The following is a 57,671-nucleotide window of genomic DNA, read 5'->3' as shown; positions in this document are numbered from 1 at the left end:
ATGAATTTACGCACGGCTTTGCCACCGAGATAGTCACACTTTTTACCCTGCCATGTATCCTTCTGCAGGAGAGCCGCATCAATCATATCGCGGATTTTCCACCAGCCCATACCCCAGTTGGCAAATTCTGTCGCTTCTTTTGGGGCCCTGCCGATGAGACGCTGGAATACGATATCGGGACGGCTGTATTCGAGGAAGGTGACGACCCGGTCTACGTACTCTTCGACAGGGACCAGTGCGATATTTCCCTGATGATACCAGTCGGCCAGTACGGTATTTTTAATGACGTACAGGGCATGCAATTTAACTTCGTCACTGCCGAGGGCCGAAATGATTTTTGCCGTTTCCACAACATCGTCCATCGTATCCCATGGGAGATCCAGGATGACGTGGGTACAGGTACGGAACGGATACTCCCGCATCATCATCATGGCATCAATGTATTCTGCCAGCGTATGGCCGCGGTTGATTTTCTGCAGCGTCTTGTAGTTTGCCGTCTGCAGGCCGAATTCGACGAGGATATCGACACCGTATCTTTCCTTGATTTCCGCCATATAATCGAGATATACCTTGTTGATGCAGTCCGGCCGCGTAGCTACGGCGATACCGACGATATCGGGCTGACAGGCCTGGATCAGGTAATCCCGGAATGTCTCCGGTGGCAGGTAGGTATTGGTAAAATTCTGAAAATAGGCTATGAATTTCTTTGCTTTATATTTCGGCTGGATGTGGGCAATATTCTGCTCTATCTGTTCCTGAATCGTCACCGAAGCCGGCAGATTTTCATAACCGGCGCCGATGGATCCACAGTAAACGCAGCCTCTCACTCCCAGTGTACCATCCCGGTTCGGACAGGTATCGGGAATGCTGATCGGCAGTTTATATACCTTTTCTCCATATGTTGCTTTTAAATAAGAAGAGTATACGTTATATCGTTCCATGACAATCCTTTCCTGTATCTTCTGTCTCCTGCCGTCCATCCGCTGCTGCCGCCATCATCTGCCAGGATATGCCTTCATCGTCTTTGAAGGAGATGATCCAGGCGTGACCGGCTGGTGCATGGCGATAGCAGGACAGGGCTTCTTTCGTCCTGTCACACACTGGCCAGATGCGATAACGCATTTTAATATCCCGCCAGTTGGTAAACCGGTAGTTTCCTATATACGGGCGAAGCCGTTCTTCTTCGCGGAACAGCCGGTCCGTATCCTTCCGCGGCGCTTCCTGCCAGCCGAGAAAGTCTGGCAGCAGGCGGAACCGGAAGGTAATCAGCATGTCGAGGGACAACAATTCCTTTAGTACCCTATGAGCCGGTGCGGGAACACGGGCATCGTGACAGATGAAATCCCAGAGGAAGTGGCAGAGGGCTTTATCGGCCACGGCGATACGATCATTGCCGGCTTTCAGCCAGGACCGGGTCATGGCTTCATAGAGCCGGAATATATTGTCTGCATAAAACCGCTCCAGATAACGCAGGGTATAGAAAAATTTTCCTGAATTATAGGTCCGTTCGAATACATCTTCCAGCACTTTCAGGAACTGCACCTTTTCATAAGGGAGCCAGGTCGTGGCCAGTACTTCATAAGGACCGCACGGATCATAGCGGTAATCATCGGGATAGTCGCGGCGGATGCCCGATCCTTTGAGCAGCTTGAGGAAGCCAATCTGGAGTTTGTCCGGCCGCAACGCATAAATATCATTGAACGACTGCTGCAGATGGTCATAATCTTCATAAGGCAGCCCGACGATCAGATCGAGATGGAGGTGCATCGTATGGAGGGCCGTCAGCTTCTTCATGATGGCCGTAATGCGGGGCCAGTCATTGTGGCGGTGAATCGCCTTCAGCGTCGGTTCATATGTAGACTGGATGCCCATTTCCAACTGGATCCGTCCTTTCGGGGCCCGGGCCAGCAGATCCAGATCGTCATCGGTGAGGACGCCCGGTTCAATCTCGAGATGGAAATTGACCGGCTTCTGCACGTGAATCATGTATTCGATGAGGGGCCGGTGATGACGGGGATTGCAGTTGAATGTCCGGTCCACGAATTTTACCTGGTGGACCCCGGCGGCGACGAACTGCTCCAGTTCAGACAGGACCAGCGGCACGGAACGGAACCGGACCGTATCACTCATGCCGGACAAGCAGTATTGGCAGTGGAACGGGCATCCCCGTGAGCTTTCATAATAGATGATTTTATGGGCCAGCTGGCTGAAATCTTCACCTTCGTAGGGAAAAGGCAGGGTATCCAGGTCCGCTATTTCGGCAAACACTTCATTTCCCCGTATCTCCCCTGCCACACGGCCCAGGACGCCGGGAATATCCGTACCGTCGCGGCCTTCTTCCAATGCGCGCAGGAAAGCCGGTACGATGCGTTCCCCTTCTCCCTGAAGGACGTAGTCGATATCGGGATGGTCGTCGAGGACTTCCCGGGCAGTATACGATACTTCCGGTCCTCCTACGAAGATACAGACATGGGGCATGACCTGGCGGATCAGCGTGATGATGCGGCAGGTCATTTCTATATTCCAGATATAACACGAAAAGCCGATGACTTCTGCATGGAACTGGTAAATATGGCGCAAAATGTCATAGGCATTGTGATTGATCGTATATTCTGCCGTTACTACATCCGTGCGTCCGGCATGGAGGCAGGCCGTGCGCAGGCAGCGCAGGGCCAGGGATGATTGAACGTATTTAGCATTTAATGTCGTAAGAAGAGTCTTCATGAAATAGTCCTTTATCAATAGTGTATATATAAATTATACTACAAAGGCCGTCGGACGTGAAGAAAAAGCCATATAAAACAAACCAGCCCGGTAACTGGCCGGGCTGGCAGAAATGTGTCTGTGCTTATTGTACTTTCAGGCCGGAGCGATGGAGCGCCATGACAATCGGCGTAACGATGAGGCCCGAAACGATGGCTTCAGGAATGCCGTTGACGACAGTGATCCCGGCCATGATATTGAAAACGTTAGCCAGGGTAATGCCGTGTGCTTCGGCATAGGGCATGCCGACGATAGCCGTAAAGGATCCGAGGAACATGACCGTATGGCAGACCGTCGTGACAACAGCCGTTACGGCAACACGGGCAACTTCACGGATTTTCAGGTGCTTGTACAATTCATAGGCTACGACACCGATCATAATACGCGGTACGATGCAGATGAAGGCGTCTGCCACGATGCTGTACTGTACGGCAAACATCAACAGGGCACTCGGTGCCTGCAGCGTACGGATGAACGAAAACAGACCGAACATGAAACCGACAATCATACCGACGCGGCGTCCTGCGGAGATGCTGCCGATGATCGTCGGAATGTGAAGAATGGTCGCATTCATGATGATCAGGGGAATGAAGCCATATCCGGTAAGTCCCAGAAAAATGGTAATAGCCGACAGAAAACCGGCAACCGTAAGCTGCCGTACACTCATGAACTGATGCTGCCCAGGTAACGTTTTTACTTTTTCCATATGAAATTCTCCTCCGTTCTTACTCCCGCTTCCTCATGGGATATAAGTCGTAACAAAAATTTGTGTCCTCATGTCGTGGAAGCCACGGTTCAGCTCGTCGTGGATACTGACCAGCCCTTTGTTTCACGACCCTCTGGCACTTTGCATAGTTTAGCATAGAACGGACCATTTGACAATAGATTTTTTCTAAAATTAGTGAAAAAAATAACGTATAACGACAACAAAAAAGAGAGTTCTCCTCATAGATGACCTATAAGGAAAAACTCTCTTTTATACGAGCCTGTATGATTATGCTTCGGCTTCAACCGGGTAAACGCTGACTTTCCGGTTGTATTTGCCAGCACGTTCAAAAGCAACTTTACCAGCAGCCGTAGCAAATAACGTATCATCTTTGCCGATGCCTACGTTCGTGCCCGGATGGAAGTGAGTGCCGCGCTGGCGAACGATGATGTTGCCGGCTTTAACGATAACGCCGTCGTGGCATTTGACACCAAGGCGTTTGGATTCGCTGTCACGGCCGTTACGTGTACTACCTACCCCTTTTTTATGGGCAAACAGCTGTAAATCAAATTTGAACATTACGTTCACCTCCTGACTTCTATGAGTCGAATACGACGTATTGTCCATACTGTCGTACAATTTCCTCTAAACCAAGAACCATTGTTTCCAGGATGACCTGCGTCGTTTCGTTCCGTTCAGCAAGACGTATGGAAAAATACCCTTCCCGCTGTTCGTACGCCGGTTTCTTCCCGTAATGACACAGCCCCAGAAAGGCTGTCTGGGCCAGTACGGACACGGCCGCACAGACGAGATCGTATCCCGCATCTACCGATCCGGCATGACCGGAAATACGGAAACCACTGTAACGCTGTTGTTCATCCCGTTGTAATGCAATGGTAATCATTAGCCTTCAATCTTTTCAATGACGACTTTCGTGTAAGGCTGACGATGGCCCTGACGACGACGATAGTCGGATTTAGCTTTGTATTTGAAAACGAGGACTTTCTTTTCTTTGCCCTGTTCCAATACTTTAGCTGTAACTTTGGCACCTTCGACAACAGGAGAACCTACTTTGACATCTCCGTCGTTGACGACAGCCAGTACCTGGTCGAATACGACTTCGGAATCCACATCGCTGGCGAGTTTTTCAACAAAAATGTTGTCCCCTTCCTGAACGCGATACTGTTTTCCACCGGTTTTGATAATAGCGTACATAGTGACACCTCCTCATCAATATACTCGCTGAATACGGCGCCTTGCGGACTTGTATGCCTCTTCATGCGGCTTATCTGTCTAGCCACTTGTGCATGCTACGACTTTTATATTGTAAGCGATTCTCCGGCCCTTGTCAAGGAAATTTCAGGAATAATCAAACAGTATGGACAGCACAAATCAGGACCGCATGGGGCTGACCGATATGGCAGCTGGATGGGCAGGACAGTGGTATTCACAGGAGCCGCAGCCGATGCAGCGTGCCCCATCGACCTTGGGATAACTGCGGCCGTCGCGGTTTTCTACCATAGTGATGGCCTGTACCGGACAATGGCGGGCACAATTTCCACAGATGATGCCCTCACGGGCAATGAGGCAGTGAAACTGGGCATAGCGGGCAATGCCGATTTTCGTCTGCTGTTTCACATCCAACTGTAAAGGACGGATGGCCCCGGCCGGACAGACCTGGGAACAGAAATTGCAGTTATACACGCAGTAGCCGCGGGTAAAGTCCATATGAGGCTGACCCATCTGCATGATTCCGTTTTCGAGGACAGCCGGCGTCAGCACCTTGCTGGGACAGCGGCTGACACAGAGATGACAGGCCGTACAGTGCTGGGAAAAATCAGTCAGTGACAGGGCTCCCGGCGGCAAAACCGCTTTCTTCCCCTTTCCCGTTCCCAGCAGACCTGGAATCAGCGGCTGGCTGCGTGCAAGGCCCGCGGCCAGCGTTCCGGCAGCGACAGCTGTCGTAATCAGCATATCCCGGCGGCTGATGCCTTCTGTCTCCGGCATTTCCGGCGCTTCTTTCTCCTCAGTCCACTCTACAGCACTTTGTTTCCTGCCACGGCGGGACATGGACAGTGCTCCTTTGGGACAAATGGAGATGCAGTCAAAGCAATCGACACAGCGGCTGGAATCTACGATTCCATGAGCCACATCAATACAGGACGAGCGGCAAATCTTTTCACATTGCCCGCACCGGACACAGCGGCTGCGGTCAATGATGGGACGGAACAGGCTGAAACGGCTGATCGTTCCCAGCAAGGTTCCTACAGGGCACAAGGTGTTGCAATACCAGCGGCCATACCGCCAGGAAAAGATGGACAGGACGAGAAAATACACCCCGGCCATAACGACAGCCGGGCCTGCCAGAGGCAGGATATCCACTTTCGATATAATCGGAAGCCAGACCAATGAAAGACCTGCCAGGCCATTCCACACATACGATGCCGGGACGGCCAGTATATCTGTGACGATACGGCCAAAAATACTGTAGGGATCGACGAGAACGGGAACCAGCGATATGCCCATCAGCAGGGATAAGGCCACTGCGGCCAGTATACCATAGCGGACCCATCGCTGTTCTTTATGAAAAGTAAATTTCCGGCGATTTTTTTTACGCCGCTTTGCCAGCCAGTATATGGCGTCCTGACTGATTCCCAGGGGACAGAGCACACTGCAGTACAGCCGGCCACAGAAAAATGTGACGAGAAGAATGACAGCAATGGCAAGGACATTAGAAGCCAGCAGGGCCGGCAGGAACTGCCACCGGGTAAGGAACGGCGTCACTACTCCACCAAAAGACAGCAAGACGGCCGCCATCGTAAGCCACGACAGGAATATGCGTCCTTTCTGTATCATCTATATCACGACCTTTCCCGTGTCCCGGCTGAACTGCTGCACCATATCATCAATAGCGCGAATATTTTTGGAAATGGGAATATGCTGGGGGCACCGTGGCAGGCAGGTCTTGCAGGCCGTACACTGGGATGCCCGCTGAGTCCGTTCCAGATTATTTTGATACCGCGTCAGGAACTGCCGTTTTTTCGCATCATCCGCTCTGTCCGGATGGGCCATATCGATACCGGCCGGTTCACCAAAGCGGTTATACAGTTGAAACACCGTAGCTATATCGACGCCGTAAGGACAGGGATCACAATACCGGCAGTACGTACAGGGAATGGCCATACTGTCCGCGTTCTTTCCCATAGACCTCTGAATGGCCCGTTCTTCTGCTGGCGATAAGGGGCTAAAATCGCTCATGGTCCGGACATTATCCAGGACCTGTTCCAGATTACTCATCCCCGAATTCATCGTAATGACCCCGTCTTTCGATCCTACCCAGCGCAGTGCCCACGACGCCAGGCTGGCGTCAGGATGCAATTCTTTCAAAATTGCCGCTGAAGAAGCTGGCAGATCAGCCAGATTACCTCCTTTGACCGGTTCCATGACGAAAATGGGGACGTTCTTTTCCCGGCACTCGCGGTATAAATCGCCGGCCTGACGACTGCCCGACGGCGCTTCTCCCAGATCATTCCAGTCGGCATAGTTGAGCTGGATCATACAGAAATCCCACGGATACAGGTCCATGAGATACTGGAAGAAAGGCACGTCGCCATGAAAGGAAAATCCCAGACAGCGGATGCGGCCCCGGGATTTCTCCTGACGAAGATACTCGAGGATTCCGTTCTGGATATACAGCCGCTCGAATTCGTCCCGGCTGGTGAGAGAATGGAGCATGTAATTGTCAAAATATGTGACCTGGCAACGGTCGAGCTGCGTTTGGAAAATCTCCTTTGCCTGATTGAGGCTCTCCAGAATCGGCGTCGGCATTTTATCGGCAAGGAACACACTGTCACGGGGATATTTTTTTAGGGCCTGGCCGATAAAGCCTTCCGATTGCCCGTCATGATAAAACCAGGCCGTATCGAAATAATTGATGCCGTGGCGGTAGGCGAAATCAATCATCTTTTCGCCCAATTCCGTATCAATGACCCGGCCCTGAGCAGAGAATTTCGTCGGCAGGCGCATACACCCAAATCCCAACAGAGACAGGTCTTTCCCCAGTGGGGCATAATACCTGGTCGCAACCCTGCCCATATCCTGCCCTGCATCAGCTGCAGCTTTATCGGCATCGAGAAAGGCCATGATTTCATGACGTTTCCACACGGCCCCGCCAGCAGCCATACCGGCCAATCCCCCACCGAGAATTTTCAAAAACGTGCGCCGGCTCACTTCCTTACTCACGATACCACCTTCTTCTTCGTTCTTTGTACGTCCGCCTGACTTATTCTGTATGAGGTCTTACTGATTTCATGAACAGATTAAATAATATCGCTTTTTACACTGTGGTTCAATAATTTTCCTGCTTTAATATCCAGCGCAGGATATTGTTTTTGCAACGTCTTAACGGCTGTCTGCAAGCCACTGCCACCTGATGTAGCAAAGACTACAATTTCTTTATTGCTCAGATCATTGCTTTCTACAAATGTGTTGATGATTTTAGGTGCGATACCCCACCAAATGGGGAAGCCCAGATAAATCCGGTCGTATCCTGCCAAATTCATGTTCCCATGTTCCAATGCCGGCCGGACTGCATCATCGAGATTTTCCTGATAACTGCGGCTCTTCTGATTAGTCCAATCTAAGTCAGCCAACGAGTACCGTTGTGCCGGTACGATAGCCTGTATATCCGATCCAGTCACAGCAGCCAGTTCCCTGGCCCGTTTTTCCGTAATGCCACTGGCTGAAAAATAAATGACTATTTTTTTCATGTTATTACCTCCATCATTTAAACGTCTTATATTCTTTAATCATGAAATCTCAGGAAACTGCCCGTATTCCAAATCCCGGTGAACCATCACAGTAGGCCTGCCTGCACCAACCAGGAATCGATGACGCCGTAATCCGTATCTTTATCCAGGGTCAGTCCTTTGAAAATCCGCGCGCCCGGTGCTGCCGCTGCCAATGCAGGCAGTGTCACTTCAAAGGGGCTGCTGTAAGAGCACATATAGGGAACGATGAGCTTTCCTTCCAGATTCTGTCCTTCCAGGAATGACGGGATAATCATAGGAGCCGTGAACCACCAGCAGGGATAGCCCAGGACGATGACGTCATACTGGGAAAAATCCGGCCGTTCCCCTGCCAGCTGGGGCCGGGCGTTGTCATCGACTTCTTTTACCGATTCCTTTAAGACTGTCGAGTAATCACGGGAATAATCGGGATTCCGCTTGATTTCATATATGTCGCCGCCGATTTTATCATGAATCATATGGGCCACTTCCCCGGACCGGCCGCCCCAGGTAAAATAAGCGATGAGGATGCGCTGACCTTTGTGACTTCCCTTTGGTTCTTCCTGGATGGTCTTGATAGATGCCGCTTCCTGCTTATGCTTTGTTTCCAGCTCATCCTTGATGTCTTCCGACATAGGTTTGCCCGTCTGATTCGGTACGTAGACCCCTGTCGATGCCGATGGGGTATCCTGCACTGCCTGGGTATTTTCTGTATTTCCGCAGGCCGTAAGAGTACAAAGAGCCATTCCCATGCATATTATCTTTAAGATAGATGTAAGTTTCATACGGTATTCCCTCTCTTTAAAATATCATATTCACGCGTACGGTGACACGCCCCGGGCCTATTCCGGCACTGTCTGGGAACCGGCCGTCATGCAGGTCTGATGCCGGGTATACAACAATTGGTTGATTTTCTTCAGAGACTGCTGCAGCTCAACCATCTTCCGAAGCAATGTTTTCTGCGTCGCCAGTAATAATATATGCTGCTGTTCTTTTCCTTCTTTTCCCCCCTGCATCAACTCCAGATAGTTCCGGATATCGTTCAGAGAAAGTCCGCTGGCTTTTAAATACACAATCTTCTGAACTTCTTCAATTTCCACCTCGCCATATACCCGGTGTCCACCGGCATCACGGGGAACGTGAGCCAGCAGCCCGATTTTTTCATAATACCTCAGGGTATCTTCTGAAAGATGTACCCGTTTGGCCATTTCCCGTATAAACATATAATCCTCTCATTTCTACACTAATACACCGTATCATAGAGTCAATACAGCCATCACAGTAAGATTGCACACAGCGATAATAGTTCTTTTTCATAAGGCAATACTTCTTTTCTGGCTGACTCCTGATTAGTTTCATTTCCTGCTTGTATTATATGGTCCCGGTTGTGACATGTAAAATGCTTATTATCACAAGTTAAGGAATGCTCAAAAAGCATAGCAAAAGCAATAAGGTAACAAAAAACAGAGACCGTAGCAAAATAGCTCTAAAAGCTCGTTTTGTCACAGTCTCTGTTTTAACTTAGATTAACTAACTATATTGAAGTGATTACGACGTACGTTTCACCTTAAACCAAGCAGCGTACATAGTCGGAAGGACCAGGAGTGTCAGGACTGTCGCTACGAACAATCCACTGGCGATGGCGACAGCCAGCGGCCCCCAGAAGACGCTGCGCATGAGAGGAATCATCCCCAGAATGGCCGCTGCCGCTGTCAACATGATAGGACGGAAACGCATGACTGCTGAGTCGATGACGGCATGCCACGGGTCTTCTCCGGCTGCCATGTGCTTCTGGATCTGATCGAGGAGGATGATGGAGTTACGGATGATCATCCCGCCCAGCGCCAGGATTCCCAGATAGGCCACGAATCCCAGAGACTTGCCAAAGAGAAGCATCCCCAGGGATACGCCAATGAGTCCCATAGGCGCCGTGACCAGTGCCAGTACCATCAGCGACGGGCTGCGGAGCTGGAACATGAGCAGGGTCATGATGATGATAATCATGACCGGCACGGGAACGAGCAGATAGTTCAGTGATTTCTGGCTGTTTTCCAGCGCCCCGTCTACTTCAACGGTATATCCAAAAGGCATGCTTTCCCGGATATCGGCAATGGAATCATAGGCCTTCTGCGTTGCGTCGTTGGCCGTTCCCGACTTGATACCGCCATTGATGGTAATGGTCGGCTTTAGATCCCGGCGCCAGATGAGTCCGTCTTCCCCTTCATAGGAAATCCGGGCAATCTGTTCCAGTGGCACGTAACCGGCCTGGCCAACGTAGACAGGCAGGCTCTTGATCTTGGAAAGGTCATTGCGGTCGCTGTCCTGAAGGCGGAGCTGGATGCCGATGGTCTTATCGCCGGCATAATACTGCGCCACTGTAGCGCCGGACAATTCGGTGTACAGGGTCTGGGCAATATTCTGACCGGAAATTCCCATGGCCCGCAGTTTATTCTGGTCCAGTTCGACGTGCATGACCTTGTTTTTCTGATTCCAGTTGAGGAATACGTTTTCCGTATTGGGATCTTTGGCTATGCGGTCGGCAATCTGCTGGGCATAAGCTTTGACCTTATCCGTATCATAACCGGATACACGCAGCATGATGGGATAATCCGACGGCGGACCGAGAGGCACGTTCTTGACATTGCAGCGGACATTGGGGAACTGGTCCGCCATTTCCTGTTTGATTTCCTTCGTCAGTTTTTCCCTCGTGTCCGTGTCTTTGGCGACGACGACAAACTGGGCGTAGTTATTGGCCGGCAGGACCGGTTCAATGGTCAGGACAAACCGCGGTGCCCCTTCGCCGACATAGTAGGAATAATCCTTCAGCTGGGACTGCTGCGTGTCGAGATACTGGGCAAAACGGGCTGCCTCATTCTGGGTAGCCTGCATGGAAGCCCCTTCAGGGAGGGTCATTTCCACAATCAGTTCGGGGCGCAGGGACGGCGGGAAAAATTCCTGGGGAATGAGTTTCATGAGTCCCAGCGACAGGACGAACATAGCCGCCGTACCGCCGATGACGACCGCACGGTGTGTCAGGCACCAGGTCAGGACCTTGCGGAAGAACACGTAGAAGCGGCTCTGATACAATGGCTCTGGTTTTTCATCTTTGCTGACTTTCGGCTTGATCAGATAATAGCCAAAAAGAGGCGCTACCATGACCGATACAATCCACGACAGGACCAGCGATGCCGTGATGACGGGGAACAGGTCCTTACAAAATTCCGAGGCGGCCCCGTCGGCAAAGGCGACGGGAATAAACCCGGCGCAAGTAATGAGCGTGCCCGTCAGCATGGGCTTGGCCGTCGCTTTGAAAGCATAGCAGGCCGCATCGACGCGGTTCATTCCCTTTTCCAACTGGACGGTCATCATTTCAACAGCAATGATGGCATCATCGACGAGAAGGCCCAGGGCGATGATGAGCGATCCCAGGGACACTTTATGCAGGTCAATGCCAAAGATTTCCATTACACAGAACACACCCGTAAGTACCAGGGGGATGCAGAATGCGACGACCAGTCCCGTGCGAAGACCCAGACTGAGGAAGCTGACGATGAGGACGATGATGATGGCTTCCCGCAGGGTATTGATAAAGTCACTGATTGATTCCTTGACTACCTGCGGCTGATCCGATACCTGGTGGATTTCCATGCCTGCCGGCAGGTCCGGCTTGACGCTCTGCTGCAATTTTTTCAGATTTTCACCGAGCTTCAGATTGTTGCCGCCGCTCTTCATGGACAGGGCAATGCCGACGGCCGGTTTGCCATTGTAAAACATCTTGGGATCCGACGGCTGGGTATATCTCCGTTCTACCGTCGCAATATCGCCGAGGCGGAATACACGGCCATTGGCATTGATAGGCAGATTGCGGATGGCTTCCACATCTTCAAAGACGCCGGACAGGCGGAGGTACACATTGTCCGATTTCGTATCCACCATGCCGGCGGGCGTCATGGCGTTCTGTCCCTTGACGGCATCGGCAATAGCCGTCGGCGCAATGCCCAGTTCAGCCAGCTTGGAATTGGCCACTTCGATGTAAACCTTTTCCGATTGTTCTCCTACGAGTTCCACCTTGCTGACATCATCGACAGACATCATCATGCGGCGGATCTTTTCAGCCTTCTGGCGCAATTCCTCATAGGAATAGCCGTCGCCAGTGATGGCATAGATAGACCCGTAGACATCGTCGAAGCGGTCATTGTAATAGGGACCATACACACCATCGGGCAGGTCTTTTTTCATATCTTCCGTCAGGTTACGCACTTCATGCCAGGTACTGCGGATACTGTCCCGTGGCGCCTTATCGTCGAGGTACACGTAAATAACCGACTGACCGGGACGAGAATAACTTTTGATATAGTCGAGGTTTGGCGTATCCTGCAGTTTCTTTTCGATTTTATCGGTTACCTGTTCCTGCATCTGCTCTGCCGTTGCGCCGGGCCAGGCTACGGAAACGACCATGGTCCGTACCGTATAAGTCGGATCTTCCATGCGGCCCAGTTTCATGTAGGAAAATATGCCGGCAATGGCGATGAGGATGATAAAGTACCAGACGAGGACCCGGTTGTGGATAGAGACTTCCGATAAATTTCTCATTCATCTTCCCCCTCTACCCGTACGGTTTCACCGGCACTGAGCATGTGGACGCCGGCTGTCACGACTTTATCGCCACGGGTAAGGCCGGTAACCTGTACCGTATTGTCGCCAAAGTCCGTGACCGTTACATCTTTAAGGGACAGCGTATGATCACTTCCGACAACCCATACCTTTGGTGTATCCCCGGTCTGATAAATAGCCGAAATCGGCAGAGTAAAAGCGTCACCGGCAGATGCTTCTTCACTGCCGTTGGCCACCGTCGCCGTCATGCCGAGCTGCATTCCTTCCGGCGGATCGGGCAGGGAAATATCGACTTCATAGGTCCGCGATGCCGCATCTGCCATAGGCGATACTTCCCGTACGACGCCTTGTACATGCTGGCCCTGCAAGGCCCAGAAGGACACGGATACGGTCCGGCCAACGGGAAAATCGGCCAGCTTGTTTTCCGGCACGTTAACTTTGACTTCCAAATCCCCAGAGTGGACCAGGGTGACGACGGTCTGACCGGCTGCTACGACCTGTCCGACTTCTGCAGAGACAGATGAAATGACGCCGTCGGCATCGGCGGTGAGCTGCGTGTAGGACAACTGGTTTTCCTGGGCCTGCCGGGCTGCCAGGGCCTGATTATACTGGGCGGCAGCCTGGTCATACGCCGTCTGGTACTGATCGAGTACGGAGGCACTGATGGCATCGACCTGGTACAGCTGCTGATAACGGGCCAGATTCGACTGGGCCAACTGCAGCTGGGCGGCCGCGGCGTCTACCTGGGCCTGTGTCTGATTGACGGCCTGGGCAATATCCCTGGGATTGACCGTCATGAGGACATCGCCGGCATGAACCTGGGAACCGAGCTGCACGTTCCGCGCCGTAATCCTGCCGCCTGCCTGGAAAGACAGGTTGCTCTGATACCGGCCTTTGACCGTACCGGAATAAGTTCCGGCCGTACTGCCAGCCGTATCACTGCCGGCGCGGATGACCTTGACCAGCTGGGCCTGTTCTGGTTGTTCCGTCTTCTGGCCGCATCCCGACAGGGCCAGTGCCAGCACGACCAGCAGGGCCAGTGCCGTATACGTTCCATTTTTCTTCATAATTTTATCTCCTTTACCGGGCCAAGTGCCGGGATATCGGCATGTGCCGCATTTTCCGCAACGGCATGCATAATATCCAGGGCCTTGTCCAACGCATGTTCATCAATACCCTGCACCAGCGCTTCTACCCATTTTTTCAAGATATTTTCCATCGTTCCCTGTAAGGACCAGGCTTTTTCTGTGAGATAAATATATTTAACCCGCCGGTCCTGCTCACTCTGTCTCCGGAAGAGGAACCCCTTCTCTTCCAATGTCTTGACGCAGCGGGCGACCAGTGCCTTATCCGCTTTGATAGCTTTGCCTAATTCATTCTGCTGACATTCACTGCGTGTATATAGACTCATGAGGATGATGTACTCGGAATAGGACAGATTCCAGGGTTTACAGATTTCCGTCACATAGGCCTGGGAACGCCGGTTTATGATGCCAAAATCATGACTGGCTTTAAGATAATCCATACAGCACGACTTCCTTTCTTTTAGTTGATTTAATCAACTAATCGCCTATAGTATAGCAAATTAAAGGTACAAGTGCAATATACATCGTCTGTTCCTCACAAAAAAACTGCCAGCCAGATTCTTATCTTCTGACTGACAGTAAGGGAATTTCCCTTTTCCGGCAGACCCTGATCTCATACACTGCCTATGAGATGGTTCATCAGACCTTCCGTTCCTGATGCGGCCTCGGGAAAGCGGCGCAGATCCGTCTGCCCCTCCATAAAATCGAGGAAGGCACACATACTCTTTTCTATATCACAGCGGCTTTCCTCTGAGACAGTTTCCAGCAAAGCCTGCCGGTTCTGGTCGTACCGCCCAAGAATGGCCAATAAATGGCTGAAATCAGCCTGCTTCCCACTCCACTTCCGGCAGTCTTCCAAAAAAGCCTGACAGGCTGCTGTCAGAGATACGACCGATCCGGCCGTGCCCTGCCGGATACGCCAACTGTCCAGGACAGCCGAAAAAAAGGTGAACAACGTGATGACGGCCGTCCGTTCATACCGACACACCAGCAGATTGGCCTTCGGGCCCTGCTTATGACGGTGGCTGTCTGCTTTTTTGCAAAAGAACTGATAATCTCTCCACAGATCTTCCTGCAGCGATTCTTTCACTATATTCATATCACCATTCGAAAAAATAGTGACGCCAAACTTGGTTTTCAAGTCCATCACACTCCGGAAAACAAACTAAACGGACCTGCCACACATAAGGCAGGCCCGCTTCATCATACCGTTACATTCCGGCATCGCCCTATTTTTCAGGCAATTCACTCGTACAATGGGGACACCGTGTCGCATCGTCCGCAATGGGCTGACGGCAATACGGGCACAGGCGGGGTTCCGCTACCGGTTCCGGTTTGGGCAGCAGACGGTTCAGCTGACGGATGACGATAAAAATAGAAAAAGCAATGATGAGAAATTCCAGTACCGTATTCAGGAAAGCACCATAGGCAATGACGGGAATACCAGCCGCCTTTGCTTCTGCCAGACTTCCAACGTGCTGTGTACTGAGGGGAATAAAGAAATCGGAAAAATCAATACCTCCCAGGAGAACGCCGATAGGTGGCATGATGATATTATTAACTAATGACGTGACAATCTTGCCAAAGGCACCGCCGACTACGACGCCGACAGCCATATCCATGACATTGCCGCGCATAGCAAATTCTTTGAATTCCTTGATGAAACTCATTCCATCCACTCCAATCCGTTTTACATAGGAAACATTACATAGAACCTGTCTCATCATATACTAATCAGCGGATTTTTGCAATATGTTAAAACGAAAGGTTGTTCTTATTTTTTCCCACTGCTCAATTTCAGTAAGTCGGGATTCTTTTTTGCCATCCGTTCGAGAATCTTGCTGTATCCGCCACTGCCATAATTTAGGCACCGCTTGATACGGCTGATCGTTGCCGTACTGGCCCCGGTCTTTTTGACGATATCTTCATAAATATCACCGGCCTTCAGCATCCGGGCTACTTCCAGACGGGATGAAATGGCTTTCATCTCCTGGATGGTACACAAATCTTCAAAAAACTCATAACATTCATCGATTGACTGGAGTTCCAGGATTGCCTGGAAAAGCTGGTCATGAAGATGATCCCTTAATTTTTCATTGACAGCCATGATGACACCTCACTTGCCGCTTTCATACTTTAGCATAGTAAATACTCTACCTTATTATAAAGCAGAACGGCCGCTCTGTCGATACCTCTTACATGGCAAATAAATCGAGTTGTTCATCTTCGGGCAAATCGTCCAGGCATCCTTCGGCCGTCATAGCATCAACAAGGGACTTGGACACTTTCCCGCGGATCTTCAAATCCGCTTTGGATGTAAAAGGCCGTTCCTCGCGGGCCGCTACAATCTGTTCGGCAACGTTGGCACCCAGTCCGTCAATAGCCGTGAATGGCGGCAGGATTTTCCCATCGCAGACGGTAAATTTCGTCGCTGCTGACCGTTTGATATCGACGTTCATGAAGGAATAGCCGCGAAGACTCATTTCTTTCGCCAGTTCCAGAGCCGAATACAGATCCTGGTCTATTTTGGACGCGCTCTTACCCTGAGCCTTGATTTCCTTCATGACCTTCACCTGCGTATCCAGCCCATGGATCATGGCCGATAATTTGAAGGCCTTGGCGCGGATCGTAAAGAATGCCGCATAATACGCCAGGGGATAGTTGATCTTATACCAGGCAATGCGGAAGGCCATCATGACATAGGCAACGGCGTGGGCCCGGGGGAACAGGTAGCCGATCTTATGGCACGAGTCGATGAACCACTGTGGAATGTTCCCCGCTTTCAGTTCCCCTTCATAATCAGTCGTCTTCTGCCCGGCCTTGTTCAGTTTGTCAATACCCTTGCCTTTACGGACGTTTTCCATGACCTTGAAGCTCGTCTTGGGCTTGATGCCATGCTGGATGAGATAGTTCATGATGTCGTCACGGGTAGAGACGGCTTCTTTCAGCGGTACGACTTTATCACGGATCAGGTCCTGGGCATTGTTCAGCCAGACGTCTGTCCCATGGGAAAATCCGGAAATACGGACCAGTTCGGAAAAGGTTTTCGGTTTCGTATCGACCAGCATCTGGCGGACGAAAGGCGTACCGAATTCGGGGATTCCCAGACTTCCGACCTGGGAGCCCAGTTCTTCCGGCGTCAGTCCCAGGGCCTTCGTCGAACTAAACAGGCTCATCGTCGCCGGATCATCGAAGGGGATGGTCGTCGCCTTGATGCCAGTCAGATCTTCCAGCATGCGGATGACCGTCGGATCATCGTGGCCGAGGATATCCAGCTTGACCAGACGGCCTTCGATAGAATGATAATCGAAGTGGGTCGTAATGATGCCCGAATCCTTTTTGTTGGCCGGATACTGTACAGGCGTAAAATGATGGACATCCATGTCGCGGGGAATGACCATGACGCCGCCGGGGTGCTGTCCCGTCGTATTCTTTACGCCCGTACAGCCGGCGACGAGGCTGTTGACATAAGCGTCGTTGACTTTAATACCGCGGGCATCGGCCCATTTCATGACATATCCATAGGCCGTCTTGTCCTGGACGACGCCGGTCGTACCAGCCCGGAATACGTTATCTTTACCAAAAAGTTCTTCCGTGTATTTATGGGCTTTGGGATGGTATTCACCGGAGAAGTTCAAGTCGATATCCGGTACTTTGTCTCCGTCAAAACCAAGGAATATGGCAAAGGGGATATTATGGCCGTTCTTTTTCAGATCCGCCCCACACTTCGGGCATTTCTTGTCGAGCAGATCGAAGCCGCCGCCATATTCGCCGTGGGTAAAAAACTCACTGTACTGACATTCAGGGCACACATAATGAGGTGGCAGCGGATTGACTTCCGTAATATCCGACATAGTCGCGACAAAGGACGAGCCGACGGATCCACGGGAGCCGACCAGGTAGCCATCATCATTGGAATGCTTGACCAGCTTGTGGGCAATGTAATACAAGACGCCGAACCCATGGCCCAGGATAGATGTGAATTCCTCAGTCAGACGGTCTTCTACGATCTGGGGAAGAGGATCGCCATAGATTTCATGAGCCTTGTCATAGCACATCTTTTTCAGTGCTTCCGAAGAGCCGGCAATCTGCGGGAAATATAGTGTTTCTTTGGGCACAGGCCGGACATGGTCGATCATGTCGTTAATCTTGTTGGGATTAGTGATGACTACTTCCCGGGCCCGGTCTTCACCCAGGTAGGAGAATTCCTGCAACATTTCATCGGTCGTCCGGAAATACAGGTCCGGCTGATACTGGGCATCTTTAAAGCCCTTGCCGGTCATGAGGATTTCCCGGTATATCTTGTCTTCAGGATTGAGGAAATGAGCGTCGCAGGTCGCTACGGTCATTTTGCCCAGCTCATCGGCCAGGCGGATGATAGTGCGGTTGATATTGCGCAGCCCTTCTTCATCTTGTACCAGCCCTTCCCGGACGAGGAACTGGTTATTGGTCAGGGGCTGGATTTCCAGATAATCATAATACGAGGCTATCTTCAACAGTTCTTCATAGGGCAGGTTTTTCTGCACCATCGAGCGGACCAGCTCCCCTGCTTCACAGGCCGACCCCAGAATCAGACCTTCGCGGTATTCGTTGAGCACCGCCCGGGGAATGCGTGGCCGCCCGCGGTAGATATATTTCAGGTGGGAAATGCTGACCAGTTTGTATAAATTGCGGATGCCTATCTGGTTTTTGGCCAGGATGACGATGTGATACGATTCATCTACTTTCGTATCGAACAGGTAGCCTTCCATTCCATAGATGACTTTGACGTTATTCGTCTTATCCGTTGAAATTTCCTGCAGCAGGGGAAAGGACTGGACGACGCCGTGGTCGGTGACGGCAATGGCCGGATGATGCCATTTTTTGACGGTCCTGATGAGCTGCTTGACCGTAATCAGGGCATCCATATCGCTCATGACCGTATGCAGGTGCAGTTCCACCCGCGGCGTCGGATTGGTATCTTCCCGTTCGACCGCACCGCCTTTGGAAGGCATGATGCTGTCCACGTTGAGGACATAGTCGTTGAGATAATCGCTGTATTTGACATCGCCATGGACGCGGACCCAGGCTCCTTCTTTCATGTTGCCCTTCAGGGCCTCCAGTTCTTCTGCGGTAATCGTATTGCGCCGGCGGTACTTGCTGTTGCTGCTGCCGCCGATGTCGAGGAATTTCTGGGCGGAAATACCATTGGTCTTATCGGCCATCTGGAAGTTCAGGATAATGCGTTTCGTCTTCGTTTCCCGGAACTCTACCCGCACCAGTTTGCCCCGGAAAATGACATCGGGCCGTTCTTCTCCCAGGACATCATTGATGGGCGTAACCTCGCCATCGACATATTTTCCCAGCCAGACGCGGCTGTCGCTTTGGGCCGGACTGGTGCTTCCCTTTTTACTGCTGTGCTTCGTACTGCTGTTTTCTTTGCCATTTCCTGCAGCAGCCGCACAGGCTTTCTGGTATTCCGGATCATCTTTGAGCCAGTCTTCGTCGTCGTTGACATCATATATATCTTCGTGAGGAATACCGTACCCATCCATATCATCACAACTGACCTGGACTGCACTATTCCACTCCGCTTCCGTCTGGCTGAGAGGAATATCGCCGCCGTGGCGTATAAATTCCACCTCATTTTCCAGCGTCACTTCTCCCGGCAGCTGCAACGCCTGGCAGACAGCCTGTTTCAACACGTCTGCATCAGTTACCTTCCAGTCCGATTTCGTGCGGACATGCCAGCGTGGGCCCGGGTCTTCTGCACAAATCTCATGGACCAGGACATAGTGGTCCTTATCGACAGGGATAGAAAATTCTTTTTTCGGGAGAATGTGCCAAATTTTCATAAGGTTTCCTTTCTATGTGATGTATCTCTACCGGGCTTACTCGTCGTCAGCCGCTTCACTGTTACTGCCATCGGCCCCGTCATCGCTATCCGTTTCAGAAACGGCCGGTTCAGGGATCTTCGTCGGGTCATGGGGAGCGTTGATCATGGCGTCCTGAGGCTGTTCTCCGTCGAGATTCGTCGTCTGCACGACTTCTTCTGAAGAATCGCCCGGCGTGAGGATGATTTCCGTATTAGGGTCATAGTGGGATACAATCGTATCGGTATAATGATCCCCGTCCGTATAGTTGACGGTACGGCGGATGGTAATATCATGTCCGTCGTAGCCTTCCTGGTCCCGTTTATCTTCCGTCACTTTGTCATCATGACGACGTACGACGCGATGAGGCAGGGTTTTCTGGGATACGGTGTTAAAGGTCACGTTGCACGTGTCGGCGTGATTGCCAAGGATATAGACGGTTACGGATGCGTCGCCCATTTCCGTGTAAATATACACAGGGCGGGTAAAGGGATTGGTAAAAGCAAAATCCAGTGAATCGTCGGCTACGGTAGCGTCCATGCCGACGGGCACATACCCTGCCGGGGCGTAGTGGGGCGAACGGCTGGCGATGATCATGCCGGCCCTAAGAGCCGCGTTGAATAAGGTCGTGCTGACCTGACAGACACCGCCGCCGGCATCGAGGACGACTTTATTGTCGAAATAGACAGGGGCATCTTTATATCCTTTTTCTCTCGTCCGTTTGCCAACAGTCTTATTGAAGGAACAATCTTTCCCGGCCGGGACAAGCGTATCGTTCAGCGCTTTCTGGGCGATGCGGATGTTATCATCGCGGTTATCATTTTTCCCATCGAAGTGGGTCGTATAATAGGAAAGGACAGTGTCGATACTCTTGAGGTCCTTTTCTTTAATCTGCGCTTCTTTACGGGCCGTGACCGGTACTTCTACCGTATCAGTCCTGCCGTCGCCCAATTCGTCGAGGACAGCCGACTGCAGGGCTTCCGAATCGATGGTAATCTGGTCCCGTTCTTTCTGGATGGTAACACCGCTTCCGTCAGGCCGGGCATGGGCGTTGCGCGGTTCCTGATCGTACCGGTCGTGCATGTCGCCGATGTACGATGCGAGTTTCTCTTCATCGACGGCTATGGACAGAGGAACATCCCGGCCAAAGCGCAGAATAGAAATGACATCAGCAACCCGTCTGACTGGCGAACCGGTGCGGCCGACGAGGAACAGCGCATCGTTGATACGCTGCCGGTCAAAATGGGCATCGACTTTTCCAAGGGGCAGCGTTTCATCGACATCATCGGCGGTAAAATGCACCGATTGTTTCTGCAGGTCTCCTTCGCGTTTATCGAGAAATTCCCGCACATCTTCTTCGGTCATTTCCGTAACCGGCTTTCCTTCGAGTGTCACCATCGACGCGGCTTTGCTCTGGGCTGCAAAAAAACTGCCCGATGCGGCAATGCAGATGCCAATGATTACAGCGGCTATTTTTTTCAGCCGGTTGGGGTGTTCTTTGATGCCGTGTTTTTCCCGATAGCGGCGGCGGTATTCTTTCATTCGTTCTTTACGTGCTTTTTCTTCGTCCTGCAATTTAAACCCTGCCTTTATTGCTGCAATACAAACAGATGAGCTGCTCCATATCCATGGACTGGGCCGTCCCTCTGCGTATATTGAGTTGTAATGTAAAAATCTGGAGGAGTAATTCGTCCAGCTCCTCTATTTTCCAATAAGATGCTATTTTTTTCAAGTGGTATAACGCATATTTTACCGGTTTCCCTTTATTGACCCTGGTCAGGACCTGTTCAGACTGCTTTTCTTTCATCCCTGCCGCCTGTAGTTCTTTATATGCCCGCAGGAGGCGCAGCCGGGACAACATATACCCCGTATTTTTCAAGAAAGCATCCTGGCGGCTGAACAGACTGGAAATAAAAGGAATCGTGTGACGGCCGTCCCGGCGCAGGAAGTAATCCATAAAGGTAAAGAGATTTTTTTCCATAGTGCCGGAAAAGAGGGACGTCAGATGGGTTGTTTCTATTTCCCTTGTCCCGTCGGGGAGCATGATGCACAACTTGTCCAGTTCAGAAAACACGTACTGCAGCGGGATAGCATCCCAGGTCTGGAACAGTCCCCGCAGATAACGGTCGGCGGAAGGAGACAGATGCAGTCCCCGTCCGTTCATATATGAACTGACATAGGTCATGACCGTCTTGTCCGTAACCGGCTGGCATTCTGCCACTTCAGCCAGCTTTTTAACTTCCTTGAAGAACACACAGCCCGTATCGAGTCTGCTTGTTTCCTTCGGAAATTTAATGACAAATAAAAGCCCGTTCCCTTCAGGGATTGCCGCCAGCTGTTCCAGGAACCACGTTTCTTCTTTAGTGAGCTTGCTGCGGGACCTACCGCCCCGTTTGATGGGAAGGTACGGACAGTCATGCCAGATGCAGACATTTGTACCGCCAAAGAGAGACGACGACTGGAACGCCTCTACGACCTGGGCAGGCGCGGCATCTTTGCCAAAGACAGAAAGTTCCGGTTCTTCTCCTGCCCGCTTCCGGAATGCCTCCAGGAACGACTGCTCTTCCCGATGCATTAGATACGTTTCACTGCCATATATGATTTTTACCTGTTTCAAACCATTCACCACCTGACCGTACGGTCCAGCATCCCCTGCGCCAGGAAAGAATGACAGCTCCGTCTTCTTCCGGCGTCACACAGGGTATATCGTAAAGAGCTGCCGTCTCGCACCATCGCTTCCACTGGACATCCCGGGGGCCGCTGCGGTGCAGGATCAAAAAATCGGCATCCCGGGGAAACGCCGTCCGGCCCGCCTGGCGCAGCGACTGGACTTCCAGCACGGAGCCCGATGGAAACTGTCTGGGTAGAGACGTTTCATATAAGTAGTACGGGACCCCTGTCTGAATTAGTCCGGCAGCATCACCCTCGACCGGCTCAGTCACAACCTGGAGGTCGCCGATCGTAAAATCCTGCCGCAGCTGCGCTTCTGCCGGTCCGGCATCGCCACTGACCCATACCCGGTCCAGATGAAATATACCACAATGCCGCAGGGCCGGCGTGAGGGCGCAGGCTATTTGTCCTTCATGGGACCACTGGCTCTTATTATACCACAGGCAGGCCGAAGTATCATCATAGACGATGCAGGTTGCCCGGTCATTTCCCATATCATAACTGTAAATCATGATTTCCGGCCGGGTATAGACGGCATACAGAGTAGAAACGAGGAACAGAATACCTGCCATACGCAGCAGCACCTTACGGTATGGCGGCAAAAAGAACAGACCGGTCAGTACGAGATAATAGGCAGCCGAGGTGTACACCGGCCAGGCCCCCTGCCAGAAACGGCTATATGGCAGGGAGGAAATGAAATAATTGCCCTTGACGGCAAGACTCAGCAGAGGCTGCAAGACGTAAAGCAGTACCTGGCCCAGGGGCAGTACGGCCATTCCCAGTACAGAAGCGGCGAGTCCCAGCAGGATGACGAAGTCCAGGACGGGCGCGACCAGCAGATTGGCCAGCAGGGAGTATACGGGCAGTGCTGAAAAATAATGCAGCAAAAAGGGAATGAGCAGCAGCTGGGCACAGATGCAGACGCTGATACCAGAACGCAAGAACGACGGCAGGAAGGAAAACCATCGTTCTACCGGGCGCTGGAGCAGCACGATGCCTGCCGATGCCCCGCAGGACAACTGAAAAGACAGGTCAAAGAGCAGGCAGGGACTATATAGCAGCATAGCTATAATTGCCAGAGCCAGGGCGTGACAGGCCGTGTACTGCCGGCGGGCTGTCAGGCTGTAGGCAGATATGAGACCCATGAGAGACGAGCGGATGACCGGCGCCGTCCCTTCGGCCAGCGCACCGTATACAATGACGACGACAGCAGAAAGGATGAACAGGGGCTTTTCCCGCAAAGAAGCCAGTCTCCCCAGTATCTGTACGGCTGCCAGCAACAAAGAAATGTGAGACCCCGATACGGACAGGATATGGATCAGTCCGGTAACACTGAAACTCTCCAGCAGGGACGGAGGCAGGTCATCATAGTGACCGCCAAAAAGGAGACTACTCAGGATATAGGCATTGTCCCTGTCCAGGACGGTCTGGTACATATGGGTCAGATACTGTCTCAGACGCCATAGCTGACAGAGTATCCCCCGGCCTGGCTCCAGTGTTTCTATTTTCGTATCGGGTACCGTGTATCCTTTCAGAAAAATCGATTGTTCCCGGTCCCGGTGCCTGGCATCGTACAGGCCGGGATTCCCGTAATAGGTGAGCTCTTTCAGGTTCAGTCTCAGCCCGAGGCGCTCCGATGGAGGGTGGACGGGACTGGCCGGAAGGGTGACATATATACTCCCCTTTCCCCTGTGCCGTGCCGGATCGTCCGGGAATGCAAAATAGTCCATGTCGATGACATAGCGGCTCATCGTTCCCTGCTCCGTTTCATAAGAATGTTTCTTTTCCTTCACCGTCCCTTCTACATATACTTCCATTCCTGCCAGATACGCAGGCAGCGCTTCATACTGTCTGCTTTCCCAGGCCAGTCGGAAGAGGCCCAGCGAAAACATCAGGCATAATAACAAAATCAGGGCCCAGCGCATGCGATGCCTCAAGGCCCACATAGCGGGCAGGCAGAACCCTGCTCCGGCCAGTCCGGCGGCCGCCGGGACCGGCACGATATCCGCTGCGATGATGCCACAGGCAAAAGCCAGGGCGGCGAAAATACTGATATAGGTCATACGGTCACCTTATCCTTTAACTTTTCATACTTGGCAGCACCAATGCCTTTGACCTGCTGCAGCTGCTCACACTCGGTAAATCCTCCGTGTTCATCCCGGTACTCGATGATGTGTTTTGCCATGGCGGGGCCGATGCCGGGAAGACCGGTCAGTTTCTTTTCATCAGCCTCATTGATATTGATTTTACCATCACTATCTGCTGCAGGAGGTACGCCATCGAGATTGTATGGCAGGTGGATCTGCATGCCATCTTCGATGCGGGAAGCATAGTTTACGGCCGACGCCTCAGCGTACGGGAGTGCATCGCCTGCCGCGTGGACGGCATCGCCGACGGTGACGGCATGAGTAAAGGAATACAGGCCGGGCTTTCTGACGGCACCGGTAATATACACGATATAGTCCGGTTTTTCCACCTCTTCTACGACAGGGGCCTGCGGTACGGGCGACACATGGGGCAGACATTCGTTCCAGACAAATCCGATGATTAACAGGACACAACCGATTATTATAAAAAATTTTTTCATCATTCTTCCTCCTCCCATTATCTGCTGATATATTTTCCGTTTATAAACAAAAAAACAGCCTCTGATACACATAGGTATCAAAAAGCTGTTTCCTTAAAGGACTAAACATTCACTTACCAATTTCCCCGTTTTTTCCAGAAGCTGACGTGCAGCATAGCCAGGACGGTGAATAATTCCAGCCGCCCGAGGAGCATGGAAATACACAATATGGCCTTGGAAAAATCGGACAGGCCGGCATAGGTGCAGGTGGCGCCGGTAATGCCGAACGATGGGCCGATACAGCCCATGGTCGTGACGCTGATGCCGATGGCGTCAAAAATGCCGATGCCGTCGAAGGTCAAAAGCAGTGCCCAGAAAGCGATGAACGCCAGGTACAGGAAAAAAAACTGGTTGACCCGGATAATCGTGTCCTGGCTGATGAGCTGACCATTCATCCTGACATCCATGACCATCCGGGGGTGAAGTTTTTCCCGGACAGCCGCCACGAGAGAGCGGCACAGGATGACGACACGGGAAATCTTGATTCCCGCCGCCGTAGAACCGCTGCAGCCGCCGCTGATCATCAAAAGCAGGAGGATTCCCTTGGAAAAGGAAGGCCACTGATCGTAATCGGCCGAGACAAACCCCGTCGTGGCAATGGACGCAGCCTGAAATGAAGAAAAGCGCAGGGCCGTAACGATGTCGGCACCGAAGGCATGTATCAAATCGGCGGCGATGCATACGGTCGCCAGGAACAGGATGAGCAGGTAGGCTTTAAATTCCGTATTTTTCTTCAGGACATGGAACCCTTTGCGGTATAACTGATAATATAAGCCAAAATTACCACCAGCCAGAATCATAAAAAAAGTCATCCAGCCTTCCACAGCCGCGCTTTCAAAATGAGCAGCACTGTCATTAAACGTAGAGAATCCGCCGGCTGAAATGGTAGACATGGCGTGGTTGAGGGCACTGAAGAAATCCATGCCGCAGAGCATGAAAATGACGAAGGCAATGGCCGTAAAAGTCATATAAATGCGGAACAGGACGCCGGTCATATCCCTGAGGCGCGGCAACAGGCGGTCCGTCGCCGGCCCGGCTGATTCGGCATTATGAAGATAGAGCGTATTCTGCCCTGCTGCCGGCAGAAGGGCAATGAAAATGACGACGATGCCCAATCCTCCCAACCAGTGGGTCATGCTGCGCCAGAATAAGATACTGAAGGGCAGACTCTCTATATCTTCAATGACCGTCGCTCCCGTACCGGTAAAACCGGAAATGCTCTCAAACACGCCGTCGATGAGATTCAGATATCCGCCTGTCACGTACGGAATCATTCCCAGGAAGGTGGCCAAAAGCCAGCCCAGGCCGGTAATGGCTATGCCTTCGCGGATGGTCAGATGCTTGGTTCTCACCCTGCCGTACCGGAGAAGAAGAATCCCGCAGGCAATCATGCTGCCAATGGCCATGATAAAAGCTCCGGTACACTCATCACCAAAGCCCAGTGCCAGAAGCAGCGGAACGCAGGTTACACCCGACTCGGCTATTGATATTCTCCCTAAAAACCGGCAGACTACACGTAAATCCATAACAACACCTTTTTCATTTCTATTCTGCCCTACCAGTTGCTATGCCGCCAGAAAGACGGCATGAGCAATGCCAGAACGGGGAACATTTCCAGCCTTCCCAAGAGCATGGAAATGCACACGATGATTTTACTGAAAACGGGGAGCTCCGCATAGGTACAAGTCGGGCCGACCGACCCGAAAGCCGGGCCGCAGCTTCCCATCGTCGAAACACTGAGACCGATGGCATCCAGTGTCGGCACGCCATCCCCGATGAACAGGACGGTCCACAAGACATCCAGTATGGCATAGGCCACAAAAAACCGGGCTACGCCGTACAATATTTCTTCATTATACTCTTCTCCGTTGGCATGGACCTGCACGACGCTCCGGGGAGACAGTTTCTGCCAGACGACGGAGTGCATAGTCTTGATGAGCAGCATGAGCCGCGTTATTTTCAGACCGCCGGCCGTCGACCCGGCACAGCCGCCACAGAACATGAGGAGCAGCAGGATTCCTTTGGAAAAGGAAGGCCATTGATCAAAATCAGCCGAAACAAAGCCCGTCGATGACGAAATGGACGCAGCCTGGAAGAAGGATTCACGCACGGCTTCCAGGGAATCATATGATGCCCCATAGATCAGATTGAGACTCATGAGGGCCGTGGCCCCCAGGACCATTGCCACGTACAGGCGGAATTCCGTATCCCTGAAAATGACCCGGGCTCCCTTTCGCCAGGCCGCCACGTAAATAGAAAAGTTGGCACTGGAAAGAATCATGAATACAATCAGGACTCCTTCGATGAGGGGGCTGTTAAAGTGGGCCACACTATCATTAAAAGGAGAAAATCCTCCTGTCGCAATGGTCGAAAACGCATGTTCCAGAGCCGTCAGGAAATCGAGGCCGCAAATCATAAGCGCCGCTGTCGCCGCCGTAGTCAGGATGACGTACACCGTAAACAGGGCCTTTGCCATCTGGCCTATCCGGGGCAGCATGCGATCTGATGTCGGCCCCGTACTTTCGGCGTCCATCATGTGCACGACGCCGTGGCCGAATTGAGGAAACAAGGCAATGAAAATGACGATGATGCCCAGTCCTCCCAGCCAGTGGGTCAAACTGCGCCAGACGAGTATACTCTGAGGCAGTATTTCTATATCCGTAAGGACCGTCGCCCCTGTGCCGGACAGGCCGGAAATACATTCCAGTATGCCATCCAGGATATCCAGATAGCCTCCGAACACATAGGGCAGCATTCCCAGAAAGGTGACGAGGATCCAGCTGAGACTGGTGATGGCAATCCCTTCCCGGACGCTCAGGTTATCAACCGCCGACGGCTTTTCATGCTGCAGTATCATACCGGCAGCCAAACTGACCAGAGCGGCTCCGGCCAGCGCCGCAAAACCGGCGTCGCCACAGACGACGGACAGAGCGGCCGTCAGTCCCAGTGCCAGGCCCAGCGCCATGGAAATACGTCCTAAGAAATACAGGACAACGCGCATATTCATAATTCGCACACTTCTCTCTCAAGATGGAAAATTACCATTTGCTGTGAAACCGGGCTGCTATGGTCTGCAATACGATGAGGAAAGAAAAGATTTCTATGCGTCCCAGAATCATGACAAAGGTACAATATAACTTCGTCCACACCGGGAGCGATGCATACGAAGCCAGTCCGTAGAGCTCGGCTGTCGATCCGACACTGGACAGGCATCCGGCCGCTACTCCCATGGACTGTAACAGAGGGATGCCCGACAGGGAAATGACCAGCATGGAAAAAAAGAACACTCCCATATACAGGAAGAAAAAGCTCAGGACCCGGCTGATGATTTTCATGGAAACAGAAACACCGTCTATCTTCAGGCTGACGACCATCTGAGGATGAAGAGTGCGGCGCATTTCCCGGGCTGCCATGCGGAACAGGACGATGATACGCATGATGCGCAATCCCCCCGTAGCCGAACCGATACAGCCGCCGGCAAAGACGAGGAGGAATAAGACATAGCGGTCAAATCCGGGCCAGAGGGAAAACTGGGCCGACGCATAGCCGGTCGTGCTCAGAAAGGAAACGACGGCAAAGGTTCCGTAGCGAAGACTTTGCCAGAAATCGTAAACACCGCTGCGCCAGAGATGAAAGACGATGAGCGCACTGACGGCGCCCACGATGGCCAGGAACGTCCGCAATTCCGTATCCGAAAAGAGAGACCGCAACTCCCGCCGGGACAGAGCCCTCCAGATGAGGAGAAAGTTGCAGCTGGCCAGGATCATCGATATCATAGCCGCTATTTCCAGGAACGAATTGTCATAGCCGGCGAAATCAAGCGATGTCGTACCGCCGCTTGTCGAAGCCGTGGTCATAGCCTGGTTGATGGCTTCGAACACATTCATCCCAGCCGCCAGATACAGCAGCGCAGAAATGATGGTGATCCCGGCATATATTTTACCGGTCTGCAGCGCCGCATTTCGCATACGGCTGATCATCGGGCTGAAGGCGATGCTCTGATGAGCCGACAAGGTCACGCCGAAACAGCCGCTGACCTGGGGTACTACCGTGACCAGCATGATGATGAAATTCAGGCCGCCCATCCATTCCATGAGACTGTGCCAGAACAGGAGGGAATGGGCTTCTGCCTGTCCAGCCGCCAGAAGGGAAATACCTGTCGTCGTATAGGCGGAAACGCTTTCAAAAAACGCATCGGCCGGCGTGAGCATTCCTGTCCATACGTACGGCATCATGCCGATCAGCCCCAGCAGGAACCAGATGGACAGCAGATACCATGCGCCTTCAGCCACACCGAGCTGTTTTTTATGCTGCTTCCCTGCTGTTTTTAGCAGCAGTCCCAGCACGAGCGTCACCGCCAGGGGTCCGGCAAAAGCCAGCACCGTATCTTCTCCCCAATACAGGGCACAGCCGAGCGGCAGTCCCAGGACGGCAGCATTCAATAAGGCTATCCGTCCCAGAAGAAACAGATAAAGCCGCATATTCATACTCAGTCCCTGCCTTTAAAATATTTCATGACTTTTTTCGAATGTTCTGTCTGGATGAACAAAATCGTCCGGTCGCCCGCCTGCAGTATTGAACTGCCATCTGGTATATGAGCCTGTCCGTCACGAACGTAGGCACAGACCAGACACTCCCGTGGCAGCCGGACATCCATCAGGCGCTGTCCTGCTACAGGCGCACCTTCCTGGACGATGACTTCTACGGCTTCCGCCTTGGCCCCTTCCAGAAGAGAGACGGACACGACGCCGCCGCGGCGGGCAAAAGCCAGTACTTCACTGGCGGACAGGAGCCGCGCCGAAAGGACAATATCGACGCCGACTTTCTGCATGAGATCGACGTATTCGATGCGGGCCACGCGGACAATCGTCTTTTTGGCGCCAAAATGCTTGGCAATGAGGGCCAGCATGAGATTTAGTTTGTCATCGTCAGTCACGCAGATGACTACATCGGCATCGGCAACGCCTTCCTGGATGAGCAGGTCGATATCCGTGCCATCCCCGCAGATGGCAATTCCTTCGTCCAGCTTATCTGCCACCATGCGGCACCGTTCCCGGTCCTGTTCGATGACCTTGACCCGGACACCCTGTTTATCCATCATGGGAGCCAGGAAACGGCCCGTCCGTCCGGCACCGATGATCATAGCCCGTTCGACTTTCTTCGTGCCGCTGGGAATGAAATTTTCACTGAATTTTTCAATGGCCTTGGGGTCCCCGATAAAATAGGCATTGTCGTGAGGCAGGAGGCAGTCATCGCCATGAGGGATAATCATGCGGTGATCGCGGAATATCATCCCCGCCAGGATGGACTTGGGCATCTGCAGATCTTTCAGGGGCACATTGGCCAGGTGGGAATGACGGCGCACCTTCGTTTCAAAGAGCCGGACCTTGCCATTGGCAAAGTCTTCGACATCGAGAGCGGCCGGCATCATGAGGATGCGGTCGATTTCACGGGCCGTAATCAATTCCGGGTTCAGCATGAGATCGATATCAAAATTTTCTTTCAGATAATCCTGGGCTTCCGACATGAACTGCATATCACGGATGCGGGCGGCCGTATAGCGTATGCCGTGTTTTTTTGCGAGAATACAGGAAACCATGTTGACTTCATCGATGGCCGTTACGGCGACGAGAATGTCCGAATTGCGGATATCCGGATCGTTCATGGTAATAGGGCTGGCGCCATTGGCCAGGATTGTCAGCACGTCGAGATTGTTTTTGACAGCTTCCAGCCGTTCTTCATTCTGATCGACGACGACGACGTCATATTGTTCATTAGATAACAGCTCGGCAATACTGTACCCCAGCTTACCGGCTCCGATTATTACAATACGCAAGATATGTCCCTCCCTTGATATCTGTATAGTATAGCATACCTCGCTGAATAAAGACAGCTTTCCCCCTTTCTCTATCTTTTTCTCTGACAATATGATAAAATGAGTTGTTTGTTATAGATTTTTTCCATCATTTCCTGCAAAAAGAGGTTTCATAATGGCCAATAAATTCGTATCAGGTACGCTGATCCTGACCCTTTCCGGTTTTGTCGTCAAGGCGATCGGCAGTATCAACTGGATCATCCTTTCCCGTATCCTTGGGGGCGAAGGTATCGGTATTTACCAGATGGCATTCCCTATTTATCTGCTCGCACTGGAAATATCCAGTGCCGGAATCCCCATCGCCATTTCCATCATCACCGCCGAAAAAGCGGCCCGTGAGGACTATAACGGCGCCCAGCGCATCTTCCGCGTTTCCCTGACTATGCTCTGTTCGACGGCTCTGTTTCTCAGCGTCCTCGTCTTCTTCGGCTCGCGGTTCCTCATCGATTATCACATCATCCGTGAAAGCCGTGCCTATTATTCACTCATCGCCCTGGCTCCGGCCATCTTCTTTACGACCATCATTGCCGGCTACCGCGGATATCTCCAGGGCTGGCAGCAGATGACGCCGACGGCATTATCGCAGATTGTCGAACAGCTTGTCCGCGTCGTAGTCATGCTCGGTTTTGCCGCACTGCTGCTTCCCTACGGGCTCGATTATGCCGCCGGCGGTGCCAGTCTCGGTGCCGGTGCCGGCGGGGTAGCTGCCTGGCTGGTGCTTATCTACTACTATCATAAACTGAAGCGCCATCTGCCAACAGACGGCCCCGTCTTTCCCAAAGAAAGCATCCGCCACATCCTGAAGCGGCTCATCGTCCTGGCCGTTCCCATTTCCCTGGCCAGCATCATGCTCCCGGTCGTCTCCAACCTGGACCTTTTAATCGTACCGCGCCGTCTGGAAGTAGCCGGATACCCGACCCATCAGGCAACGGAATTATTCGGGTACCTCACGGGCATGTCCGTACCGCTCATCAATCTGGCTACGATTCTCACGGCGGCCATGGCCATGAGTCTCGTACCGGCCATCAGCCACAGCTTCACTCTCGGCGATACGAAGGAAATTTACAATAAAACGTCTGGCGCCATGCGCATCGCCCTCCTGGTCACCATCCCCTTTTCGGTCATGCTCTACGTGCTGGCCGAACCGGTCGTTACCTTTATCTACAATGCTCCGGCCGCGACCGACGCTACCAGGGCCGTTGCCATCGCCATTTGTTTTCTGGGGCTTCATCAGATTACGACGGCCATCCTGCAGGGCCTCAAAAAGCCAAAAATCCCGGTTATCAATATGGGAGTCGCCTGCCTGGTCAAAGTGGCCTGCAACTGGTTCCTAGTTGCCATTCCGGCTCTGGGCATCACCGGTGCTTCTTACGCTACCGTCGCCGATATCGGCGTAGCCGCTGCCCTGAATCTGGTCTTCATCTATCGCAAGACCGGTTATATCATCGATGTGAAAACAGTCGTGCGCAACGTCGTCTGCGCCGCTATCATGGGCGTTGCCATGTATTTTCTCTACGGTGCCATCGGGCATATCGGTCTGTTCCTCAGCCTTGCGGCCACGACCGTCGTCGGATCTGCCATCTACATCGGCCTCATGGCCGTATCGGGCGGCGTCACCCGTGCCGACGCCCAGCGGCTGCCGTTTTTTGGCCGTTTCTTCTGATTTCTCATGACCTGTACCATCCAAGAGCCCTCATAGAGCGGCTCTTTTTTTGTATATGCATGAGATGCATTTACCGGTAAAATATGGTACTATAATAGGTAATTGAAATCTAACCCATGTACCAGGGAGGTTTATCTCATGCTGAAAATAGCACTCGCCCAGCTGAACGTCCATCCCGGTGACCCGCGACGGAACGTACAGTCTATGGAACGCTGCATATCCCAGGCAAAAGAGCAGCACTGCCACATCATCGTATTTCCGGAATTGTCGATTCCGGGATATCTCATCGGAGATATTTGGGACCAGCCGGATTATATCCGGGAATGTGTCCGCTTCGGGGAACGGATCCGTGCCCTGTCCGATAGGATCACCATTTTCTTCGGCAATGTCGCCTGCGATGAAACCCGTCTCAATCCCGATGGACGGCAGCGTAAATATAACGCATTGTTTGTAGCGCAGAATGGCCAATTCATCGGTCCGGAACGGTCCCCCTATCCTTACTACATCAAGACACTGATGCCTAATTACCGCGAGTTCAGCGACACCCGGTATTTTACCTCACTACTGCAGGTGTCCCAGGAACGGCACCTCTTCCCGGAAGATTTGATTTCACCGATTACCCTGACCTTCTCCGGCGGTCAGACGCTCCGGGTCGGTCCGCTCATCTGTGAAGACAGCTGGGATGATAACTACCCCTTCAAACCCATGCAGTATCTCCACGACAACTATCCTCTGGATGTATTCATCAATATTTCTAATTCTCCTTTTACCCTCGGCAAGACCCAGCGCCGTCACCGTCTGTTCGGCAAATCCATCGGCCAGTTCAACGTACCGGCCCTGTATGTCAATTGCACGGGCATCCAGAATAACGGCAAAAATATCTATACCTTCGACGGGGCCAGCGGGGCCTATGGCAAAGACGGATCCCTCCATTATGAATGCCCCCTCTTTCATGAAGAACTGGCAATTCTCGATTTCGACGAAACGTCTCATACGTTCGTCAGCCCGCAGAAGCAGAACCCTCAGGAAGAAGAAGTGGCCGACATCTGTCACAGCCTTCAGTACGGCATCCGGTCTTTCATGGAAAATGCCGGCCTCAGCAAGGTCGTACTCGGCGTCTCCGGTGGCATCGATTCGGCAGTCAATGCCGCCTTATACGCTTCCATTCTCCCCAAAGAAAATATTCTCCTCGTCAACATGCCCAGTGTCTACAACTCGTCTATGACCAAAGACCTGGCACAGCAGCTGGCAGATCATATCGGCTGCTACTACACAGTCATACCCGTCCAGGACAGTCTGGAACTGACGCGGAAACAATTCCGGGAAGCACCACTCCTGCAGAATGGCGAAGAAAAAGGCCATCTGGCACTCACCAGTTTCATCGAAGAAAATATCCAGGCCCGGGACCGTTCCAGCCGTATCCTGGCGGCGGCAGCGGCGGCTTTCGGCGGTGTCTTTACGTGCAACGCCAATAAAGCCGAATCATCTGTCGGCTATGCGACACTCTATGGCGACCATGCCGGTTTCCTGGCCGCAACAGCCGATTTATGGAAACATCAGGTTTATGCACTCGCCCGGTATCTGAACGATGTCGTATTCCAGCGGGAAGTCGTTCCCCAGGGCAGTATCGATATCGTTCCCAGTGCGGAATTATCGGCCAGCCAGGACATCACCAAAGGCCAGGGGGACCCCATCGTCTATCCCTATCACGATTACCTGTTCCGCGCCATGGTCGAACGGTGGCAGCGGGTCACACCGGAAACCATCCTCACCTGGTATGCCGAAGGGACACTGGAAAAGCAGATTGGCTGCTCCGTCAACGTCCGGGATGTCTTCCCCACGGCCAAAGCCTTTATCGACGACCTGGAACGGTGGTGGCGCCTCCTGTCGGGCTTTGCCGTGGCAAAACGGATCCAGAGCCCGCCCGTCCTTTCCATCAGCCGACGCTCCTTTGGCTACGACCTGCGGGAAGCCCAGCTGAAACCGTATTACACGACACGATATGAAGAACTGAAACAAACGTTGCTGAACCAGTAACTAAACCGGTACAAAACAAGGGACTGTCTCATGATGACATAAGCCTTCATGAGACAGTCCCTTGCTCTTTATATTTTATAGCAGTCTGTAGTTTTTAGAATTTTTAAATGTTCAGGCAATATCTGCAAACTATAAACTTAAAACTTAAAAAGGAGCTGTCTTCATGGGACAGCTCCTTTTTTACATGGTGTCAGTGAACCTTCACGGAATCATACATCCTGTATCCGCTGTACACCCTGATTCTTCTTTTTCGAACGATGTCCGATGTTTTCTACGATGATGAACAGCATAGGAATGAGGAATACACCGAAGATAGTTGCAACGGATGTACCAAAGACGACAGTAATGCCCATCGTAACACGTGATGCGGCGCCCGCCCCAGTGGCGATGGCCAGGGGGATAGAACCTACGACGAAGGCCAGGGATGTCATGATAATCGGGCGGAGACGGATCTTGGCCGCTTCGATTGCTGCCGATGCGGGATCCATACCCCGTTCATCGACACGGACTTTCGCGTATTCGATAATCAGGATGGCGTTCTTGGCAGCCAGGCCGATAACGGCGAGGATACCAATCTGGAAGTAAATATTATTCTGCTGATTGAACAGATAGGCAAATGCAGAAGCCCCGAACAGGCCGGCCGGCACACTGAACAATACAGCAAAAGGTACCTTCCAGCTTTCGTACAAGGCAGCCAGTACCAGGAATACGAAGAGGATAGCCAGACTGAATACATAAACGGTCTTATTTCCTGCTTCGATTTCTTCACGGCTCATGCCGCTCCATTCGTAGGCATAACCTTCACCGAGCGTATCCTGGGCGATTTCTTTCAATGCATTCAGGGCATCACCAGAACTGTAGCCATTGGCCGGTGCCCCCTGAACAGTAATGGAAGGATAATCATTGAAGCGGTTGATAATAGAAGCAGAACCGATAGGCTTGGGCCGGACAAAATTAGATACCGGTATGAGCTCTCCACTGCTGTTCTTGACATAGAGATGTTTATTGGCATCAATAGACTGGCGGAACTCCGGCGCCGCCTGAATGACGACTTTAAAGTTACGGCCAAAAATGGTGAAATCATTGACCTGATAGGAACCATAGAAGGATTGCAGCGTCGTATACAAATCACTCAGCGATACTCCTTCCCGTGCTACCTTGTCGCGGTCAATATCCAGCTGATAGCCCGGAGTATCGGCAGCAAAGGCCGTATAGACAGAACCGATTTCCGGACGCTGACGGGCAGCGGCGATAAATTTCTGCGTCGTCGCATTCAAATCCGATGTGCCATGACCACCACGGTCTTCAATGACAATGCTGAAGCCGGACGATGTACCCATGCCATCAATAGGAGGCGGATTCAAGGCCATGACCTGTGCCTGAGGAATCTGGTTGCCAAACATCATCGTTTTACCTACCAGCGCATCGACAGACAAATCTTTCGTCTTACGCTGCGACCAGTCATCCATACCCAGGAAAATAGTCATACCATTCGGTTTGGCACCACCAGCCAGGATACTGAAACCGGTAACGTTCATGACGCCCTTGACAGCCGGCTGACTTTGAAGCCATTGTGTCATCTTTGTCGTCAATTTCTTGGTTTCTACCTGCGATGTCCCTTCCGGGAGTGTGGCGTTAACCATGACGAACCCATTATCTTCAGAAGGAACAAATCCCGTAGGCATAACCCTGAAAACAACCCCAGTCAGGCAGCAAAGGAGAAGAAGGAACGCCACGACCCATTTCAGATGGAGCTGGAGATGAGCCAGGCGGATGCCATACCAGTCGATGAGGCGGTCAAAGGCCAGGTTGAATTTCTGGAAGAACTTATAAATGCCCTTCGGGTTGTCATTGGGCTTGTGTATATTCAGGATAGAAGCGCACATGGCCGGCGTCAGCGTCAGGGCGACGAAGGCCGAAATGGCGACGGAAATGGCGATGGTAAAGGCGAACTGCCGGTACAAAATACCACTCATGCCGCTCAGGAAACCGACCGGTATGAATACCGATGCCAGTACACAGGCAACGCCGATAACCGGGTTCTGTACATTGCGCATGGCGATGATCGTCGCCTCCCGTGGCCCCTTGGCATTATACTTGATTTCGTATTCGACGGCTTCGATGACGACGATGGCATCATCGACGAGCAGGCCGATAGCCAGGACCATGGCAAACAGGGTCAGTGTGTTGATGGAGAAATCGAGCACTTTGAAGCTGGCAAAGGTCCCCAGCAGAGATACCGGCACGGCAATGAGCGGAATGAGCGTCGAGCGGCCGCTCTGAAGGAACAGATATACGATGAACGCAACGAGAAGCAGCGCTTCCACGAACGTTTCAATAACTTCTTTAATAGAGGCCCGTACAAACTGTGTACTATCATAGACTACACTGTAATCCATGTCATTCGGGAAAGACTGCTTTGCCTTTTCCAATACTTTTCGTACACCATCGACAGTCTGCATGGCGTTGGCATCGGATGTCAGGCTGACCATGAACCCTGCCGAATTCTGGCCATTATAAGAGCTGGTGACATTATAATCTTTATTGCCAAGATTGACACTGGCAATGTCGCCTATGCGGATCATAGATCCGTCACTGTTAGTGCGGACAATAATATTCTTAAACTGTTCCGCTGTCTGAAGGCGGCCGTCTGTACGCATACTGTACTGATACGTCTGGCTATCTGGCGTAGGCTGTGACCCTACTGTACCGACAGCAGCCTGCGTATTCTGCGATTTAATCGCCGCCATGACTTCGGTCGGCGTTACTTTTAAAATGCTCATTTTCATCGGATTGAGCCAGATACGCATGGCATAGTCCGATCCGAATTCCTGTACGTTACCGACACCAGACACGGATTTTAATTCATCCATGAAGTACTGGGTCGCATAGTTTTTCAAAAACGTTGCATCATACGTGCCACTAGGAGATACGAGCGCAAAAACCATAGCGGTCGAACTCGTTGACTTCTGTACAGTTACCCCCGTCTGCGTTACTTCCGACGGCAGGGTGGACTGAATCTGACTGATACGGTTCTGGGTATTGACCATGTCCATATCATCATTCGTGCCCGTTTTAAACTGGGCCGTCATGGAATACCGGCCATCATCGTTACTGGAGCTGGAAATATAATCAAGCCCGTCAACACCGGTCATCTGACGTTCGATGACGCTGGCTACGGTCGTCCCGATGACTTCCGAGTTGGCCCCGACATATGTCGCCGATACACTGATCTGCGGCGGCGTTACTTTTGGATATTTTGCTATCGGCAATGTCAGCAGAGACAACAGCCCCAGAATGGAGATGACCAGCGAAATGACGATGGCAAAAATAGGCCTGTCTATAAAAAACTTAGATATCACTGTGCTGCCTCCTATTTGGATGTACTATCCGTCGTCGTATCAGAACTGCTTTCAATATCCGTCTTTGTCAGCAGATGCTGATCCAGCGTTGCTCCTTTGGCTTTCTGATACCCGTCGACGATGACTGTATCCCCGTCAGACAGACCGTCGGTGATAATCCAGAATTTTCCGACTTTCTGCCCCGGCGTAACTTCTTTCGTCTGAGCCTTTCCGTCGCTGTCGATGATGGAAATGTAATATTTACCCAATGTCTGCTGTACGGCACGCTGCGGTACAGCCAAAGCATTCCGCTGTACCTGGGTATCGGAAACTACCGTCGCATACAATCCGGGAATGAGCAAATTATCTGGATTGTCGAATACTGCCTTTACGATAATCGAGCCGGAATTGCCATCCATGCCATGGTTGACCTGGACGACGCGGCCTTCATAAGGATAGGTAGATCCGTCGCTGAGGCGCAGGAGCAGGTGATCGCCCCAGCTGCCGGCTCCGGTCTGTTTCGTCATCTGCAGGTATTCCGATTCGCTGATGGAAAATTCGACAAACACGGGATTAGTGGAGGAAATCGTGACCAGTGCGGTAGAACCGGCCGTCGCAAAGGTACCGATAGGTACATCATCGACATTCAGCTTGCCCGAGAACGGCGCATAGACGATGGTATCATCGACGTTGTCCTGGGCGGCATCGACTTGGGCGGCATTGGCTTCTACGACAGCCTGCTGCTGGGCCGTAGCCGCTTCCTGATCGGTGACGATCTGCTGGGCAACGGCATCCTGGCTGGCCAGTGTCTGATAACGGCGCAGGTTCAGTTCCTGATTGGCCAGATTGGCCGCGGCCTGGGCTTGATTGGCCTTGGCCTGAGCCAGAGCCGCATCATAGGTACGGCTGTCCAGACGGAACAAAGCCTGGCCGGCCGTTACTTCCTGACCGCCCTGGACATATTTTTCCACTACCCGGCCGGAAATCTTCGGCCGTACGGGAACTTTATCCGTTGCCGTCACGGTGCCGCTGTATTCTGCTTTGACAGGCGTATCTTCCGCCTGCACCTTGTACGTATTGACGGCGACAGCACCTTTCTGCGCCCCCTGCTGGGCTCCGCAACCTGTCAATAAGGCCGCAACAGTCAGAGCCGTTACGCCCAGTTTAAATAAATCACCCTTCTTTATCATGCAATGTAAGCCCCCTGTCTTTTTTTATTCCATATAAAATAATGCGGATGCACTTTTCCATATATTCTGGAAAAGAATAGTCTTCGTTTTTCTTTTCGATGTAATATAAGATTCCATCGGCGGAACAATGAAGCATATGAATCAGAAGTTCCTTATCGAAATCATAAAACTCATCGTTTTCCTGGGCCTGTTCAAAAATCTGTTCCAGTACTTTCCAGTCCCGTTCGGAATAGGTCTGCATGGTGGCGCAGATTTCCGGCATTTTCGTAAAAATCTCCTTGGCTTTACGCATAGAAAATACCTTGCCGCTGGCATTGACATTAAAATACTCCACCAGTTTCTCTTCTGCCGTAAGATCCGGATCCTGCAGCAATTTCACATGGCGGGTATATACCTCATCCATCAGTGAATATAACGCTTCTATAATCATTTCCTGCTTGGACGAGAAATGTTCATATAAGGTTCTCTTGCTGATGCGGAGACGGCGGGCCAGATCATCCATGTGGAAATTCGGACCATGCAGGCGCAATTCGTCTACCGCCGCCTGTAAAATCTGTTCACGCATATCTATATTCATGCACTCACCCTATCCATCCTCCACTTCAAACCAACACAAGTCTCAAAAATCATCAAAAAACTCAAATAGAAAACTCAGTACCAATTTATAGTTTAATATACGGGACTGCATTAGTCAATGAAAATCTACAGTCCCGCAGGAATTTGTTTCGTTTTAGAACTATCTATTCTGTTATCGTTTCAGCATGTCTTCAACCATCCGTTTCAGCGGAATGATTTTGAGGAAGACAGCCCCGCAGATGGCACCGATGAATGTGTTAGGCAGGAAGGCGACGACAAAAAACCAGAGGGCAACGGCTTTGGAATCGAGGATGAAGGCGGCCAGAGGGTAGGCAACCAGTCCGCCCAGTATGCCCGTACCAAAAATTTCCCCGACGACGGCGCCCCAGATGGACCCGGTCTTCTTATACAGAATCCCCGAAAGGCAGGCGCCGATCATGCTGCCCGGATAAGCCAGAATGGTGCCGACTCCCAGGGCGATGCGGATAGAAGAAATACAGAAAGCACCGGCAACCGAATAGCGCCATCCCAGCAGAACGGCCAGGAGGACATTAATCAAATGCTGCAGGGGAAATACACGGGCGCCCCCAAACGGGAACGATACAAGAGGGGCCAGGAGAACGCCGAGAGCAATAAAAATAGCTGTAAAGGTGAGTTTCTTCAAGTATACATTCTGATTATTCATCGTAATTCAGGACCTTTCCACAGGTAAGATATGTTTCTGTTTGCAACTGGTATAACGCATCGATAAGATGCAGGTGAAACGTACCCGGCCCCTGGGACAGGCGGGCTGCTGTTTCCCCGGCAATTCCCATGGAGAGGATGCCGCTTACAGCCGCCGTAAACGGGCCGGACACGGCCGCAAAGGACGCGATGAGCGATGTCGTCATACAGCCCGTTCCTGTCACATAGGTCAGGAGAGGCGTCCCATTTCCCAGGAGGACGCTGCGCCGGCCATCGGATACGGCATCAACCGGGCCAGTAATGGCCACTGTCGTTTTCAGCAGCCGCGCCAGATGGCGGACTTTTTCTATGGTCATGACTTCTCTGTCATGGCTGTCCACGCCGGGATTGATTCCGCTTCTTCCTGCAGCGAGGCACATCATTTCGCTCATATTGCCCCGGATAACGGTAAGGGGCAGCCGTGCTGCCAGCTGCAGTGCGCCCTGCGTCCGGTACGTCGTACCACCGGCACCTACGGGATCCAGCACGATGGGGACATTCTTCTCTGCTGCCGCTTTACCGGCCCGTTCCATCGCATCTATCGTCCAGGGCTGAAGCGTTCCCATATTGAGGACCAGCGACGAAGCAGCTCCGGCCAATTCTCCTACTTCAGCGGGAGCCCAGGTCATGGTCGGTGATGCCCCTATGGCAAGAGTCGCATTGGCACAATCATTGATGGTGACGACATTAGTTATATGATGGACGAGAGGGCGTTTCTGCCGCAACCGCTGCAGCGCCTCTCCCGCTTCCTGTAATACATTCATGATATGTCCTCTCAGATATGGATTTTCATAATGATTTTACGGACGGGACCGCACAGCCCGTGAGGAGCACACAACGGGCGGTGGCCGTCGCCGGGAAGAAAGATAGCAAAGGTACCCGTTGTCATGAGGACCTGCGTATCATCTTCATAAGAACCGTCGTAGAACCAGATGTCATCATCGGGCCGTGCTTCTACGACCTTGCCCGAGCGGCACAGAGGCTGCCAGCCGATGTATTCTCTCCCGGCCAGTACCATCTGGATATCGATGTAAGACCGGTGCGCTTCTATCTTACGTGCCGACGCGTTTTCCGTCATGACTTCATCGATATTGAAGAAATTCGCTCCCGGAAGTTCATGCCGTCCCGGTTTGAGCAATGACGTATGAAGGGAGGCCAGTTCTTTAATCCAGGGCCGCAGCCATTCCGGCAGTGCCTGTACTTCCGTCTCCCATTGCCTGATATTTCCTGCATACATGAAAATCCCACCCTTCCAGAATTAATCCTCTTCTTGTTCTCTCTTTTCTACATTGCGGTCAAAGAGGGCATCGGCAAACTGGGCCGCATCAAAGGGGCGCAGGTCATCGACGCCTTCACCGACGCCGACCCAGCGCACAGGTACGCCCAGTTCCCGTTTGACCGATAAAATGACACCGCCCTTGGCCGTGCCATCCAGTTTGGTCAGGACGACGCCCGTAAGCGGTACGACATCGCCGAACAACTTGGCCTGGCTGACCGCATTCTGCCCGGTCGTCGCATCGAGGACCAGCAGCGTTTCCTGCGGTGCCCCTTCGATATTGCGGGAGGCCACGCGGGCCATTTTCCGCAATTCTTCCATGAGGTTGGATTTCGTCTGCAGACGGCCGGCCGTATCGACGAGGAGGATATCCGTATGATGAGCCTTGGCCGACGCCGTCGCATCGAAGACGACTGCCGCCGCATCGGCTCCTTCCTGATGCTTCACGATAGGGACGCCCGTGCGGTCCGCCCAGATAGTGAGCTGTTCTGCCGCCGCTGCCCGGAAGGTGTCGCCTGCGGCCAGCATGACCGATTTGCCCTGCTGGGTATAGTATTTGGCCAGCTTGCCAATCGTCGTTGTCTTGCCGACGCCATTGACGCCGACGATAAAGATGACATCGGTCGTACCGGTGCAATCCGGTACGGGGTCGTTATTTTCTTCCAGAAGGGCTACGATGCACTTTTCCAGGTAAGGAATGACATCATCGCCATTCTGGATTTCCCGGCTCTTTACGCCGCTGCGGATCTGGTCGAGAAGATATTCCGTCGTTTCCACTCCTATATCGCCGGTGAGCATGACCGCTTCCAGATCATCGTACATCTCGTCATCAATTTTGGCATACCCGCGTACGACGGTCTCGATGTTCTTAATGAGCGAGCCTTTCGTTTTTTCCAATCCCTTGCGTAATCTTGAAAAAAATCCCATAATTAACTTCCTTTCTCTATCATATCGTCTACTTTAACGGTAAGCAGGCGGGATACGCCTTTTTCTTCCATGGTCACGCCCTGGAGCGTATTGGCTGCCTCCATCGTCTTGCGCCGGTGGGTGATGACGATGAACTGGGTCGTGCCACTATAATTCTTCATATACCTGGCCATGCGGATGACATTGGCTTCATCGAGGGCTGCATCAACTTCGTCAAACAGTACGAATGGTGCCGGATGGTAGGCCAGGAATGCCAGCAGCAGGGCAATGACGGTCAGCGCCCGTTCACCGCCGGAAAGGAGCGTCAGTGGCTGCTGCTTCTTTCCTGGCGGCTGAATGAGGATGGACACGCCGGACTGCAGAACATCCTGGCTGCCGGTCAGGGAAATATGGGCCGTGCCCCCGCCGAAAAGCTGGCTGAATATGCGCTGGAAATGACGGGCAATTTCAGCAAAAGCCTGGCTGAACTGACTGGACATGGCCTGGTCGATTTCTGCCACGACGATCTGCAGCCGTTTCCGCGATTCCAGCAGGTCTTCGCACTGGCGATGGTAAAAGTCCCGTTTATCTACGGCGTTCTGATATTCCGTATCGGCATTGGGATTGATTTGTCCCAGGCCGGCAATCTGCTGACGCAAACGCGATACGCGTTCATTCAATTCGCGGAGAGCGCCTTCGCGGCGCCGTTTCATCGCCTCTTCCCGGCTCAGTCCCTGCCGGGCCAGGTGTTCTTCTCCCCGTTCAATCTCGCCACGGTACTTTTCCTGTTGCACTTCTGCCGCATGGACGCGCTGATTCCACTGTTCCTGTTCGTCCCTAAAGTCGTTTATCTGCTGTTCCAGCTCCCGGCTCTTCTCAAAATCGGCTTCCCGTGAAACATAAAAGGCCTTTTTTTTCTCATCCTTGGCCTTCGTTTCTTTTTCTTTTTCCCGGATATGCGTTGTCAGGTCCTGCAGCAGCTGCCGCGTTTCGTCCTGACGCCGCCCGATGGATGCCAGCCGGTCTGCCGCTTCTTTCGAGGCATCGGCGGCCTGCCGGGACAATTCTTCGTGCTGGCGGATCTGCTCTTCCAGATGACGGATCTGTTCTTCCAGGGTAGCCAGCGCTACCTGCCGGTCGGTCAGGGCATGACGGCACTGTTCCAGTTCGTCCTGTGCCCGCTGCTGTTCTTCTTCCAGTACTTTCGTATCGGCCGGCTTTTCGTCCATCCAGGCTGCGTACGTTTCCTCTTTCTGTACCAGCTCTGCCTGGATGTCCGACCGGGCCGCATACAGCTTCTGCAAGGTCTGTCCGGCCTCACGGGCCCGTTCCCGGGCCTGTTGTTCTTCCCGTTCCATGCTCTGCAGGCTAAGCTGTAGTTTCTGCTGCTCCATATCGGCCTGCCGGCAGGTCTGCTGCTGCCGGGATGCGGCCTTGTCTGCTTCGCCGGCCGCGCGGCGCAGGTCATTTCCCCTTTGGACCAGTTCCTGCAGCTTTTTCTCCGCTGCCGCCGCTTCCTGCTTCAAATCCTGCAGGGCCGCCCGCCGGCTGATGAGGGATCCTTCCCGGTTTTTTACGCTGCCGCCAGTCAGTGAGCCCCCGGCATTGAACAATGTCCCATCAAGACAGACGATACGCAGCCGGTGCTGGTATGCCCGGGCTGCGGCAGAGGCGGCATCGGCCGTTTCTGCTACGAGCGTCTTATGGAGGAGAGATGAAAAAACAGGCTTGTACTTGTCGTCATACTGTATCAGATCGTCGGCAAAGCCGATGATGCCTGCCATGGCAGAAGCCGCTTCTTCGTCACGGGTCCGGCTGCGGGGCCGCACCGTATCCAGCGGCAGGAAGGTCGTCCGGCCGGCATGGCGTTCTTTCAAATAGGAAATAGCCTGCCGGGCCGTCCGTTCATCGTCGGTCACCACGTGTTGGGATGCTCCGCCCAGGGCGATGTCCAGGGCCGTCGCGTAAGCTGCCGGTATGGTACACAATTCGCCGACGACGCCACAGATACGCGGCCGCCACGGAAGCTGTGCCAGTAATACGGCTTTTACGGCACGGCCCAGTCCTTCATGTTCCTGTTCCATGCTTTCCAGCACGCGGATGCGCTGGGAAAGGGCCGCCGTCTTTCCCTGCAGGCTGCGGTACACCTGTTCTGCCTTCCGGAGCTGCTCATTGGCCTCCTGATGCTTTGCTTCCCACGTCTTACAAAGAGCCGACGAAGACTGGAACTGCTGTCTGGCCTGTTCCAGATCATCCCTGACCTGTTGCACGGCACCGGCCATGCGGGATGCAGCCTGTTCCTGATCCGTCTTCGCCTGTTCCAGTCCGCCGGCCTGACTGCGGTTCTCTTCCAGGCGGCGGCGCAAATCTTCCATATCCCGTGTCAGGACGAATACATCCTGCTGCCTCCGGGCACTCTCTGTCTGCACCTGTGCCAGGGCATCGGCAGTTTTGCAAGCTTTTTCCCCGGCCTGGCGGAACAGTTCCTCTGTCAGGGAAAGGCCCTGACGGGCTGCATCCCGTTCCTGTTTTTTCCCTTCCAGCTGACTTGTATAGGCGGCCTTTTGTTCCTTGATCTGCCCTTCCTTTTTTTCCGCTGCCTGGACATCCTGCCCGGCCTGGCGGAACGATTCGGCCAGTTCCTGCTGGCGGCTGGAAAAGGCTTCGTGCCGGCTCTTCATGCTGTCCAGTTCATTGTGGACGGCCAGGGTCTCTTCATCGAGGCGCTGCAGGGCCGAATTTTCTTTTTCCATGCGCGTCACCAGCTGCTTCCGCAGGGCTGCCGCCTGTTCCAGTTTTGCCGTGACTGTATCCCGTTCCTGCTGAGCCGTGATGCGGTTATTTTCCGCTTTGGAAAGAAGTCGTTCGGCGTTGCGCAATTCCTGCAGGGCCAGCGTACCTTCATAGGCCAGCCGTTCGCCGTCCAGTTCCCGGAACGTCTGCAGCCGCTGTGCCTGTTCTTTCATCGGTTCCAGCTGGTCTTCCAATACACTCATCATATCGTGGATGCGTTCGAGGTTATGTTCCGTTTCTTCTATCTTGCGCAACCCGTCCTGTTTGCGGCTTTTATAGCGGCTGATACCAGCCACTTCTTCGAAGATGATCCGCCGTTCTTCCGGCTTGCTGTTCAGGATGCGGTCTACCCGGTTCTGGCCGATGACGGCCATCGAATCCTGGCCGATGCCCGTATCGGCAAAGAGGAGATGAATATCCTTGAGACGGCACGGCCGCTTATTAATGAAAAATTCACTTTCACCGGAACGAAATATGCGTCGTGTCACGACGACTTCCGTAAATTCGACGTCGAGCTGATGGTCGCTGTTGTCGAAATACAAAGATACTTCGGCCGCACCCTGGGGACGCCGCTTTTCCGTACCGGAAAAGATAATATCTTCCGACTTCTGGCCGCGCAGCTGGCGGACGTTCTGTTCGCCCATGACCCAGCGGATAGCATCGGAAATATTGCTCTTGCCGCTGCCGTTCGGCCCGACAATAGCCGTGATGCCTTTATCAAATGTCAGTGTTGTCTTATCTGCGAACGATTTAAATCCCCGCAGCTCCATCTTTAGTAATTGCATAGGCTGCCAACTTTCCCATCCAGATATCCCTATGGATAGGAGTCTGTCGTCATACCCATAGTCTTTCTGCTGTAATAAACATATTCTATCATACCATAGATATGTGAAAACACCAATATAGGAGTGGAAAAGAATGAGTAATAAAAAAACCGCAACAAATGACTCTATCATGCCATTTGTTACAGTTTTTTCTCAGCCGATGAAATGATAATAAATCATCGGTATGAACAAGGCCGGGAGGAAATCAGCAATTTTCAACTTTGTCGTGCCGAACATGTTGAGGGCTATCCCGAGGATCATGATGCCGCCTACGGCATTGAGCTCCCGGATGACATCGGCCGTCATGAGCGGCAGAAAGAGTGTTGCCAGCACGTAGAACAATCCCTGGTACACCAGGACGACGAGTCCCACCGGCACGATTCCCAGGCCGTATATGGTCGCAAAGATAAAAGCCGACGTAAAATCGAGGACGCTCTTAAAATACAACAGTTCATTATTACCGAGAGCTGCCTGGACCGGACCCAGGATTGCCATGGCACCGATGACCTGCATGGAAGACAAGGTGACAAATCCCTTGACGAAATTCGATTCATTGCCTGCACGGAGCCGTTTTCTCAGAAATTCCCCGAACTGCTTCATATGGTCCTCTATATGCAGCGCCGTCCCAACCAGCGTACCTACGATCATACTGGCCAGTACGAGGATGAGATTCTGCGTCGCTACGGCAGCCTGTATCCCCATGACGGCGACACACAGAGAAATGACGCCGAAAATGGCCTGCGTATAATGCTGGGGAATCCCCCGTTTCAGAAAAAATCCAATAAGCGCTCCCAAAGAAGTCATACAACCATTGAGTATGACAGCCAACATAATCCATTCCCCCATATCATAGAAAATAAAGCCATTTTATTATAGCAAATTCCCCTATTCCCCGCCACCATTACCTTGCCAGAGGCAGGCAGCTGCGATTTTACCGGATCCTTACATTTAATATGGCCTTTTCTCTTGACGAATGAGTAAATTATGATTATATTGTAGTTTGGACTTACAACACATACAAAGGGAAAGGGGCTGCCATCATGATTCAAGTCTATAAACACAATAATGGCCATCTGGAAGACAATATTTCTCTCGCCTCTGCTGAGAAAGGCTCCTGGATACATGTAGTCAACCCCGATTCAGAAGATCTCCAGCTCGTTTCCATGGTAACGGAAATTCCGACGGACGTCCTCAAGACTTCCCTGGATACGGAAGAACGGTCTCACGTGGAACTGGAAGATAATTATATCTTCATCGTCATCAACATTCCTATCATCCTGGAAACAGACAGCTATGATACACTGCCGCTGGGCATCTTCATCACGCCGGACTTCATCATTACCCTGTGCATTCAGGAAACGGAAGTCATGCGCACCTTCACGGAAAACAAATATCCCCTGTTTTATACATTCAAAAAAACGCGCTTTCTCTTCCAGATTCTGTACCGCACGGCGACGCTCTTCCTGCGGTATTTGCAGCAGATCAACCACCGGACCGATGACATCGAAAAAGACCTGCGCCATTCCATGCAGAATAAAGAATTCTTCCTGCTGCTGGAATTACAGAAATCACTGACTTACTTCACATCGGCCCTGCGAGGCAACGGCATCGTCATGGAAAAACTCATGCGCCTGCGCCGTAACACGGCCCTGCATCATCTGCTCAAGATGTATGAAGAAGACGAAGACCTCCTGGAAGATGTCATCATCGAAAACAAACAGGCTATCGAAATGGTCGAAATGTACTCCAACATCCTCATGAACATGTCCGATACTTTTGCATCGATCATATCCAACAATCTCAACATTGTCATGAAATTTCTCGCCTCGATTACGATCATCCTGGCCGTGCCGACGATCATCTTCAGCCTCTGGGGTATGAACGTTCCCGTTCCCTGGGCCGAAGACCCCTTGGGCTTCCCTATCATCATCGCCATTGCCGTCCTCTGCTCCGGTGCTGCCGTCGCCCTGCTCTGGCTCAAGCATTTATTTTAAGAAATACAATTTCGCAAAAAGCTGCCCCATCAGGCGGTCAGTCTGCTCATGATATGCTCTCTTCCCGGTAGACAAGTGACACAATACAAGCTTGTTTACCGGGAAGGGAGCATTTTTATGAAAAGGCACAAGTTCAAAGCAAGCGTAAGATAGCGTAAAATACCGTCAAAAGACCTGTTGACTTAGACTGTACTCCATCATTTATAATACGGACTAAGAGGTGATACCATTGAAGATCAAAGAAGTCAGTGAAAAGTATAATCTGACCCCTGATACATTGCGATATTATGAACGAATCGGCCTTATCAGCCAGGTGCCGCGCAATAAAAACGGCATCCGTGAATATACCGATGAAAATTGTGCCAGTATTGCGTTCATCAAATGCATGCGTGCCGCCGATGTCTCAATTGAAGGTCTGGCTGCCTATCTGAAATTATACCGCCAGGATGGTGATACCCGGTCTGCCCGCCGGAAAATCCTCCTGCAGGAAAAGCAGCGTCTGAGCGAACGGATGCGCCATATGCAGGAGGCACTGGACCGCCTCGACACCAAACTTCGCCTTCTCGATGAATCATAATATATTAATGGAAATATAGGAAATCTGTTACAGGCTGTCCTGCAGATCATTGCCCAAACCTGCAGGACAGCTTTTTCGCGTACCTTCTGCTACGCATTTCTGTCAAGCCAGGTGTCTATTCTATACCTTTTAATCATAGTTTTATGAACCAGTGGTATACTATAGGTAAAGAATTCATCGTCCGGTTTCATCTTTGTTCCCACTTACTGAGAATACCGGCAAAGGAGGTACTATGTATGAAATTCCCAAAACTCGACAAAAAATCGCTCACTGATGGCATCACGATTCCTCATATGGTCCGCGTCCGCCAGACCTTTCCCGATGAATACCTGACCGATCCCGTAGGCGAACTACAGAAGCAGCTCTCCGCCCATGAAGGCGAACTGGCTCCGGCTGTAAAAGGCCAGCGTATCGGCATTACGGCCGGCAGCCGTGGCGTACCGTATTACAAAGAACTGCTCCGCCTTTTGTGCCGCCAGCTGCAGGAATGGGGAGCCAGCCCCTTTATTTTCCCGGCCATGGGCAGTCATGCCGGTGCGACAGCAGAAGGACAGAAACAGCATCTGGCCCAGTTCGGCATCTGCGAAGAGTACCTGGGCGTACCGGTCATCTCTACCATGGAAACAGTACAGGTAGATCAGCTTCCCGATGGCATGCCGGTCTATTGCGACAAAGCCGCCTACGAAGCCGACGGGATCATTCTGTTCAACAAAATCAAACCGCACACCCATTTCAAAGCGCCCCATGAATCGGGTCTCTTGAAAATGATCTGCATCGGCGTGGGAAAACACCGCGGCGCCAGCGCATTTCATTCCTTGGGCTACGATCACTTCGGCGAAAACCTGGAACGCGTATCGGAAGCCTTCCTGAAGAAAGTACGGGTATTCTTCTCGGTCGGGCTGACCCAGAGTCCCTCCGACCATATCGGCCACCTGGAAGTCATCCCGACTCCCCGTTTATTTGAAGAAGATGCCCGCCTGCAGCAGCTGGCACGGGCAGAAATGCCCCACCTTTTGCTGCCCCGTATCGACGTGCTGGTCATCGATGAAGTCGGCAAGGAAATCAGCGGCGCCGGCATGGACCCCAACGTAACGGGCCGTACGGAACGGGAAAGCCAGTTTGCAGGTTTCCACAAACTGGCACCGGATATCGAAAAAATCGTCCTGCTCGATATTACGGAAAAGGCCCACGGCAATGCAACCGGAGCCGGCGTAGCCGATATCATCAGCTATCGCTTCGTCAATAAAATCGATTTTGCCATGACCTATACAAATATCATCACAGCGAAGTCATTCCACATGGGCGCTATGCCGCTATATGCCAACAGCGATAAAGATGCCATTGAAATGGCTATTGCCCATTCCTTCCTGCCCGACCCGTCACAGGCAAAAGTGGTCCGCATCAAAAATACGATTTCCCTGAATGAACTGGAATGCTCCGTTGCCTGCATCCCTGATATCCAGAAAATTCCCGCCATGGAAGTCATATCGGATCCCTATGACTGGAAATTCAATGAAGAAGATAATCTCTGGTAAGTATATTTACAATATCTGCCAGTGTTATCAAAAGTTTTACCTCATTCTAACGAAGGGGCTGCCTCACTATCAGGCAGCCCCTTTGCTATAACCGTTCTATATCTTTATTTCTCTTTACCAGCCGCTAATTTGATGATTTCTATAACCGTTTCACAGGACTTTTTCAATGAATCCAGTGGCAGGTATTCAAACCGCCCGTGGAAATTGGCTCCGCCCGTGAAGAGGTTGGGACAGGGCAGTCCCCGGAAGGAAAGCTGGGCCCCGTCCGTACCGCCCCGGATAGGCGCTACGACCGGTGTTATGCCGACGGCCTTCATGGCGTCCTTTGCCAGATCCACTACATCCATATGACCGTCGCGTATGACATCGAGCATGTTGTAATACACGTCGTGTTCCTTGATGACGACCGTATGATCGCCGTATGTTTCGTTGAAAAAACGGGCCATGTTGCGGAGATACTGTTTCCGCGCTTCAAAGCGATCCCGGTCGTGGTCGCGGACGAGCATGTGGAGGGTGCATTGTTCGACTCCGCCGCTTATTTTATAGACATGGAAAAAGCCGTCCCGGCCTTCCGTATATTCCGGTTTTTCTCCTGCCGGGAGCATCTGCTGCCATTTTGAGGCAAGAGAAATGGCATTGATCATCTTTCCTTTGGCATCTCCCGTATGAACGCTGCGGCCATACAGGGTAATGACTGGATTGGCAGCATTGAAATTTTCATATTCCAGCCCGCCGAGTTCACCGCCATCTACGGTATAGGCGAAATCAGCGGCGAATTTTGCCACATCAAAGAGATGGGCACTGCGCCCCGTTTCTTCATCCGGTGTAAACCCGATGCGGACGGTTCCGTGCGGAATTTCCCGATGATGGAGCAGGTATTCTGCCGCAGTGACAATCGCCGTCATCCCGGCCTTGTCATCAGCTCCGAGCAGAGTCTTTCCGTCGGTCACCATGATATCCTGTCCCTTATACGCCAGAAGCCGGGGGAAATCCTTCGGGGACAGGATGATGTGTTCTTCCCGATTGAGGACGATATCCCCGCCATCATAGGCCGTGACAATGTGAGGCTGGACGGGGCTTCCCGGGGCATCAGGACTCGTATCGAGATGGGAAATAAAGCCTACTACAGGCGCCTTCTCTACCCCATTGGCCGGCAGCGTCGCCATGACATAGCCGTTTTCATCGAGAGACACATCACGAAGTCCCAGCCGTTTCAATTCATCAGCCAGATACTGGGCCAGTACGGTCTGTCCCTTCGTACTCGGGCAGACCGTGTCGTTATCTTCATCGGACTGGGTATCAAAGGACACGTATTTCATGAAACGGTTTACCAGAATATCTCTGTCTATCATGTCAGATTCCCCCTTACACATCTTCATCCCAGGCATTGATGACAACGGCTTCTTTCTTCAGCATATCCAGCTGGGCCGGGCTGAAGTGTTCCCGGCGTATGACGGCTTCGTAGACGAATTCATTGAAATACGCTTCGGAGCAGACGAAATAGCCTTTGTCTCCCACGTCCTTGCCCCAGGAATTTTCTATCTTCCAGCGGTCCGGACGGCCCGATTCATCGAAATGGACTCCCGTCAGGATCATCGCGTGCGTAGCGGAGCTGCTTCTATATTCCAGTCTCTTTCCTTTGGGCATGGCCGTAGAAAAGCCGCCAAGGAGCGCTTCATAGCGCACGCTGTCCGGGTCCCAGACGCCTTCTTTGCGCGCACCGGCCGCGCCGGCATCACAGGCAAACCATACGGCCTGTCCGGCCTTTAACTGCCTGATGCACAACTCTTCCAGTTCTTCCTGGGGAATATTGAGAGCCGTCATGTCGCGGTCTGCCATATTTTCCGTTCCGTGAAACCGGATGGGAGTATTCATCGGCTTATCTGCCGTCGGTTCATTGATGACCGGCACGTACTGGTCCAGGTCCAGTCCGACATATCTTTCATAGAAGGACTGCGGTGTCAGGTTTCGTTCTTCATGGAAGGTGCCGTCAGCATCGCGGTAGGCGAAATCAAAGGTTTCAACGGGCTGCCCGAAGGCAATGCATCCGGCTTTGTAGACTTCCCGCATCATTTCCATCTTCCGCGCATACGGGTCTTTGCCCGTAAGGACCAGTTCCCGCAATTCCATAGCGTCTTTGCGCAGAAGCTTATTGATTGTAGCTACAAAATGATCCGTGTGTTCTGACTGATACGTTTCTGGCTGCACCTGTTTGGGAACGACACCGTATTTTTTTATCAGGTCTGCTGCTTCACACCAGTATCCGCCATCGCTCATACCGCGCAGGATATACTGCATGCACTGTCCCTTGAGCGGTTCATCGGCATGGTCGATGACCATCTGGAGGAAATTATTGGCCTTTTCCAGTTTGTCATAAAAGGACAGGTAATTCTGGGACAATTCAAATTCACTCAGGTGACACGTATCTGCCACGATTTCTCTGAGTATATTAAGGGCGGCAAAGAGCCAGCAGCGGCCTGATTTCTGCTGGGCCGTAATGCCTCTCGTCCTGACTTCTACAGAAAAAGCACCTTTGAGCCGTGCCGCCGCGCCGGGCACATAAGACAGGCCTGCCATATCGGTTTTGGCAAGGGCCGCATGTAGGACCGGAGCTGTCGTATCGGCCTCATAAGCCGAGCGGAACTGCTGCAATACATCTGTCGTAATCGTTTTCATACCATAGCGCCTCACTTATCAGTCAACTGTATCGGAAAGCATAGCTCTCCTATAGGTTATTGTACCACACCCGGGGCACTGTGGCGATACAGGTACAGCAGTCAGTCCATAGCATTTAATTATAAACCATGCATATTTTCTAAACAGGCAATTTCTGCTATACTTATTTCGTAACAAATACAAATTTTAACACTTAAAAGAGGCATTACGTCATGGAAAAACGATTTGACATTAATAAAGACGGCTATAGTATCCGCTGCCGGCTGATTTTCAGTGACCATGAGAAAACGGCCCGCACCTTTTCTCATATCGTCCTGGTCACCCATGGATTCGGAAGCAGTAAAGACACGGCCGGTACACAGCATTTTGGCGAACATCTGGCATCGAAATACAGTGACTATGCGGCCCTCGCCTTTGACTGGCCCTGCCATGGAGAGGACGCCCGGAAAAAACTGACCATCGAAGAATGCATGACCTATCTCGATCTGGTCATACAGTACGCCCGTGAAGAACTTCAGGCGGAAACGCTTTACATCTACTCCACCAGTTTCGGTGGCTACGTCACGCTCCGCTACCTGATTGAACGGGGAAATCCTTTTAAAAAAATAGCCCTGCGCTGCCCGGCCGTCAATATGTATCAGACTATGTGCGATTTTATTCCCGAAGCAGATAAGACTAAACTCAACAAAGGAAAGGAAATCCAGATCGGGTTTGAGCGGAAGATGAAAATCGACCAGCACTTCCTCGATTCGCTCCGGGATTTCGATATTATGAAGCAGGAGTATTTCGACTATGCCGACGACATGATCGTCATCCACGGGACAAAGGACGAAATGGTCCCTATAGAAGCATCCCAGCGGTTCGCCGAAAACAACGTAATCGAATTCATCCCCGTGGAAGGCGCCAACCACCCCTTCCAGAACCCGAATCACATGGCCCTGGCTATTCACAAGATCATCGAATTTTTCAGCTGATACAGACGGATATACAAAAAAGACTGCCCCTGTATGATTCTGCGGCAGATTCAGTAATCTGACGCAATGGATCATCACAATAGGCAGTCTCTTTATATTTATGAAGCATATATTTAGATAAAATAATGGGAGGCAATGAACCAGCCCAGCCCCAGTATGATAAAGGAGCACAAAAAGGCTCCCGCCATGGGACGGACCCCTTCTTTGGCAATGACGCTGAAATTGACATTCAGGCCTAATGCCGCCATAGCCATTCCCAGAATGACATAGGCCGCCTGTACAAAATACGGGACCAGTATTTCAACAGCCGGCACATACGAACCGATGGCACTGGCCAGTATGAACCCTCCCATGAACCAGGGAATGGGGATTTTCATGTCCTGCTTGCTATCGTCGTTCCGCCGGTTGCGCCAGGCTTCGAGAATCCCCACGATAATGGCGACCGGGGCCAGCAACAGGACACGGGAAAGCTTGGCGATGATGGCACTATCCGTTCCTACCGGCCCTGCACTGCCGCCGGCAGCCACGGCATGGGCGATTTCATGAAGGCTGAGGCCGGCCATGACACCGAACTGGCTGTCCGTAAATCCCAGCAGCGGCTGCAGTCCGACTTCGATCAGGGTAAATACCGTTCCCAGTACGGCCACGACAGCTACGGCCAGGACAGACTGGCTGGCTTTGGCTTTTACCGTCCCCGATATACCCATGACGGCAGCAGCCCCGCAGATGCTGCATCCACAGGCCGTAAGAAGTGCCAGCGTATGATCGACCCGGAATAACCGTGCCATGCCATAATTGATGAGGATCATCACCGCAACGACGACGACAGCCGCTTCCAGACTGTGCAGCCCCGACGTCATCAGGATGACCAGATTCAGTTTGAATCCCAGCAGGATAATACCGGCCCGTAAAAATTTATTGGCAATGAATCCCGTGCTTTCCCGGGCCGTCAGGGTCAGCGTACGGAAGAGCTGAAACGCCATACCCAAAAGCAGAGCCAGCACAAGATGGCCAATCAGGGAAAACCCCGGCAGCTTTGCCAGCTGCCAGCCTGCCAAGGAACAAGCCAGTGTCAGGATGACCCCGACAGAGGCACGATGCCATTCCACAAATTTCATGTTACTCATTTTTGTCCACTCCTCTATTTCTCGTTGCGATGGAATAAGTATACCGCGCCTCTTTTCATATGGAAAATACCGATATATAATATATACCATAAGTAAATACTTATACTAACAGAGGTAATCTCATGACTATCCGCCACTTACAAATATTTATCGCCGTCTGCGAAACCATGAATATGACCCACGCTGCCCGGCAGCTGCACATCAGCCAGTCATCCATTACCCAGGCCATCCATGAACTTGAAGATCACTATGGGCTGTTGCTGTTCCATCGTCTGGGCCGGCGTATCTTCGTGACTGCTGCCGGCCAGCACCTCTTGCAATATGCCTACCAGATTACATCCCTCATCGAAAAAGCAGAAACGGGGATGAAATCCCTGCAAAATCAGATTCCCATACGTCTGGGTGCCAGCATTACCATAGGGGAAGTCCTGTTGGTCGAATTACTGCAGCACGAACACGTACGGCTGCCCGGGCAGGAAATCCTCTCAGAAATCCACAACACCAAAGAACTGGAACAACGGCTTATGGAAGATAAACTGGACCTGGCTCTCATCGAAGGCCGCCTGACATCTCCTTACCTCACGGCCCTTCCATTCCTGACAGACGAACTGACGGCCATTGCCGCTCCTCAAAATCCCTGGAGCCGGAAGGAAATCCGCCAGTGCCACGATCTGGACCATATCCCTGTATTTCTGAGAGAGTCTGGCAGCGGCACGCGGGAATTGTTTGCCCGCATCATGGACGATCACGCCATTCCCTATCATGTCTGCGGCGTCTACAATAATTCCGAAGCCATCAAAAAAGCCGTCATAGCCAATCTGGGGACAGCCTTTCTCTCGCGCCGCCTGGTACAACGGGAAATCGAAGAGGGACTTCTATGTGAACTTCCCCTGCCGGGCCTTTCATTTCAGCGTATCTTCCAAATCGTCTACCATAAAGATAAATTTCTCACGCCATCCATGACCCACATCATCCGGGAATGCCTCACCATCCAAAACTGGCTGCCGGGGACCCACCCCGGCGAGGGTATCTGAGATAGTTAAGAAACGGAGGTTTGTTCTATGAATCGTGTACAAGCAGGATTATTTGATTTTCTGGAAAAGGCCGTATCCCCCTTCCACTCGGTTAAAGCAGGTATTTCCCTGCTGGAAGAAAAAGGATTTACGCCTCTTTCCTTATCTCATACGTGGTCACTGACGCCGGGAAAGGCATACTATACCCGCGTATTCGGTTCGACGCTCCTGGCATTCCGCATCGGCAGGAAGCCGCGTAGTCACCTGCACATCGCCACGGCCCATACGGATTTCCCCTGTCTGCGCATCAAGCCCCATGCGGCGATTCAGACACAGCAGTACGGGAAACTCAATGTCGAAGTATATGGCGGCATGATCCGAAACACCTGGCTGGACCGCCCGCTGTCTCTGGCCGGTAAAATCGTGCTCCGCAGTGACGACGCCTATCATCCGGATGTGCGCTATGTCGATGCCCGCCGCCCTCTCCTTACGATTCCTCACCTGGCAATCCATATGAATCCCACGGTAAATGAAGGGGAAAAACTGAATCCCCAGAAAGACATGCTCCCCTTGTTCACCCTGACTGACCGGGATTCTTCCGGCGATGACCGGTCCGTTTTCCTGCAATTTCTGGCAGACGAATTTTCCCTGCAGGCAGCCGATATCCTGTCGTACGAATTGACGGTGTATCCGACAGAACCGCCTTGTCTCTTGGGGCGGAATAATGAATTCATTTCCGCCTCCCGCCTGGATAACCAGACATCGGTATATGCCTGCCTCATGGGCCTGATCCATGGCACCAGTACGGATGGAATCAATCTCATCGCCCTCTTTGACAATGAGGAAGTCGGCAGCCGCAGCAAGCAGGGGGCCGCATCACTCGTCTGCCCTCAGATCCTGCAGCGGATATACACCGGACTCGGATATACGGAATCGGAATTATGGGCCGATATGAGCGGCGGATACGTCTTCTCCCTCGATGCCGCCCACGCGTACCACCCCAACTATCCCGATAAAACCGATCCCACCAACCTCCCCGTCCTCAACGGCGGTCCGGTCCTGAAAATAGCCTGCAGCCAGACCTATGCGGGCGATGCCGAGGCGATTGCCATCGCCCGCAGCCTCTGCGAAAGCCAAGATATCCCCTGTCAGTTTTTCCTGAACCGCTCGGACATGCGCGGCGGCTCTACCCTGGGATCTCTCCTGTCGGCCAACATGCCCATGCGCACCATGGACATCGGACTGCCACTTTTGGCCATGCACTCTGCCCGGGAAACCATGGGAGCAGCAGACCAGGAAGCCCTGCAAAAACTGATGACCCTGTTCTTCAGCCGGTAACCGGGAAAAGCAAACGAGGCTTACCGCATGATAGCAACTGTTTCATGCGATAAGCCTTGTCTGTTTAGTATGGGGACGGTATATTTCGATGAAACCTTATTTTGTCTAGTGAACGTACCCCCGTCTATAG

Annotated in this window: 46 protein-coding genes (1 of these 46 running past the window's edge); 8 read left to right on the top strand and 38 right to left on the bottom strand. The window is 52.2% G+C overall.

Annotation, left to right across the window (positions count from 1 at the left end):
• The 26 genes from B2U90_RS11355 to trkA all read right to left on the bottom strand — a co-directional run.
• Positions 1-941, bottom strand: partial view of a TIGR01212 family radical SAM protein gene (locus B2U90_RS11355; protein ID WP_292017827.1) — the 5' portion only. It extends 13 nt beyond the left edge of the window; the window shows 941 of its 954 coding nt (coding positions 1-941); its start codon is at positions 939-941; its stop codon lies beyond the left edge, outside the window.
• Positions 928-2,724 carry a B12-binding domain-containing radical SAM protein gene (locus tag B2U90_RS11350; RefSeq protein ID WP_292017826.1) on the bottom strand — a complete coding sequence of 599 codons (1,797 nt, stop codon included), beginning with the start codon at positions 2,722-2,724 and terminating at the stop codon, positions 928-930. The genes B2U90_RS11355 and B2U90_RS11350 overlap by 14 nt, the downstream gene beginning before the upstream one ends.
• Before the next feature lie 124 nt (positions 2,725-2,848).
• On the bottom strand, positions 2,849-3,469 hold the full coding sequence (locus B2U90_RS11345) for an ECF transporter S component (RefSeq protein ID WP_059077173.1): 621 nt from the start codon (positions 3,467-3,469) through the stop codon (positions 2,849-2,851).
• A 288-nt stretch (positions 3,470-3,757) separates the two neighbouring features.
• Positions 3,758-4,048: a 50S ribosomal protein L27 gene (gene rpmA / locus B2U90_RS11340; protein WP_059077172.1), complete on the bottom strand. Its 291-nt coding sequence runs from the start codon at positions 4,046-4,048 to the stop codon at positions 3,758-3,760.
• A 19-nt stretch (positions 4,049-4,067) separates the two neighbouring features.
• Positions 4,068-4,373 carry a ribosomal-processing cysteine protease Prp gene (locus B2U90_RS11335; protein WP_059077171.1) on the bottom strand — a complete coding sequence of 102 codons (306 nt, stop codon included), beginning with the start codon at positions 4,371-4,373 and terminating at the stop codon, positions 4,068-4,070.
• Complete coding sequence (gene rplU / locus B2U90_RS11330) at positions 4,373-4,684, bottom strand: 50S ribosomal protein L21 (RefSeq protein WP_059077170.1); 312 nt, start codon at positions 4,682-4,684, stop codon at positions 4,373-4,375. The genes B2U90_RS11335 and rplU overlap by 1 nt, the downstream gene beginning before the upstream one ends.
• Before the next feature lie 177 nt (positions 4,685-4,861).
• On the bottom strand, positions 4,862-6,325 hold the full coding sequence (locus B2U90_RS11325) for a 4Fe-4S binding protein (RefSeq protein WP_292017825.1): 1,464 nt from the start codon (positions 6,323-6,325) through the stop codon (positions 4,862-4,864).
• Positions 6,326-7,711: an aldo/keto reductase gene (locus tag B2U90_RS11320; RefSeq protein ID WP_292017824.1), complete on the bottom strand. Its 1,386-nt coding sequence runs from the start codon at positions 7,709-7,711 to the stop codon at positions 6,326-6,328.
• A 77-nt stretch (positions 7,712-7,788) separates the two neighbouring features.
• On the bottom strand, positions 7,789-8,238 hold the full coding sequence (locus B2U90_RS11315; RefSeq protein WP_075582222.1) for a flavodoxin: 450 nt from the start codon (positions 8,236-8,238) through the stop codon (positions 7,789-7,791).
• An 86-nt stretch (positions 8,239-8,324) separates the two neighbouring features.
• Entirely contained in the window at positions 8,325-9,041 is a 717-nt protein-coding gene (locus B2U90_RS11310; protein ID WP_075582221.1) for a flavodoxin, read from the bottom strand.
• Between the two features lie 57 nt (positions 9,042-9,098).
• Complete coding sequence (locus tag B2U90_RS11305) at positions 9,099-9,479, bottom strand: MerR family transcriptional regulator (protein ID WP_292017823.1); 381 nt, start codon at positions 9,477-9,479, stop codon at positions 9,099-9,101.
• A gap of 325 nt (positions 9,480-9,804) precedes the next feature.
• A complete protein-coding gene (locus B2U90_RS11300) occupies positions 9,805-12,849 on the bottom strand; it encodes an efflux RND transporter permease subunit (RefSeq protein WP_292017822.1) in 3,045 nt (1,014 codons plus the stop codon).
• On the bottom strand, positions 12,846-13,937 hold the full coding sequence (locus tag B2U90_RS11295; RefSeq protein ID WP_292017821.1) for an efflux RND transporter periplasmic adaptor subunit: 1,092 nt from the start codon (positions 13,935-13,937) through the stop codon (positions 12,846-12,848). The genes B2U90_RS11300 and B2U90_RS11295 overlap by 4 nt, the downstream gene beginning before the upstream one ends.
• Positions 13,934-14,395 (bottom strand): MarR family winged helix-turn-helix transcriptional regulator, encoded by a 462-nt coding sequence (locus tag B2U90_RS11290; RefSeq protein ID WP_075582218.1) that lies wholly within the window; start codon positions 14,393-14,395, stop codon positions 13,934-13,936. The genes B2U90_RS11295 and B2U90_RS11290 overlap by 4 nt, the downstream gene beginning before the upstream one ends.
• 173 nt (positions 14,396-14,568) lie before the next feature.
• On the bottom strand, positions 14,569-15,096 hold the full coding sequence (locus B2U90_RS11285) for a hypothetical protein (RefSeq protein WP_162816264.1): 528 nt from the start codon (positions 15,094-15,096) through the stop codon (positions 14,569-14,571).
• Positions 15,097-15,184: 88 nt separating this feature from the next.
• The gene (mscL, locus tag B2U90_RS11280) at positions 15,185-15,625 is read right to left on the bottom strand and encodes a large conductance mechanosensitive channel protein MscL (RefSeq protein WP_059077161.1); all 441 of its coding nucleotides are present in this window, start codon (positions 15,623-15,625) and stop codon (positions 15,185-15,187) included.
• A 104-nt stretch (positions 15,626-15,729) separates the two neighbouring features.
• On the bottom strand, positions 15,730-16,062 hold the full coding sequence (locus B2U90_RS11275) for a YerC/YecD family TrpR-related protein (protein WP_059077160.1): 333 nt from the start codon (positions 16,060-16,062) through the stop codon (positions 15,730-15,732).
• Positions 16,063-16,150: 88 nt separating this feature from the next.
• Positions 16,151-19,789 (bottom strand): PolC-type DNA polymerase III, encoded by a 3,639-nt coding sequence (locus B2U90_RS11270; RefSeq protein ID WP_292017820.1) that lies wholly within the window; start codon positions 19,787-19,789, stop codon positions 16,151-16,153.
• A 36-nt stretch (positions 19,790-19,825) separates the two neighbouring features.
• Positions 19,826-21,382: a VanW family protein gene (locus B2U90_RS11265; RefSeq protein ID WP_292017819.1), complete on the bottom strand. Its 1,557-nt coding sequence runs from the start codon at positions 21,380-21,382 to the stop codon at positions 19,826-19,828.
• Position 21,383: 1 nt separating this feature from the next.
• Positions 21,384-22,424, bottom strand: coding sequence for a DNA polymerase III subunit delta (gene holA / locus B2U90_RS11260; RefSeq protein ID WP_072235740.1), 1,041 nt, complete (start codon positions 22,422-22,424; stop codon positions 21,384-21,386).
• The gene (locus B2U90_RS11255; protein ID WP_292017818.1) at positions 22,393-24,540 is read right to left on the bottom strand and encodes a ComEC/Rec2 family competence protein; all 2,148 of its coding nucleotides are present in this window, start codon (positions 24,538-24,540) and stop codon (positions 22,393-22,395) included. Before B2U90_RS11255 ends, holA begins: the two co-directional genes overlap by 32 nt.
• Complete coding sequence (locus B2U90_RS11250) at positions 24,537-25,067, bottom strand: ComEA family DNA-binding protein (protein ID WP_292017817.1); 531 nt, start codon at positions 25,065-25,067, stop codon at positions 24,537-24,539. The genes B2U90_RS11255 and B2U90_RS11250 overlap by 4 nt, the downstream gene beginning before the upstream one ends.
• Positions 25,068-25,177: 110 nt before the next feature.
• Complete coding sequence (locus B2U90_RS11245; protein ID WP_075582213.1) at positions 25,178-26,629, bottom strand: TrkH family potassium uptake protein; 1,452 nt, start codon at positions 26,627-26,629, stop codon at positions 25,178-25,180.
• Positions 26,630-26,658: 29 nt separating this feature from the next.
• Positions 26,659-28,110 carry a TrkH family potassium uptake protein gene (locus B2U90_RS11240; RefSeq protein WP_170087768.1) on the bottom strand — a complete coding sequence of 484 codons (1,452 nt, stop codon included), beginning with the start codon at positions 28,108-28,110 and terminating at the stop codon, positions 26,659-26,661.
• A gap of 31 nt (positions 28,111-28,141) precedes the next feature.
• Positions 28,142-29,590, bottom strand: coding sequence for a TrkH family potassium uptake protein (locus tag B2U90_RS11235; protein ID WP_292017816.1), 1,449 nt, complete (start codon positions 29,588-29,590; stop codon positions 28,142-28,144).
• Positions 29,591-29,592: 2 nt separating this feature from the next.
• A complete protein-coding gene (gene trkA, locus B2U90_RS11230; protein WP_059077153.1) occupies positions 29,593-30,939 on the bottom strand; it encodes a Trk system potassium transporter TrkA in 1,347 nt (448 codons plus the stop codon).
• Positions 30,940-31,093: 154 nt separating this feature from the next.
• On the opposite strand from trkA, the gene B2U90_RS11225 reads away from it, so the two are divergent.
• Complete coding sequence (locus B2U90_RS11225; protein WP_059077152.1) at positions 31,094-32,641, top strand: putative polysaccharide biosynthesis protein; 1,548 nt, start codon at positions 31,094-31,096, stop codon at positions 32,639-32,641.
• 138 nt (positions 32,642-32,779) lie between these two features.
• Positions 32,780-34,678, top strand: a complete 1,899-nt coding sequence (nadE, locus tag B2U90_RS11220) for an NAD(+) synthase (protein ID WP_075582209.1) — start codon at positions 32,780-32,782, stop codon at positions 34,676-34,678.
• A 209-nt stretch (positions 34,679-34,887) separates the two neighbouring features.
• Here the strand turns inward: nadE and B2U90_RS11215 are convergent, their stop codons facing one another.
• From B2U90_RS11215 to B2U90_RS11175, 9 genes are all read right to left on the bottom strand, one after another.
• A complete protein-coding gene (locus B2U90_RS11215) occupies positions 34,888-38,040 on the bottom strand; it encodes an efflux RND transporter permease subunit (protein ID WP_292017815.1) in 3,153 nt (1,050 codons plus the stop codon).
• Positions 38,041-38,051: 11 nt separating this feature from the next.
• Positions 38,052-39,209, bottom strand: coding sequence for an efflux RND transporter periplasmic adaptor subunit (locus tag B2U90_RS11210; RefSeq protein ID WP_113856068.1), 1,158 nt, complete (start codon positions 39,207-39,209; stop codon positions 38,052-38,054).
• The gene (locus tag B2U90_RS11205) at positions 39,193-39,786 is read right to left on the bottom strand and encodes a TetR/AcrR family transcriptional regulator (protein WP_292017814.1); all 594 of its coding nucleotides are present in this window, start codon (positions 39,784-39,786) and stop codon (positions 39,193-39,195) included. The genes B2U90_RS11210 and B2U90_RS11205 overlap by 17 nt, the downstream gene beginning before the upstream one ends.
• 171 nt (positions 39,787-39,957) lie before the next feature.
• Positions 39,958-40,470, bottom strand: coding sequence for an energy coupling factor transporter S component ThiW (thiW, locus tag B2U90_RS11200; RefSeq protein ID WP_075582208.1), 513 nt, complete (start codon positions 40,468-40,470; stop codon positions 39,958-39,960).
• Positions 40,463-41,272 (bottom strand): hydroxyethylthiazole kinase, encoded by an 810-nt coding sequence (gene thiM / locus B2U90_RS11195; protein WP_059077147.1) that lies wholly within the window; start codon positions 41,270-41,272, stop codon positions 40,463-40,465. The genes thiW and thiM overlap by 8 nt, the downstream gene beginning before the upstream one ends.
• Before the next feature lie 11 nt (positions 41,273-41,283).
• Complete coding sequence (locus B2U90_RS11190; RefSeq protein WP_059077146.1) at positions 41,284-41,745, bottom strand: YhcH/YjgK/YiaL family protein; 462 nt, start codon at positions 41,743-41,745, stop codon at positions 41,284-41,286.
• A gap of 21 nt (positions 41,746-41,766) precedes the next feature.
• Positions 41,767-42,711, bottom strand: a complete 945-nt coding sequence (gene ftsY / locus B2U90_RS11185; RefSeq protein ID WP_059077145.1) for a signal recognition particle-docking protein FtsY — start codon at positions 42,709-42,711, stop codon at positions 41,767-41,769.
• A 2-nt stretch (positions 42,712-42,713) separates the two neighbouring features.
• A complete protein-coding gene (smc, locus tag B2U90_RS11180; protein ID WP_292017813.1) occupies positions 42,714-46,268 on the bottom strand; it encodes a chromosome segregation protein SMC in 3,555 nt (1,184 codons plus the stop codon).
• Between the two features lie 192 nt (positions 46,269-46,460).
• A complete protein-coding gene (locus B2U90_RS11175) occupies positions 46,461-47,138 on the bottom strand; it encodes a DUF554 domain-containing protein (RefSeq protein ID WP_292017812.1) in 678 nt (225 codons plus the stop codon).
• A 209-nt stretch (positions 47,139-47,347) separates the two neighbouring features.
• Here B2U90_RS11175 and B2U90_RS11170 point away from each other — a divergent pair, with 209 nt between their 5' ends.
• The 3 genes from B2U90_RS11170 (at position 47,348) to B2U90_RS11160 (ending at position 50,413) form a co-directional block, all read left to right on the top strand.
• Positions 47,348-48,301 (top strand): magnesium transporter CorA family protein, encoded by a 954-nt coding sequence (locus B2U90_RS11170; protein WP_059077142.1) that lies wholly within the window; start codon positions 47,348-47,350, stop codon positions 48,299-48,301.
• A gap of 229 nt (positions 48,302-48,530) precedes the next feature.
• Positions 48,531-48,878, top strand: coding sequence for a MerR family transcriptional regulator (locus B2U90_RS11165; protein WP_075582204.1), 348 nt, complete (start codon positions 48,531-48,533; stop codon positions 48,876-48,878).
• A gap of 236 nt (positions 48,879-49,114) precedes the next feature.
• Entirely contained in the window at positions 49,115-50,413 is a 1,299-nt protein-coding gene (locus B2U90_RS11160; protein WP_150824547.1) for a lactate racemase domain-containing protein, read from the top strand.
• 104 nt (positions 50,414-50,517) lie between these two features.
• Here the strand turns inward: B2U90_RS11160 and pepT are convergent, their stop codons facing one another.
• Positions 50,518-51,765 (bottom strand): peptidase T, encoded by a 1,248-nt coding sequence (gene pepT / locus B2U90_RS11155; RefSeq protein ID WP_292017811.1) that lies wholly within the window; start codon positions 51,763-51,765, stop codon positions 50,518-50,520.
• A gap of 13 nt (positions 51,766-51,778) precedes the next feature.
• Positions 51,779-53,089, bottom strand: a complete 1,311-nt coding sequence (locus B2U90_RS11150; RefSeq protein WP_292017810.1) for an aminopeptidase C — start codon at positions 53,087-53,089, stop codon at positions 51,779-51,781.
• A 212-nt stretch (positions 53,090-53,301) separates the two neighbouring features.
• Between B2U90_RS11150 and B2U90_RS11145 the strand changes: the two genes are divergently transcribed.
• Positions 53,302-54,063, top strand: a complete 762-nt coding sequence (locus tag B2U90_RS11145) for an alpha/beta hydrolase (protein ID WP_292017809.1) — start codon at positions 53,302-53,304, stop codon at positions 54,061-54,063.
• 113 nt (positions 54,064-54,176) lie between these two features.
• Here the strand turns inward: B2U90_RS11145 and B2U90_RS11140 are convergent, their stop codons facing one another.
• On the bottom strand, positions 54,177-55,190 hold the full coding sequence (locus B2U90_RS11140; protein WP_059077136.1) for a YeiH family protein: 1,014 nt from the start codon (positions 55,188-55,190) through the stop codon (positions 54,177-54,179).
• A gap of 122 nt (positions 55,191-55,312) precedes the next feature.
• Between B2U90_RS11140 and B2U90_RS11135 the strand changes: the two genes are divergently transcribed.
• Positions 55,313-56,224, top strand: coding sequence for a LysR family transcriptional regulator (locus B2U90_RS11135; protein ID WP_292017807.1), 912 nt, complete (start codon positions 55,313-55,315; stop codon positions 56,222-56,224).
• A gap of 27 nt (positions 56,225-56,251) precedes the next feature.
• The gene (locus B2U90_RS11130) at positions 56,252-57,541 is read left to right on the top strand and encodes a M18 family aminopeptidase (RefSeq protein ID WP_075582199.1); all 1,290 of its coding nucleotides are present in this window, start codon (positions 56,252-56,254) and stop codon (positions 57,539-57,541) included.
• Positions 57,542-57,671: the final 130 nt, after the last annotated feature.

Origin of the sequence: Megasphaera sp. UBA4233, assembly GCF_002395615.1 — a bacterium.
Classification (GTDB): Bacteria; Bacillota; Negativicutes; order Veillonellales; family Megasphaeraceae; genus Megasphaera; species Megasphaera hexanoica.
The sequence above is the reverse complement of the archived record's forward strand: the minus strand, read 5'-3'. Positions and strand labels throughout refer to the sequence as shown.

Excerpts from the sequence above, each read along its gene's own strand:
- B2U90_RS11350 (WP_292017826.1), bottom strand. The coding sequence starts at position 2,724 with ATGAAGACTCTTCTTACGACATTAAATGCTAAATACGTTCAATCATCC.
- B2U90_RS11345 (WP_059077173.1), bottom strand. The coding sequence starts at position 3,469 with ATGGAAAAAGTAAAAACGTTACCTGGGCAGCATCAGTTCATGAGTGTA.
- rpmA (WP_059077172.1), bottom strand. The coding sequence starts at position 4,048 with ATGTTCAAATTTGATTTACAGCTGTTTGCCCATAAAAAAGGGGTAGGT.
- B2U90_RS11335 (WP_059077171.1), bottom strand. The coding sequence starts at position 4,373 with ATGATTACCATTGCATTACAACGGGATGAACAACAGCGTTACAGTGGT.
- rplU (WP_059077170.1), bottom strand. The coding sequence starts at position 4,684 with ATGTACGCTATTATCAAAACCGGTGGAAAACAGTATCGCGTTCAGGAA.
- B2U90_RS11325 (WP_292017825.1), bottom strand. The coding sequence starts at position 6,325 with ATGATACAGAAAGGACGCATATTCCTGTCGTGGCTTACGATGGCGGCC.
- B2U90_RS11315 (WP_075582222.1), bottom strand. The coding sequence starts at position 8,238 with ATGAAAAAAATAGTCATTTATTTTTCAGCCAGTGGCATTACGGAAAAA.
- B2U90_RS11310 (WP_075582221.1), bottom strand. The coding sequence starts at position 9,041 with ATGAAACTTACATCTATCTTAAAGATAATATGCATGGGAATGGCTCTT.
- B2U90_RS11305 (WP_292017823.1), bottom strand. The coding sequence starts at position 9,479 with ATGTTTATACGGGAAATGGCCAAACGGGTACATCTTTCAGAAGATACC.
- B2U90_RS11300 (WP_292017822.1), bottom strand. The coding sequence starts at position 12,849 with ATGAGAAATTTATCGGAAGTCTCTATCCACAACCGGGTCCTCGTCTGG.
- B2U90_RS11295 (WP_292017821.1), bottom strand. The coding sequence starts at position 13,937 with ATGAAGAAAAATGGAACGTATACGGCACTGGCCCTGCTGGTCGTGCTG.
- B2U90_RS11290 (WP_075582218.1), bottom strand. The coding sequence starts at position 14,395 with ATGGATTATCTTAAAGCCAGTCATGATTTTGGCATCATAAACCGGCGT.
- mscL (WP_059077161.1), bottom strand. The coding sequence starts at position 15,625 with ATGAGTTTCATCAAGGAATTCAAAGAATTTGCTATGCGCGGCAATGTC.
- B2U90_RS11275 (WP_059077160.1), bottom strand. The coding sequence starts at position 16,062 with ATGGCTGTCAATGAAAAATTAAGGGATCATCTTCATGACCAGCTTTTC.
- B2U90_RS11270 (WP_292017820.1), bottom strand. The coding sequence starts at position 19,789 with ATGAAAATTTGGCACATTCTCCCGAAAAAAGAATTTTCTATCCCTGTC.
- B2U90_RS11255 (WP_292017818.1), bottom strand. The coding sequence starts at position 24,540 with ATGACCTATATCAGTATTTTCGCCGCCCTGGCTTTTGCCTGTGGCATC.
- B2U90_RS11250 (WP_292017817.1), bottom strand. The coding sequence starts at position 25,067 with ATGATGAAAAAATTTTTTATAATAATCGGTTGTGTCCTGTTAATCATC.
- B2U90_RS11245 (WP_075582213.1), bottom strand. The coding sequence starts at position 26,629 with ATGGATTTACGTGTAGTCTGCCGGTTTTTAGGGAGAATATCAATAGCC.
- B2U90_RS11240 (WP_170087768.1), bottom strand. The coding sequence starts at position 28,110 with ATGAATATGCGCGTTGTCCTGTATTTCTTAGGACGTATTTCCATGGCG.
- B2U90_RS11235 (WP_292017816.1), bottom strand. The coding sequence starts at position 29,590 with ATGAATATGCGGCTTTATCTGTTTCTTCTGGGACGGATAGCCTTATTG.
- B2U90_RS11225 (WP_059077152.1), top strand. The coding sequence starts at position 31,094 with ATGGCCAATAAATTCGTATCAGGTACGCTGATCCTGACCCTTTCCGGT.
- nadE (WP_075582209.1), top strand. The coding sequence starts at position 32,780 with ATGCTGAAAATAGCACTCGCCCAGCTGAACGTCCATCCCGGTGACCCG.
- B2U90_RS11210 (WP_113856068.1), bottom strand. The coding sequence starts at position 39,209 with ATGATAAAGAAGGGTGATTTATTTAAACTGGGCGTAACGGCTCTGACT.
- B2U90_RS11205 (WP_292017814.1), bottom strand. The coding sequence starts at position 39,786 with ATGAATATAGATATGCGTGAACAGATTTTACAGGCGGCGGTAGACGAA.
- thiW (WP_075582208.1), bottom strand. The coding sequence starts at position 40,470 with ATGAATAATCAGAATGTATACTTGAAGAAACTCACCTTTACAGCTATT.
- thiM (WP_059077147.1), bottom strand. The coding sequence starts at position 41,272 with ATGAATGTATTACAGGAAGCGGGAGAGGCGCTGCAGCGGTTGCGGCAG.
- B2U90_RS11190 (WP_059077146.1), bottom strand. The coding sequence starts at position 41,745 with ATGTATGCAGGAAATATCAGGCAATGGGAGACGGAAGTACAGGCACTG.
- ftsY (WP_059077145.1), bottom strand. The coding sequence starts at position 42,711 with ATGGGATTTTTTTCAAGATTACGCAAGGGATTGGAAAAAACGAAAGGC.
- smc (WP_292017813.1), bottom strand. The coding sequence starts at position 46,268 with ATGCAATTACTAAAGATGGAGCTGCGGGGATTTAAATCGTTCGCAGAT.
- B2U90_RS11175 (WP_292017812.1), bottom strand. The coding sequence starts at position 47,138 with ATGTTGGCTGTCATACTCAATGGTTGTATGACTTCTTTGGGAGCGCTT.
- B2U90_RS11170 (WP_059077142.1), top strand. The coding sequence starts at position 47,348 with ATGATTCAAGTCTATAAACACAATAATGGCCATCTGGAAGACAATATT.
- B2U90_RS11160 (WP_150824547.1), top strand. The coding sequence starts at position 49,115 with ATGAAATTCCCAAAACTCGACAAAAAATCGCTCACTGATGGCATCACG.
- pepT (WP_292017811.1), bottom strand. The coding sequence starts at position 51,765 with ATGATAGACAGAGATATTCTGGTAAACCGTTTCATGAAATACGTGTCC.
- B2U90_RS11150 (WP_292017810.1), bottom strand. The coding sequence starts at position 53,089 with ATGAAAACGATTACGACAGATGTATTGCAGCAGTTCCGCTCGGCTTAT.
- B2U90_RS11145 (WP_292017809.1), top strand. The coding sequence starts at position 53,302 with ATGGAAAAACGATTTGACATTAATAAAGACGGCTATAGTATCCGCTGC.
- B2U90_RS11140 (WP_059077136.1), bottom strand. The coding sequence starts at position 55,190 with ATGAGTAACATGAAATTTGTGGAATGGCATCGTGCCTCTGTCGGGGTC.
- B2U90_RS11135 (WP_292017807.1), top strand. The coding sequence starts at position 55,313 with ATGACTATCCGCCACTTACAAATATTTATCGCCGTCTGCGAAACCATG.
- B2U90_RS11130 (WP_075582199.1), top strand. The coding sequence starts at position 56,252 with ATGAATCGTGTACAAGCAGGATTATTTGATTTTCTGGAAAAGGCCGTA.